Origin of the sequence: Burkholderia sp. JPY481 (genome assembly GCF_038900515.1) — a bacterium.
GTDB classification, from domain to species: domain Bacteria; phylum Pseudomonadota; class Gammaproteobacteria; order Burkholderiales; family Burkholderiaceae; genus Paraburkholderia; species Paraburkholderia youngii.
The window spans coordinates 287,418-345,088 of record NZ_JAYMRT010000005.1 but is presented as its reverse complement, the minus strand read 5'-3'; the positions used below and the strand labels follow the sequence as shown (position 1 = coordinate 345,088).

The window sequence follows — 57,671 nt, the reverse complement described above, 5'->3', positions numbered from 1 at the left end:
CGAGGCAGGTGCAGGCGATGCTGACGCTGCAGGAACGCGGCGCGGCCACGCTCGACTACGGCAACAACATCCGTCAGATGGCGCTCGAAATGGGCGTCGAAGACGCGTTCGATTTCCCCGGCTTCGTGCCGGCGTATATCCGCCCGCTGTTCTGCGAAGGCAAGGGCCCGTTCCGCTGGGTCGCGCTGTCGGGAGACCCCGAGGACATCTACAAGACCGATGCGAAGGTCAAGGAACTGATCCCCGACGATCCGCATCTGCACAACTGGCTCGACATGGCGCGCGAACGCATCGCGTTCCAGGGCTTGCCGGCGCGGATTTGCTGGGTCGGCGTGAAGGATCGTTATCGTCTCGGCCAGGCGTTCAACGAAATGGTCAAGAACGGCGAGCTGAAGGCGCCGATCGTGATCGGCCGCGATCATCTCGACACCGGTTCGGTCGCGAGCCCGAACCGCGAAACGGAATCGATGAAGGACGGCTCGGACGCGGTCAGCGACTGGCCGCTGCTGAACGCGCTGCTCAATACCGCGGGCGGTGCATCGTGGGTGTCGCTGCATCACGGTGGCGGCGTCGGCATGGGCTTCTCGCAGCACTCGGGCGTCGTGATCGTCGCGGACGGCACCGAAGCCGCGCACCAGCGCCTCGGTCGTGTGCTGCTGAACGATCCGGCCACCGGCGTGATGCGTCACGCGGATGCGGGCTATGAACTCGCGCAGCAAACGGCGCGCGAGGCTGGCCTCAATCTGCCGATGCTGGGCCGCTGATCGTGATCCAGGCCCACCACGCGGGCGACATCGCAAACGTCACGCTGATTCGCGGCGCCGAGCTCGTGGCGGCGCCGTGGAAAAACGGCGGCGGCGTCACGCGCGAGGTCGCGGCGTTTCCGTCGCCACGCGGCGGGCAGGGCGCGGCGAGCGCCGACTTCGTGTGGCGCGTGAGCGTCGCCGAGGTCGCGCAGGCTGGGCCGTTCTCGCGCTTCGACGGCGTCGACCGGACGCTCGTGTTGCTATCGGGCGCGGGCATGCTGCTCGATGAGCTGGGCGATGCGGGCGTCGTCAACACGCATGTGTTGCGACAGCCGCTCGATCTGGCGCGCTTTAGCGGCGAGACGCGCATCGACGCGCAGCTCGTCGATGGCGCGACGCGCGACTTCAACCTGATGGTGCGCCGTGACGTGGCGCAGGGCGAGTTGGACGTGTGGCGTGTCGGCGCAAAGCAGAATGAGCGGCGCGTGCTCGATGGCGACGTGGCGCTGCTGTTTTGCGCGGGCGGCGCGGTCACGGTCGCGTTGACGGCGGACCACGCGCAAGCGGTCCGGCTCGACACCGGTGACGCGCTGCGCGTCGACGGGCCGAGCGCGCTCGCTTGCACGCTAACGGGCGACGGCGCGTTGCTCGCCATCACGATCCGCTACACGCGATGACGATTCATACGTGATGAGGCATTGCATGCGCTCCATCACGGCCAACCAATCCACAGACACGCAACGAGCGGCAAAGAGCACGCGATGAAGCAAACCGTCTGGCATCACCTGAATTTGTGCCCGCAGGGCGATCCTCGCCACACGCTCGCCGATGCCGCGATCGCCGTCGAAGACGGCCGCATCGCGTGGCTCGGCGCTCTCGCCGAGTTACCCGCGCAATACGCCGGATGGCCGCGCGAAGATCTGCGCGGCGCGTGGGTGACGCCGGGCCTGATCGATTGTCATACGCACCTCGTGTATGGCGGCCAGCGCGCCGACGAATTCGCGCAGCGGCTCGCGGGCGTCAGCTACGAAGAAATCGCGCGACAGGGCGGCGGCATCGTGTCGACGGTGCGTGCGACGCGCGCGGCGGACGAAGCTTCGCTGTTCACGCAAGCGGCGGCGCGGCTCGAACCGCTGCTCGCCGAGGGCGTGACGGCGATCGAAATCAAATCGGGCTACGGTCTCGATCTCGCGAGCGAGCGCAAGATGCTGCGCGTCGCGAGACAACTGGGCGAGCGCTATCCGGTCACGGTCTATACGACGTTTCTCGGCGCGCACGCGCTGCCGCCCGAATTCGCGGGCCGCGCCGACGCGTATATCGACGAAGTCTGCAACACGATGCTGCCCGCGCTCGCGGACGAAGGCCTCGTCGATGCGGTCGATGTGTTTTGCGAGCGCATCGGTTTTTCGCTGGAGCAAAGCGAGCGTGTGTTCAACGCGGCCGCGCGCTACCAACTGCCGGTCAAGATGCACGCCGAGCAGTTGTCAAACGCCGGCGGCGCCGCGCTCGCGGCGCGGCATCGCGCGCTGTCGGCGGATCACCTGGAGTTTCTCGACGAAGCCGGCGTCGCCGCGATGAAGGAAGCGGGCACCGTCGCGGTGCTGCTGCCGGGCGCGTACTACTTCATCCGCGAGACGCAGTTGCCGCCGCTCGAACTGCTGCGGCGCTACGAGGTGCCGATCGCGATTTCGACCGACAGCAACCCGGGCACGTCGCCGGCGACTTCGTTGCTGCTGATGATGAACATGGCGAGCACGTTGTTTCGCATGACCGTGCCCGAGGCGCTGCAAGGCGTCACGACGCATGCGGCGCGCGCGCTCGGCAAAGCCGGGGAGCACGGTGCGCTGCAGGTGGGTCGCGCGGCCGACTTCGCGGTGTGGTCGGTCGATTCGCTGGCCGAGCTCGCTTACTGGATTGGCCGGCCGTTGTGCGCGCGCGTCGTGCGCGCGGGCGAAACCGTTTACGCGGCGCGGGTCGAGTGTGACCTGAACCCGAACTAGAACCTGAGAGATGACGCAATCCAATCAATCGCTGTTCGCCGCCGACGCGTATCTGCCCGAGGGCTGGCGCCGCAACGTGCTGCTCGAATGGGACGCGCGCGGCACGCTGAGCGCCGTCACGCCGGATCAACCCGGAGCGCCGGCCGGTGTGCCGAAAGCGGCCGGCCCGCTGATGCCAGGCATGCCCAACCTTCACTCGCACGCGTTTCAGCGCGCGATGGCTGGGCTCACCGAATATCGCGCCAACGCGACCGATAACTTCTGGTCGTGGCGCGACCTGATGTATCGCTTCGCCGCGCGCATCACGCCGGAAGGCCTCGCGAGCGTCGCGCAGTGGCTTTACATCGAAATGCTGAAGGCGGGCTATACGTCGGTGTGCGAGTTCCACTACGTGCATCACGCGCAGGACGGCCAGCGCTACGCGAATCAGGCCGAGCTGGCGCAGCGCGTGGTCGATGCGGCAGCGGCGAGCGGTATCGGCATGACGATGCTGCCGGTGCTGTATCAGTACAGCGGCTTCGGCGCGCAGGCGCCGCGCGACGATCAGCGGCGCTTCATCAATACGCCGGAGAGCCTGCTCGATCTGCTCGGCACGCTGCGCGCCGCGCGCCCCGAACATGCGGCACTGCGTTACGGTGTGGCGCCGCATTCGCTGCGCGCGGTATCGGACGCATCGTTGCGCGCGCTGCTTGACGGCATCGACGCGAGCGCGCCCGTGCATATCCATATCGCCGAACAGACTGCCGAGGTCGACGCGTGCATCGAAACCGAAGGCGCGCGGCCGGTGCAATGGCTGCTCGATCGTTTCGACGTGGACAGCCGCTGGTGTCTCGTGCACGCGACCCATGTCGATGCGAACGAAACGCTCGCGCTCGCGAAGAGCGGCGCGGTCGCCGGTTTGTGTCTGACCACCGAGGCCAATCTCGGCGACGGCATTTTCCCGGCGTACGACTATCTCGATGCGCACGGCCGCATCGGCGTCGGCTCGGATAGCCATATCGGCGTCGACTGGCGCGCCGAATTGCGTCTGCTCGAATACGGCCAGCGTCTGACGCGCCGGCAGCGCAACGTGCTGGCGTCGGCGCAGGCTCCGCATGTCGCGGACCGCCTGTATGCGGCTGCGCTCGACGGCGGCGCGCGCGCAACCGGCCGCGCGGTCGGTGCGTTGCAGCCCGGCCATCGCGCGGACTGGCTCGTGCTCGACGCCGATCATCCAAGCATCGCCGAGCACGAGCGAGAAGCGTGGCTGTCGGGCGTTGTATTCTGCGAGCACGGCGATACGCCGATCCGCGACGTCTATGCGGGCGGCATCAAGGTTGTCGACGAGCGCCGGCATCGCGACGAAGAGCGCGCATATGCGCGCTATCGCGCGGCGTTCGCGGAACTGCTCAAATAACGCCGATCAGCGCCGAACCGATTCTCCGATCCCACTGATTCCGGACTGACATGACTGCTTCGAACCTCACGCCGGTTTTCTCGCTGCATCAGGGAAGCCTGCCGCTACTGATCTCGATCCCGCATCTGGGCACGCAAATCCCCGCCGACATTGCCGCGACGATGACGCCTGTCGCGCAACGCACCGACGATTGCGACTGGCATCTCGATCGCCTCTACGCATTCGCGAAGGTTCTCGGCGCGTCGTTCCTCACACCGACCTACGCGCGCTACGTGATCGACCTGAACCGTCCGCCCGACGGCGCGAATCTGTACCCGGGGCAGGACACCACGGGTCTCTTGCCGGTCGATACGTTCGACAAGGAGCCGCTCTATCGCGACGGCCATCTGCCCGACGACGCCGAAGTCGCGCGCCGTCGCGACGCGTACTGGAAGCCGTATCACGACGCGCTCACCGGCGAGATCGCGGCGCTGAAGGCGAAGCACGGCAAGGTGCTGCTGTGGGAAGCGCATTCGATCCGCTCGCGCGTGCCGCGTTTTTTCGACGGACGTCTGCCGGACTTCAACTTCGGCACGTCGAACGGTGCGAGCGCGGCGCCGGGACTAGCTGACGAACTGGCCGCGCTGGTCGAACGCCACGGCGGCTATACGGCGGTCGCGAACGGCCGCTTCAAGGGAGGCTATATCACGCGCCAATATGGCCAGCCCGAAGAGGGTGTGCATGCGGTGCAACTCGAACTGTCGCAGATCACGTACATGGAAGAGCGCTTGCCTTATGCGTACGATGAAGCCCTCGCCGCGAAGGTCGCGCCGCTGCTCGAAGCGCTGGTGACGACGGCGCTCGCTCGCGTGAAAGCCGCCTGACGCAGAGGTGTCCTGACGGGTGCCTCGCAGGCCCCGTCGGCGTGCATCGCTTAGCGGATCGCGAAGGTGTAACAGCTTGTGTCCGTGATTGCACATCGGCGCGATCATATGGAATGGTTTGGGCGTCGAGCGCGCACAGCGTATCGTGCGCCGGCTGTTTCACGACGCGGCGCGCCATGAAAAAAAAAGCCCCGCGAAAGCGGGGCTTTTTATGTGCACCGCGTCCTTGGACACGGTTTCACCGCCATCAGTGGCAGCGCTTTTCCCAGTGATGATGAACCTTCACCTTATGGCACTCGTGGTGATGTTCATAAGCTTGAGCGGGAGCGATCGCGCTCAGGGTAGCGACGGCTGCGGCGATGGCGAGAACGATTTTCTTCATTACAAAACCCTTAAGTCAATGTTGTGGAGCGACCAATGCAGCACGACGCGTGCCGCATCGGCGTGTAAGCATGCCACATCGAAGGGACGCGGATAGGAACGGTGCGCAATTGCGTGTGTCAATGCAACACGCGATGTGTTGTAAGCCCTGTTTTAGCGTGCTTTGCGCTGAATTGGCCGGTGCCTGCCGTGTCATACGTGTACCTTCGGTATCGGGGCCTCACCGCAAGCAAGGCGGCGCAGCGGCATTGCACGCGACACCGCCAGACGACTACCCTTTCAAAACGATGACATGCGCGACGCGGTCATCGATTCATCAGGCGAAAAGATGGAAGACCCAGCGATGGAAGATTCCGACGAATTGCTGCTGCCAGTCTGGCGCGCGAACCTGGTGTTGCTGACCAGCGAGGTTGGCGCCGCGAGCCGGCTCGCGCGCATGATGACGTTTTCCGCGAGCTATCTGAAGCTGATGCTGTCCGGCCAGCGCGAATTCAGCGAGGAATTCGTGCGCGGCGTCGAGGCGGTCACCGGCTTGCCGGGCGGCTGGATGAACGTGCCGCACAGCGGTCACGAGATTCCGCCGAATGCGCGCGAGGCGATCGACAACGAGCAGCCGCTCGCGCGCTTTCGCGGCACCGCGCATCCGGTGCGCAAGAAGACCGTGCTGCGGCCCGAGCCGATCTTTGGGCAGCCGGGGCCCGCGCGTCGCGTCGAGGAAGAAACGCTCGATGTCGAAGCGCACCGCCGTCATGTGCATTTTCGCAAGGTACGCGATGTCGCGACGCAGGAAGTGCGGCGCTTCGAGCGGCATCTGCTGCATGCGCCGGTCGAACTCGCGTCGATGCGTGCGAAGGTCGAGGACGTCATGGCCGCGGCCGAGCTCGACGACCGCATTCAGGCCGACCTGGAGGGGCGGCTCGAACAGATCGACAAGCACCGGCACATGCTGCTGCGGCACGTGGAAAAGCTGCAGGCGCTGCTGAGCCAGCTCGACGACGGCGAGTGATCGCGATTCACGCCGGCCCGGCCCGAAACGCGCGGGCCGGCGATGTGCTACAACGACGACACGAATCTTGCCGAGGTGGATCTTGGAGAACATCGTCGTTACGTTGGCGCACGTATCGATCGTGGAGATCGGGCTTGCGTGCCACGAGCGGCGCGCGTGGAGCGGGGTGCGTCGTTCATGACGCGCGCGCGCAGGGTCGCCGCATGCATCGGCGCGCTCACGCGAAGCGTGCGCGCCGCCGCGTTGCTTGCGGCGCTGACGGCCGCGAGCGGCATCGCGTTGCCCCTTTGCGCGATCGCCGCCGAAATCGCCACCTCCGCCAACGAACGCGCTCCTGCGACGATCGAGCGCGACGTGCATTTGTTCGTGATCCAGAAAGACGGCTCCATCGAGGAACACGACGACACCGTGATGCGCGCCGACACGGCGAGCGGCGTCGACGCGATCGCGCAACGCTATGTGTGGTTCAACAAGGACATCGAGCAGGTGCAACTGCTGGCCGCCGAGACGATCGACCCTGACGGCACCGCCCATGCGGTCAGTCCCGAAGCGATCCGCGACGTGCAGGAGCCGCGCTCGTCCGGCGCGCCGAGCTTCGAGGACGGGGTATTGCGCACGGTGATCTTCCCCGGCGTCACGACCGGCTCGCGCGTGCATCTGGCGTTTCGCAAGACCCGCGCGAAGCCGCTGCAGGTGGGCACCTTCGGTTATCTGGTCGAGCCGTCGCTCGAGCCCGTCGACGAGCAGCGTCTGATCTTCGATCTGCCCGCCGACGTGCCGCTCTATACGGATGCACGCGGCTACGTCGCGGTGCCGCCCGTCACCGCGAACGGGCGCACCCGCTACGAGTTCGACTATCGGCACGGCCCGTATCCGCGCGTCGAAGCGGGCGCGGTCGGCTATGCGAATTGGGGCGACCGGCTGATGGTGTCGACGGTGCCGGACTTCGCGAGCTTCGCCGAGCGCTATCGCGGTCCCGCCGACAACGACGCGACCCGCGACGATCCGGCGATCGTCAGTCTCGCTCAGCAACTGACGGCCGGCCTCAGTGATCCGCGCGACAAAGCCCGCGTGTTATACGACTGGATGCGTCTGAACATCCGCTACGTCGCACTTTTTCTCGGCGAGACGGCGGCGATTCCGCACAAGGCGGCCGATATCCTGCGCAACCGCTACGGCGACTGCAAGGACCACGTCGCGCTATACGGTGCGTTGCTCGCGGCGGTCGGCATTCGCAGCGAGCCGGTGCTGCTGAATCTCGGCCCGTACTACACGCTGCCCGAGGTGCCGGGCTACGGCGCGAGCGCGATCAATCACGCGATCATCTGGATTCCCGAGCTGGCGCAATTCGCGGACACGACAGCGGGCGGCACCGCGTTCGGCTATCTGCCTGGCGGCGTGATGGACCGGCCGGTGCTGCTCGTCGGCGATGGCGTGCTCGCGCGCACGCCGACCACTCAGCGGCACGAACGCAACGCGCGCGTGCAGATCGACATCGATGAAAACGGCACCGCGCGTTACGCGTACCGCGTCGAAGACCGGGGCTATCCCGCGGAGATCGAACGCAACACGTTCCGACGCGCGACGCGCCAGGGCGCGCAGCAGATTGCCGCGAGCCGTCTGCTGAAAACGGGCTTGCATGGCACCGCGCAGTTGCAGACCGACGACGTCGACGTGACCGGCGGACCGTTCGCGACCTCGATGCAGGGCAGCGTGCCGCATCTGATCTGGCCGGACGGCACGACCGCGGTGCCGGCGCTGACGAGCCTCGCCGGCGGCATGAACTCGCAGATCGAGACGTGGCTAGCGGAGCCCGTCAGAACGCAGCCGTGGGCATGCATCGGCGGGGAGTTCGATGAGACGCTGGAAATGAGTTTGCCGCGCTTCGTGCGCGTGACGGACCTGCCGACCGACAGCACGGTCGAGGACCCGCTGCTCTCATTTGCGTCGCGCTACGTGTTCGATCCGGCGACGCGCGCGTTGCAGGTCACCCGGCATCTGCGCGCCGCGTTCGGCCACCAGATGTGTACGGCTAACGAGTTCGCGGCGATTCGCGACGACCTCGTGCGCATCGAGCGCGATCTGGATGCCGAGGTGGTCGTCCGGGCGGCGAGCGCGACGCAGTAGCGCGCCCGCGCCGGCCGTAAGCCGGGCAGGGCCGCTACGATTCACTGGACGGCGAGCTTAGGTGCCGCTCTTCGTCACCACCGGCACCCACGCGCCGTTCTTCACCTGATACAGCGTCGACGCGCCGCTCTTCAACGCGCCGGTGTTGTCGAACGAGATCTTGCCGGTCACGCCGTCGTAGTCGATCGACTTGAGCACCGGGCGGTACACGTTCGGCGAGTCGGATTTGGCCTGCTGCATCGCCTTGATCGCGACCCATGCGCCGTCGTAGCCGAACGGCGCATACGACAGCACATCCGCGCCGAAGCGCTTCTTGAACTTCGCGTTGAAGTCCTTGCCACCCGGCAGTTGCGCGAGCGGGCGGCCGTATTCCCAGGCCATCGCCCCGTCGGACGCGTCGCCCGCGAGCTTGATGAAGTCTTCGTCCATCACGCCGCCGCCGCCGACCAGTTGCGCGTTCAGGCCGAGCTGCTTCATGCGCCGCGCGAAGCCCGCCGCCTGGCTGTCGAGGCCGGCAAAGAACACGAGGTCCGCATTGGCACCCTTGAACTTGGTGATCTGCGTGCTGAAGTCGACCGCGTGGTTGTCGGTGTAGTCGCGCGCGACGATCGTGCCGCCGTGTGCCTTTACGGCCTTCTCGAACTCGTCGGCTTCGCCCTGGCCGAACGCGGTGCGATCGTCGATGATCGCGATGCGCTTGGCCTTCGTTACCTCGACCGCATAAATGCCTGCGTTGCCGGCGTTCTGCGCATCGGTCGAAATCACCATGAAGGTATTCGCGAAGCCGCGGCCCGTGATGATCGGATTCGTCGCGGCGGGATCGAGCACTGGAATGCCGGCCTGCTCGTAGACCTGCGAGGCCGGGATCGTCGTGCCCGAGTTGAAGTGGCCGACCACCACCGCGACGCCCGAATCGACCAGCTTCTGCGCGGCCTGCACGCCGACGCGGGGGTCGGCCTGGTCGTCCTGCGAGACGATCTCGAAGTGCGCGACCTTCTCGCCGATCTTGATCTTCTGCGCGTTGGCTTCGTCGATCGCGAGCCGCACACCGTTTTCCAGATCCTTGCCGTAACCGGCATTGGCGCCCGTCAGCGGCGCGGCAAAACCGATCTTGACCGGCAGGTCGTCGGCAAAACTGGCGACAGGCGCGACGGCAAACATCGCACCCACGAGCATGGCCAGCGGTTTCAGCGTGTTGCGAAGACTCATGGTCTCTCCTTGCATCGACGGTTGTTATGAAAGCGGTACGACAGCAATGCGGTACGACACGTGAGGCCGAGGGGAGCCCTCGCGCATCGCAAGGCTACGAAGGATCGGTCGCCGCTCAAATGCTGGAATACGCGCAGTGACGTTGCGCTTCACAGCGTGTTCGCGGGGTCAATCTGGGGCGAATATAGAAAGCCAAATTGCCGTCGTCTTGGCAATTCGTGGCGTTTTGGATGAGCATTTCGGCATAGCCGGCGGGATGTCCGTCACGTCCACAGGGAGCGTGCGTGAGGCATCCAGGCTGGCTTGCCGCGAGAATTTCCGCTGGGGCTGCGGATTACGGCATACGCTTAAGAAACCGGCGCGAGCGCGCGCCGGCCGGTGTTGCAGTGTTGCGGAGTTAGCGTTGCGGCGGGGAGATTCGAGCCTCTTGCCTAGCGCTCGCCTTGCTGACGCAGCAGTTCCTCACGCAGACGCAGAAGCGGCGCCTTCGTGTCTTCGTCGGCCCACGTGTCCAGATCGTCGATCGCGCGCTGGCAGCCGTCGAGCACCACGTCGAGATCGACCGGCACGCCGTTGTTCAGCGCGAATTCGATCGTCTCGGCGAATTGCTGGCACTCGTCCTCGCCGTAAGAGATGTCGAGATTGTCGGCGATGATTTCGGCGATGTTGCTGCGTGCCTTGTCGTCGGCCGTCACCATCTCGACGATGCCGCGCGCGACGGCAGGCGAGTAGTAGAGCGCGATATCGAGCCATTGCGCGGGATCGAAGTCGGGCTGGTCGAACTGGTTCTCGAAGTACTCGATCGCTTCCTGTTCGTGCGCTTCGTCCGCGTCGACGCTGATGCACAACTGCTCAAAAAATTCTTCCCGCTCGCTGCGGATATGACCGTCCATCGAATGCCTCGTCTGCTGAATGCCGGATGCTGAAAAATCCCGTGGAATGCGGGCGCAAGCCCCGTTCCACGCGGCACGCATTATAGGACGGCTGCTCGCGTGACGTTGGCGGCGAGCGCCCCGCAACGGGGGACGCGCCTCAGTGACCCGAGCTCGACCTTAAGCCGTCTCCGCAACCCACGCATCGAACCACTCGCGCGGCTGGGCGATTTCATTTTGCATCGCCACCAGTTCGAGTTCGTAGCGTCCGGCCTGCCAGGTCGCCTTGACCACCGCGTTGACGGCGGCGAGCGTGTGCTCGAAGGCCGAGCGGATCGAATCGCCGAGCAGCGTGCGCGCGACGAAGACCGCGCTCGTCAGATCGCCGACGCCGACCGGCTGGCGCGCGAACGGATAGAGCGGGCGCTGTCCCATCCACGCTTCACGCTCTGTGACGACGAGCATGTTGAAGCGGTCGGCGGGACTGTTGCGATCGAGCAGATGCTTGACGAGCACGAGCTTCGGCCCGCGCGCGAGCACCTCGCGGCACGCGGTGACGGCTTCCTCGAGCGTCTCGATCTCGCGGCCGACGAGGCGCTGCAATTCGATGTGATTCGGCGCGATCCCGTCGGCGACCTGCGGCATTTCGTTGACGAGGAATTCCTGGATGCCGGGATCGACCTTGTAGCCGCCCATCGCACCCATCACCGGATCGCAAAAGTACCAGGCGCGGGGATTGGCCGCCTTCACGGCCTTGACGATGTCGATCACCGCCTGCGCCTGTTCCGTCGTGCCGAGATAGCCGGAGAGCACCGCGTCGCAGCGCGGCAGCATGCCGATCGCGCCGATGCTGTCGACGAGATCTTCCATCTTCGATGCGTCGATCGCGCTGCCGCTCCAGTGCCCGTATTGCGTGTGATTCGACAACTGGACGGTGTTGAGCGGCCACACGTTGACGCCGAGCCGGCACATCGGAAACACGGCCGCGCTGTTGCCGGCGTGACCGAACACGACATGGGACTGAATGCTCAGAACGTTTTTCGTCATGGTAAGGCTCGCGCAACCGGTCATGCGCGATCAACAAAGCGGGAAGGGAGTCTCACGCGGGCGGGCCGATGGCCCCGGCGCCGCGCAGCAGACATGCCTGATACAGATGGTGCAGGAAAAACGCACGAACTGCATAGCCGGCAAGTCAGCAAACGATACAGGAGTTTGACAGCCGCGAGTTGATCCGTCCCCGTGCTGTTGCGCCGAACCATCAAACGCGCGTGAACCTTAACGAAAGCTGACAGTTTCCCGCGTGGCCGATGCCTCAGACGAGCTCGCGATACAAGGCCAGATAGCGGTCGGCCGACGTGCCCCAGCCGAAGTCCTGGCGCATTGCGCGCCGCTGCGCGGCCTTCCATTCGGTGCGGCGCCCGTACAGCGCGAACGCGCGGCGGATCGCTGCGGCGAGGCCGGTCGGATCGAAGCGGTCGAACACGAAGCCAGTCGCGACATCGTCGGCGAGGTTTTCGAGCGATGCGTCGGCGACCGTATCGGCGAGACCGCCGACGCTGTGCACGAGGGGCAGCGACCCGTAGGCGAGCGCATAGAGCTGCGTGAGCCCGCACGGCTCGAAGCGCGACGGCACCGCGACCACGTCGCTGCCGGCGATGATCGTATGCGCGAGCGCTTCGTCGAAACCGAGTTCGACCGCGACCGATTCCGGATGCGCCTGCGCGACCATCCTCAGGCCATTCTCGAGCGCCGGATCGCCGGTGCCGAACACGACCAGTTGGCCGCCGCGCTTGACGATTTCGGGCACCGCGCCGAGCAGCAGATCGAGGCCTTTCTGTTCGGTCAGCCGGCTCACCACGCCGAACAGCAGCGCGTCGCTTCGTTGCGCGAGGCCGAAGCGCTTTTGCAGCGCTTCCTTGCAGGCGAGCTTGCCGGCCAGCCGCGACGAGCTGTAGCGCGTCGCCAGCAGCGTATCGCTGGCGGGATTCCACACCGTGTAGTCGACGCCGTTCAGGATCCCGCTCAGATCGTGCGCGCGATGGCGCAGCAGCGCATCGAGCCCGCCGCCGTGCGCGAGCGTCTGGATTTCGCGCGCATAGTTCGGGCTGACGGTCGTGATGCGGTCGGCGTAATAGAGGCCGGCCTTCAGGAACGACAGCTGTCCATAGAATTCGACGCCGTGCATGTTGAAGAAATCGTGCGGCAGGCCGAGCAGGCCGAACTGATGCGCGGGAAAGATCCCTTGGTAGGCGAGGTTGTGGATCGTGAACACGCTGTGCGCGGGCACGCGGCCGTGCTCGCGTTCGGCGGCCTTCAGGTAGGCAGGCGCGAGCCCAGCATGCCAATCGTGCGCATGGACGATCTGCGGCGACCACGTCGGGTCCATCTGCTGCGCGAGCTGCGCGGCGACCCAGCCGAGCAGCGCGAAACGCTGCGCGTTGTCGCCATACGGCACGTGTTCGTCGTTCAGATACGGGTTGCCGGGGCGGTCATACAGCGACGCGGCGCGGATCACGTAGACCGCGAGCCCGTTGGTGGGCAGCGTGCCGCGTTCGAGCGTCACGTTCGGCGCGCCGAAGCGGTTGCCGAGTTGCGCGACCGGTTGCAGATCATGCAGTCCCGCGAGCACCGCGGGAAAGCCGGGCAGCAGCACGCGCACGTCGGCGCCGCGCTCGATCAGCGCGGACGGCAGCGCGCCCGCGACGTCGGCGAGACCGCCCGTTTTGAGAAGGGGATACAGCTCGCTTGCGACGTGCAGGGCGCGAATCGTCATAGACCGGGTCTCTGTCGGGTTGGCAGGGTTGCTCGGGTTGGTAAAAAGGTGAGCGGTGCTGCGGGTGAAGCCGGATGAAGCGAGCAAAGGCGTAGCCGGCGGCGTGCGGCCGCCGGCGCGGGCATGCGGCGGGCGCGCTACTTCGGATGAGTGCGCAGCGCTTCCTGCGTGACCAGCACGACGCCATCGTCGGTGCGATAGAAGCGCTCGGCATCGCGCGCCGGGTCTTCGCCGATCACGGTGCCTTCCGGGATCGTGCAGCCACGGTCGATCACCACCTTCTGCAGGCGGCAACTCGCGCCGACCGTGACCTGAGGCAGCAAGACTGCCTCATTGATATTACAGAACGAACTCACTTTCACGTTCGACGACAGCACCGAGCGCGAAATCTGCGAGCCCGAGATCACGCAGCCGCCGCAGACGATCAGGTTGTTGCCCGAACCCTGCAGCCCCTTCATGTCGCGTACGAACTTCGCGGGCGGCAACTGCTCCTGGTAGGTCCAGATCGGCCATGACTCGTCGTACAGGTCGAGCGTCGGAATCGTCGAAGCGAGGTCGAGGTTCGCGGCCCAATACGCGTCGATCGTGCCGACGTCGCGCCAGTACGGCTCGACGCTCGGGTCCGACGACACGCACGACATGCTGAACGGATGCGCGATCGCCACGCCCTGCGTGACCACGCGCGGCAGGATGTCCTTGCCGAAGTCGTGGTCGGTATCGATCGCGGCGATGTTCTCTTCGAGTTGCGTGTACAGATAGTCGGCGTTGAACACGTAGATGCCCATGCTCGCGAGCGCGGTGTCGGGACGGCCGGGCATCGCGGGCGGGTCGGCCGGTTTTTCGACGAAGCCTGTCACGCGGCGGTTTTCGTCGACGGCCATCACGCCGAATGCGACCGCGTCCATGCGCGGCACTTCGATGCAGCCGACCGTGCAGTCGGCGCCGCTGTCCGCGTGATCGGCGATCATGCGCGTGTAGTCCATCTTGTAGATGTGGTCGCCCGCGAGCACGACCACATACTTCGGACGGATCGAGCGGATGATGTCGAGGTTCTGGAACACAGCGTCGGCGGTGCCGCGATACCAGTGCGCGCCTTCGACGCGCTGCTGCGCGGGCCACAGATCGATGAATTCGCCCATCTCCCCGCGCAGGAAGCTCCAGCCGCGCTGCAGATGCCGCAGCAGCGAATGCGCCTTGTACTGCGTGACCACCGCGATGCGGCGGATGCCGGAATTCAGGCAATTGGAAAGCGCAAAGTCGATGATCCGGTATTTGCCGCCGAAGTGCACCGCCGGCTTCACACGCTTGTTCGTCAGCGGCCCGAGCCGGGTGCCGCGTCCGCCGGCGAGGACGATCGCCAGGGTAGTGCGCTGTAAGTCGTTCAGCCGTGCCGGAGTATTCATATTTGTCTCCTGTCGATCGGCGCGAGCCCTTCATCACTCACGTCGACCTCATGCAAGATGGTTGCTTGATTGATGTACCCCCGGGAATGATCTGGCCGCGTCCTCTCCGCTGATGATTTGGGCTGCCTGGCAGTCGCACCGCACTGCCGTTCTTTGGTGCCTGTTTATCGCGAGTCCGTCAGTCAGTTCTAGCACCGATTGGACTCGAATGAATAAATGTTTATTGCGGGGGCCGCGTGGCCGACCATCCTGTAACGATCGCGTGTTATGGCGAATTTCTCGGTGCGGCGCAGCACATTGGCCACGAGGTCGTGTCCGACGATGCTCAAGCACGGGGGCGCAATATGCATGCCACATCGCCGCTGCCGCGTGCCGTGTCCGCGCTGCGCGACTGGCGTCAGAGTTCGGCGGTGCATCGTAGAATCGTGCGCTCCACACCTCGTGCATCCCTGTTGCGTTTTTTCCAGACCCTCCCGATGAATCTTCGCCACCCATTCCTGCTTGCCCTGTCGAGTGTCTGCGCCTGTGTCGTGCTGTGCGCGGCGGCTGTCGCCGTGGCCGCCACGCCCGTCAGCGAGGCGAGCCCGGGCGCCGCAAGCGCCGCTTCCTCACTCGACGATTCCGGCCCGGCCTATGGTCCGGAGCTACAGGGCTTCAGCTATCCGGCGCCGGTCGAACGCTTCGAATTCACGTCGCAGGGGGTGCCTTTGCAGATGGCCTACATGGACGTGAAGCCCGCGCATGCGAACGGACGCACGGTGGTGTTGCTGCATGGAAAGAATTTTTGTTCTGCAACATGGGATACGACGATTCGCCGGCTGAGCGACGCCGGCTATCGCGTGATCGCACCGGATCAGATCGGCTTTTGCAAATCGAGCAAGCCCGAGCATTACCAGTACAGCTTCCAGCAACTCGCGCGCAATACACGTGCGCTGCTCGAGTCGCTCGGCATCAGCGACGTGACGGTGGTCGGCCATTCGACGGGCGGCATGCTCGCGGTTCGCTATGCGCTGATGTATCCGCGCGAAACGCAGCAACTGGTGCTGGTGAACCCGATCGGACTCGAGGACTGGAAGGCGAAGGGCGTGCCGTCGCTATCGGTCGACCACTGGTATCAGCGGGAACTGAAGACCAGCGCCGACGGTATCCGCCGTTATGAACAGGCGACCTACTACGCGGGGCAATGGCGCGCGGACTATGAGCCATGGGTGCAGATGCTCGCGGGCATGTATCGCGGGCCGGGCAAGCAGATCGTCGCGTGGAATTCCGCGCTGCTGTACGACATGATTTACACGCAGCCGATTTTTTATGAGCTAGGGCAGCTCAGCATGCCGACGCTGCTGTTGATTGGTCAGAAGGACACCACCGCGATCGGTAAGGATGCGGCGCCGCCCGAGGTGCGCGCAAAGCTCGGCCATTATCCGGAACTGGGTCGCGCGGCCGCGAAGGCGATTCCTCATGCGACGCTCGTGGAGTTTGCGACGCTTGGTCACGCGCCGCAGATGCAGGACCCGGATGCGTTTCATAAGGCGCTGCTGGACGGGTTGGCGGCGGTGCCGACGAACCGCTGAGGGCTCGGACGGATTTTGTCGCGTATCCGACGAACCTCCCAAAAAGGAAACAGCCCGATCAGCGTAAGCCGATCGGGCTGTTCCGGTCAGGCTGACCGCCCAGGGACGTCAGCGCACGCCCATAGCGCTGCGGCTACGGGAGCCGCGGTATCACTTCCGCTTCGAAGTTCACGCGACGCTGATGGGCGCGCGGGCGCGCATCAATAGCCGCCGCTGTTGGTGGCGCCGCTGCTGCTGCTGCCCGACGAGCCCATGTCGCCGCCCGTGGATTGGCACGCGGCCAACGACAACGATGCGACGCCTAGCGCGATGATCACGGATACGGCGGATAACAGTTTTGATACTTTCATGTAGAACTCTCCTGCACGGCCAACGCGACTGACTTGTCGCGCGGCCACGCGTTGAGCCGGCGAGTCGCGGATCGCTGGCGGCAAGTGCCGCGACGCCGACGACGGTTACAAAAAGAACAGACAAACCTTGTGCAAAACGAACCAGCAACCGCCATGCGCGGCCGACGATTCCGTTTCGCGGTCCCACGGCTCCGCGCGCTTGCACGCGACGCCTAATCTACGAACGCCGACGGCGCGCCTTTATTCCAACGCAATAGTTATTTGTGACACGTATCGCGCCGGGACGATGGAGTTCGATGCCGCACGGACTTTGCGCGAGCCCCGCAACCGTTTGGCGGCGCTGACATTGATAGGTGCAAGAAATATGGATGCAGACGCTATCCATGCAAACCTCATCGATCCTGGAATCCGCGTTGACCTGTCCGCACTGCGGGGGCGTGTCAGTCATGACGATGCCCACCGAAGCCTGCGTCTACTTCTATGAATGCCCGCGGTGCAAAAGCTTGCTTTCTCCAAGGTCCGGCGACTGCTGTGTCTTCTGTTCGTATGGCTCGGTCAAGTGCCCGTCCGTGCAAGAGGCAGGTGCGTGCTGTGCGAAATCTGTCACTCGAGCCGGACCTTCGAACAACGCTTAGCCTGAAAATTGGCTAAGCGTCGACCGAAGTGGCGGGACGCATGTCGAGCCTCGCGTTAGGGTCCCTTTTAAATGGCACCGCCGCCAGCACCGACGCAAGCACCATCAGACCTCCGCCAAACCATGCCGAGGCCGAAAGATGCTCCCCGAGCCATACGTAGGCGAACAGCGCACCGAGCGCGGGCTCGCTGCCCATCAGCAAAGCGACGCGCGTCGGGTTGCTGCGCTTGACGGCAAAGTTCTGTGCGAAAAATGCGAACAACGTACAGGCGAGCACGAGGTAAGCGATGCTCGCCCAGAAGTCACCGTGCCCACTGAGCGACGGCAGCGCCTGCCAATGTTGTGACGGCAACACGAACGCCACCAGCACACTGCCCAGTGCAACGACGCCTGCCTGGACCGCCGTTACCGACAGCGGCGCAAGTTTCGATTCGCGCATGACGCGCTTGGTCACGCAGACCATCAGCGCGCGCAGCAACGCCGCAACCAGAATCAGCGCATCGCCTGCGGTCGGAATGATCGCGCCTCCGCTGACGAACGCGGCGCCCGTCAGCGACAAGCCCACGGCGATCCATTCGCCACGCGATGGCTTTCGTCGCAGCAACACCCATTCGACCAGCGGCGTCAGCGCGACACACAGACTGATAAGGAACGCCGCGTTCGACGCGCGTGTGTGCGCGATCCCGAATGTCTCGGCCAAAAAGATGCTGAGCAGGATTGCGCTGGAACCTAACGCCCCCAGCAAGGCGGACGCTTTGACGTGTCGAAGCGAGCGCAACGCCGGCGACAACACGACGAACGTCAGCCCGAAGCGCAACGCCAGCAGACCGAGCACCGGATAGATCTCGAGCGCGCCTTTCACGACCCCATAACTCGTGCCCCACACCATCGCGACCGCAAGCAGCATCAGGTCGGATACCCATAAAGCACTCTGTTGCTTCGACATGACGGACCTTCTGTTTTCATTCGGACGGTCCAAATTGTCGGGTATTGCGCTGAAAACTATAATCCACGGCGTCAGCACATCTTTTATGTCTGAATTGCACAAATGTCCGGCCAGGTGCGAGGATCGCGATGAATCCGAACGAGCTTTTTGCGTTGCTACCCGACATGGCGATGTTTGCGAGGGTCGTCGACGCCGGCAACTTCTCCATTGCCGCGCGGCAGTTGGGCAGTACACCCTCGACTGTCAGTCGGCAAATCAAACGCCTTGAGGATGCGCTGGGCACGCGCCTGCTCGAGCGCTCGACCCGTAGCATCCGGTTGACGGATTCGGGCGCGCAGATTTACCGGTATTGCCGGGATATGGTCGGCGCGGCGTCGGGCGCTGTCGACGTCGCGGGACAAGGGGCGGGTGATCCGCGAGGCAAGGTCAGCATCAGTGCGCCGATTTCATTTGCGCGTTCCGTCATCCATCCGCTGGTTCCCGAATTTCTGCGCATGTGGCCCGACGTGGATGTCCATCTGGTGTTCGCCGACCACGACGTCGATCCGCTGCGTGACGATGTCGATCTGGTGATCCGGCTCACGCGTTCGCCTCCGCCGGGTCTTGCTGCGCGGCGACTCGGAGCGGTCAAATGGGTTCTCTGCGCGTCGCCTGCTTATCTGCGGGAGCGGGGGACGCCGGCCGAGCCGCGCGACCTTGCGCGGCATGCATGCATGTATCTGGGAGAGACGGTCGACGACAATCGGTGGCATTTCCGCCGCGACGCCGAGACACAGACGGTCGAAGTGAAGGGGCGCTACATCGCCAACGACACGAGTGCGCGCTTGGATGCCGCGCTGCATGGCCTGGGCATTGCGAGCTTGCCCGATTTTGTCGCGGCGCAGGCGGTTTCCGCGGGTGACATCGTCCGGGTGCTGAGCGACTGGGAGTTCGAGGCGCGTCCCTATATGGGCCCGGTCTGGCTGCTGTATCCGCCGAATCGATTTTTACCGTCTCGAGCACGTGCGTTGATCGATTACCTGGTGAGCCGTCTTGACGACAGGTGACGAGCGCTTCTCAAGCACGCACGGGCCAAACCTGCGGCATCGGGGCGCGCAGGGCTGCGCGCCGCCTTGCTGTCAGCCGTGGTAGAAGCCGTCGGTAACCGAATTTTGCAGCACGCCGTCGACATAGACGCCGACAGGGTCGCCATCCGCGGTCGTGAGGATTGACCCGACGTGCTGGCCGGGTAGTTTCATCCGGCCACCTTGAATGGTGGTCATCTCCTGATGATCGAGCTCTGCACAGTTCTCGATGTCGTCGATGGTCAGTGTGTTCATGGGCGCTCCTTGAACAAGAGGGTTGTAGAAACATTCAAGCGGCCGGCTGCTTGCAGCACAGTACGCACATGTCATGCCATTTGCGCGTGGTCTGTGCAGAGCGCATCTCAAGGGGAATCTCTATGATGCGAGTTTGGGCGCGACCATCACTTAGCCAGACGAAGTCGGAAAATCGCTGACATGGCCTCGCTTTCCTGCTCCCGGGCGTCTGCGTCAGATCATCTAGTCTTTTTGCTGTTCGAAAGCGAGGCTGTACCGAACGTTGCGATTTTTAATTCATCCATTGAAAGGAAATCACCCATGGACCTGAACCTGACAGGCAAACTCGCACTGGTGAGCGGCAGTACAGCGGGCATCGGTCTCGCTATCGCCAGCACGTTGGCGCAGGAGGGCGCTCGTGTAATCGTGAACGGCCGCCTGCAGTCATCCGTGGATGACGTGGTCGCGCAGCTGAAAGCGCAGACGGGCGGCGACGTGCTGGGATTTGCCGGCGATCTCGGAACCGCCGCTTCAGCAGAAGAACTCGCGCGACGCTATCCGGGCGTGGAAATTCTTGTCAACAACCTGGGCATCTTCGAGCCCAAGCCGTTTGAAGAGATCCCCGACGCGGACTGGCAGCGATTCTTCGATGTCAACGTGTTGAGCGGGGTACGCCTCGCTCGCCTGTATCTGCCTGCGATGAGGCAGGCCAACTGGGGGCGCATCATTTTCATTTCGAGCGAAAGCGCGGTGCAGATCCCAGCTGAAATGATCCACTACGGAATGACGAAAACCGCGCAGCTGGCGGTCGCGCGCGGTCTCGCCGAAGCCGTCGCCGGCACCGGCATTACCGTCAATAGCGTGTTGCCGGGGCCCACGAAATCGCGGGGAGTCGGTGAATTCGTGGAGACCCTTGCCAAGGCCGACGGCAAATCGTTCGAAGCGTTCGAAAAAGAGTTCTTCGAGAAGGTCCGTCCCACCTCGCTGATCAAGCGATTTGGTTCGCCGCAGGAAGTCGCGTCGCTGGTGGCCTATATCGCCAGTCCGCTTTCGTCGGCCACCACGGGAGCTGCATTGCGCGCCGACGGGGGCGTTATAAAGAGCGCCTTCTAGGGCCATGCCGGCGCCGGGGCGGGCTTCTCATGCGACTGGTCCAACTCAGTGCAAAAGACGAGGGCGGCTCGCCATGAGCCGCCCTCTTTTCGTGCGTGGCCGTGTCGGACGATCGGTTCGCGAAGCGCTTATTCGACCGCCATCAATTCGTCGCGCACCTCGGCGCCGATCTCGAACGAGCGCAGCCGCGCTTCATGATCGTAAATCTGCGCGGTCAGCATCAACTCGTTCGCGCCGGTCTGCTCGATGATCGATTGCAGACCTTCGCGGATCGCGTCGCGATCGCCGAGCACCGTGCACGCGAGCGCACGCGCGACGTTGTTCAGCTCCATCTCCGATGCCTCGAGCCGCTCGACCGGTGGCTGCAATTGCCCCGGCGTGCCGCGCCGCAAATTGATGAACTGCTGTTGCAGCGACGTAAAGAGGCGCGCGGCTTCGTCGTTCGTGTCGGCGGCGAACAGATTGACGCCGACCATCGCATACGGTTTCGCGAGCGTCGCGGACGGCCGGAACTGCGAGCGATACACCTGTAGCGCGCTCATCATGTAATCGGGCGCGAAGTGCGACGCGAACGCGAACGGCAGCCCGAGCGCCGCGGCCAGTTGCGCGCTGTACAGCGACGAGCCGAGCAGCCACAGCGGCACGTTCAGGCCCGCGCCCGGCACCGCGCGAATGCGCTGGCCCGCGACCGGTTCGGCGAAGTAGCGTAGCAATTCGACGACATCGTCGGGGAAAGTTTCGGCGCTCGCCTGCAGATCGCGGCGCAGCGCGCGGGCGGTGGTCTGATCGGTGCCGGGCGCGCGGCCGAGGCCGAGATCGATCCGGCCCGGATACAGCGACGCGAGCGTGCCGAACTGTTCGGCGATCACGAGCGGCGCATGGTTCGGCAGCATGATGCCGCCGGAGCCGACGCGAATCGTCTTCGTGCCGCCGGCCACGTAGCCGATCACGACCGAGGTCGCTGCGCTCGCGATGCCGGTCATGTTGTGATGCTCGGCGAGCCAGTAACGCTTGTAATTCAGTTTTTCCGCGTGCTGCGCGAGTGACAGTGTGTTCCTGAATGCGTCAGCGGGCGTGGCACCCGCGGTGACCGGCGAAAGATCGAGAACCGAGAAGGGAATCATTGTCTATTGATTGCGATGGGCGGCGCTTTCGCGCGATGGGGCATTGTGGCAAAGCGGCGGCTTTTCTGCTGGCGGCGCGGCGATGCCCCTGACGGCGGAAGGGTCGCCGGCGCTGAGGACCGACGAACCGCGACGACGGCCGTCGTGTGGCGCGGAAATTGCGCTCGCCTAGCGTGTTCGCGCGGCGGTGCTTCGCATTCGCAGCGCGGTCGAATAAGCAATCCCACGAGTGACCGTGCGCCGATCGGAATTCGAGTGTACGGTTTAAGTATTCGGTACGGTGACGCGACGCGTTGCCCGAAATCTGGAATGTAGCGAAGGAGTTCCCGATCCCATGAATGTCGTCAAAGAGTTTCGTACCCGGTCGTTCCAGGACGTGTGCCACGCATTGCTCGACCGCGAGGAGATCGCGCTCGTCGACGTGCGTGAGGAAGATCCGCACGCTCGCAGTCATCCGTTGTTCGCCGCCAATCTGCCGCTGTCGCGGCTCGAACTCGATGCGCCGTTGCGACTGCCGCGCCTCGCCGTGCCGATCGTCGTGTTCGATGCCGGCGAAGGGCTCGCGAGGCGCGCGGCCGAGCGCCTCGACGAGCTCGGCTATAGCAACGTCGCATTGCTCGAAGGCGGTCTGCAGGGCTGGCGCGAAGCGGGCGGCGAGTTGTTCAAGGATGTCAACGTGCCGAGCAAGGCGTTCGGCGAACTGGTCGAAAGCGTGCGTCATACGCCGTCGCTGTCCGCGCAGCAGGTGCAGGCGCTGCTCGATCGCGAGGCCGATGTCGTGGTGCTCGACGCGCGCCGCTTCGACGAGTTTCAGACCATGAACATCCCCGGCAGCATCAGCGTGCCGGGCGCGGAGCTGGTGCTGCGCGCGCGGCAGCTCGCGCCGGACCCGGCCACGCGCATCATCGTCAATTGCGCGGGACGCACGCGCAGCATCATCGGCGCGCAGTCGCTGATCAACGCGGGCGTGCCCAACCCGGTGGCCGCGCTGCGCAACGGCACGATGGGCTGGACGCTCGCCGGTCAGCCGCTCGCGCATGGCAGCACGCGGCGCGTCGAAGGCGCGGTCGACGACGTATCCCGACTCGCGGCGGCCGACGGCGCGCGCGCGCTTGCCGACCGCGCGCGCGTGCGCCGCACCTCGCGCGACGAAGCGCGCCGCTGGGCCGACGAGGCGGTGCGCACCGTGTATCGCTTCGACGTGCGCACACCCGAGGAATACGAGGCGGGCCACGTGCCCGGCTTTCGCAGCGCGCCGGGCGGCCAGCTCGTGCAGGAAACCGACCTGTTCGTGACGGTGCGTGGCGCGCGCGTGATCCTCGCGGACAGCGACGGCGTTCGCGCGAACATGACCGCATCGTGGCTCGCGCAGATGAACGTCGAGGTGTTCGTGGTCGATGGCCTGACGGCGGGCGATTTCGCCGAGAAGGGCGTGGCGCCGCTCTCGCGTAACGCGGTCACGCCGCCCGACGTCGACGACATCGAGCCGGCCGAGCTCGCCGCGCTGCTTCAGTCGCCCGGAACCGTCGTGCTCGACTTCGCGAGCAGCACGAATTATCTGAAGCGGCACATTCCGGGCGCGTGGTTCGTGATCCGCAGCCAGCTTGCCGACGCGCTGCGCACGCTGCCCGATGCGAAGCGCTATGTGGTGACGTGCGGCAGCGACGTGCTCGCGCGCTTCGTCGCGCCGGAGCTCGCCGCGGCGACCGAGCGGCCGGTGCAGGTGCTGCGCGGCGGCACCCGCGCGTGGATCGACGCGGGCTTGCCGGTGGAGTCGGGCGGCGCGCGGATGGCGTCGCCGCGCATCGATCGTTATCAGCGGCCGTATGAGGGCACGGAGAACGCGCGCGAAGCGATGAGCGCGTATCTGGAGTGGGAGCATGGGCTCGTCGCGCAACTCGCGCGCGACGGCACACACGGCTTTCGGGTGATTTGAAGGGGCCGGCTGTCCGGAGGCCGGCAGTCCGGAGGCCGGCTATCCGGAGGCCGGCTATCCGGGGGCCGGCCTTCCGGAGGCCGGCCATGTTGCGCCGCGAATCTTCTGCCGATTCGGTGTAAACGCGCTCTCGTCGAAAGCCTCCGATGCGTTTAGATTATCCGCATCTGGAAGGCTTATCGAGGGACCAGGGCGGCCGTAAAAGGCAGCGGTTTGTCATTCGGCGATGGCGCAAGGTGAGTAGCCAAGGTTGCTCATCGCTTCGTCTGGAGCAGGCCGCTGCGCGTCGTCCGCGGTACTTCGCGCAGGGCGGCTGTCGAGCCGCCGTCACTTCCGGTTGATCGTATCGACCGACATGGCGACGCTGCACACAGCGTCGCCTTTTTGCTTCTGGCGTGCCCGTTTCAAGCGACCCCCAGCCGATCTTTTAGCGCTGCGCGCAACAGGTTACGTGCGTAGCCGCACTCGTCGCGCCTGCGTTGCTCGCGGTTTTCTCCGTGCGCGGTTATCCTTGTAGTACACACTACAGACCGGCCGTGCGCAGCGATTGCAGACGCCGCGCATCCGGACAGGAATCGAAGTGAGCCTCAAACCGCTGGGCATCACGCTGCTGATAGCGTGCGTTGCGCTGACCGGCTGCGACCAACAGCAGAGCGATCAAGCCGTGCAAAAACTCAAGGATTTTTTCAACGCGGTCAAACCGGACGCGTTGTTGCTCAAGAACATGACGCCGGGTGTCACGACCGAAGCGCAAATCCTCGCGCAGATGGGCAAGCCCGAAACCACCCGCACCTTCACCGACGGCTCGAAGCGCTTCGAGTATCCGCGCGGTCCGCAAGGTCTCAACACCTACATGGTCGACATCGATCGCGACGGCAAGCTGCAGGCGATCACGCAAGTGCTGACCGCGGACAACTTCGCGAAGATCCGCTCCGGCATGACCGAGGACGAGGTGCGTCGATTGCTTGGTAAGCCTGGAGAGGTCGCGGTGTTTCCACTGAAGCCGGAAACCGTGTGGAGCTGGAAATGGCGCGAGCGCGGCGTGACCGAGGAAGGCATTTTTAACGTTCACTTCGACCGCAACCAGAGGGTGTACACCACGTCACGCTCGGACGTGATTCGTGGGCGATAGGTGGGAAGAATGTCGAATAGAAGACGGCCGGATAAGCCGGCCGAAAGAGCGGGGTAGGCATGATACGTCGACGTCGATACAGCCGGATCGGGCTGGTGTTGGGGGGCGGCGCCGCGCGCGGCTGGGCGCATATCGGCGCGATTCGGGCGCTGCAAGACGCGGGCATCAAGCCCGACGTCGTGTGCGGCACGTCGATCGGCGCGCTGGTCGGCGCCGTCTATGCGAACGGCGATCTCGACTGGCTCGAGGAGTGGGTGTCGCGTCTGACCTGGCAGACGGTGGTGCGGCTGCTCGATCTGCGCATCTCGGGCGGCCTGCTCGGCGGGCGCAAGGTGATCCAGCTATTCGCCGACAAATTCGCCGGCCGCTCGATCGCGCAACTGAACATGCCGTTCGCGGCAGTCGCGACCGAACTCGACACGGGCCGCGAAATCTGGCTGCAGGACGGCAGCACGGTCGACTCGGTGCGCGCGTCGATTGCGATTCCGGGCATCTTCACGCCGGTGTGGCACAACGGCGTGTGGCTCGTCGATGGCGGGCTGTGCAACCCGGTGCCGGTGTCGGTCGCGCGCGGCATGCGCGCGGACTGCGTGATCGCGATCGATCTGAACAACGACATCCTGAACGGCCGCGACTTCGGCGGCCCGGTCATCGAAACGCCAGCGCTCGATCCCACCGCGCCGCCGCCTGTCGCGCTGCGCCGCAACGGCAAGCCGTGGCCGCGCTGGCTCGCGCCAGCCGAAGCGAGCGCCACCGACGACGTGCGCGTGCCGCCGAAGCCGAGCGCGCACGTGCCGTCGATGCTGAGCTCGATCGCGCAAAGCATCGACATCATGCAGGTGCGCATCACGCGCAGCCGGCTTGCGGGCGAACCGGCCGATATCCTGATTCAGCCGCGTCTCGGCGGCATGGGCATCTTCGATTTTCATCGCGCGGAGCCGGCCATCGCGGAAGGGCGCGCGGCGGTCGAACACATGCTGCCGGCGATTCGCGCGCGGCTCGCGCTCGATTGAGCGCCGGTTGTTCGTCGCCGCGGCCTATCGAAAAAGCGACCCGAAATTTGCGAAATCGCGGCGCGGCGAAGCGCGCGCGGCGCACCTGACAAAACGATAACCCTCGTGATACCAAGCGCTACGAGCGTTCAGCGCGCGCCGGCAGCGTCATGCTGCGTCGCAGCAATCCAGTCGCCCGGTATTTGAGAAATTGATTTTCGCTTGCGAGACTCCGCGCCATGCCGGAGCAGCGAGCCGCCCACGAAGCTGCCGCCATCCGCGCCAATTCAACGAACCTGGATGGAGACACGCGTGTTCCTATACGGCTTTGGTCCCGTGCTGCTCGCCGGCACGCTGCAGACGATCGAGCTGTCCGTTCTGTCGCTGGCGGCCGCCGTGTTGCTCGGCCTCGCGGGCGCGGCGGCGAAACTCTCGTTCAACCGGCCCCTCAGGGCCATCGCGACCGGCTACACGACGCTGATCCGCTCGGTGCCCGACCTCGTGCTGATGCTGCTGCTGTTCTACAGCATCCAGATGGCGGTCAACGATCTGACCGACGCGCTCGATCTGCCGCAGTTCGACATCGATCCGTTCGTGGCCGGCGTGCTGACGCTCGGCTTCATCTACGGCGCGTATTTCACCGAAACCTTCCGCGGCGCTTTTCTCGCGGTGCCGCGCGGCCAGCTCGAAGCGGGCAGCGCGTACGGCATGAGCGGCGTGCGCGTGTTCACCCGCATCCTGTTTCCGCAGATGATGCGCTTCGCCTTGCCCGGCATCGGCAACAACTGGCAGGTGCTCGTAAAGGCGACCGCGCTGGTGTCGATCATCGGTCTCGCCGACGTCGTCAAAGCCGCGCAGGACGCCGGCAAGAGCACCTTCAACATGTTCTTCTTCATCCTCGTCGCCGCGCTGATCTATCTGGCGATCACCACCGTCTCGAACGTCGCGCTGATCTGGCTGAACCGCCGCTATTCGATCGGCGTGCGACACGCGGAGCTTTGAACGTCATGATCGACATCATCAATCAATTCTGGAAGGCGTATCTGTTCTGGGATGGGCAGCGTCTGTCGGGTCTTGCGGTCACGCTGTGGCTGCTGGTAGCGTCGATCGCGATCGGCTTCGTGTGCGCGGTGCCGCTCGCGGTCGCGCGCGTGTCGAAGAAGCGCTGGCTGTCGACGCCGGTACGTCTGTACACCTACGTGTTTCGCGGCACGCCGCTCTACGTGCAGCTGCTGTTGATCTACACCGGCGTGTACAGCCTCGCGTTCGTGCGCTCGCACAGCCTGCTCGACGCGTTCTTTCGCAGCGGCTTTCATTGCGCGATCCTCGCGTTCGCGTTGAACACCTGTGCGTACACGACCGAGATTTTCGCCGGCGCGATCCGCTCGACCTCGCACGGCGAAGTCGAGGCGGCGCGCGCCTATGGCATGAGCTGGTTCACGATGTACCGGCGCATTGTGATACCGTCCGCGCTGCGTCGCGCGTTGCCGTTGTACAGTAACGAAGTGATCCTGATGCTGCACGCAACCACGGTCGCGTTCACGGCCACGGTGCCCGACATCCTGAAGGTCGCGCGCGATGTGAACTCTGCGACCTACCAGTCGTTCAACGCGTTCGGGCTCGCGGCGTTAATTTACCTCGTGGTGTCGTTTGCGCTGGTTGCGTTGTTCCGGCGCGCCGAGCGCCGCTGGCTCGCGCATCTCGCGGTGCGCACGCATTGAGCGCGCGTTGACATTGCAGCGGACGCCGCGCGCTTGAGCACCGCGGCGTCCGCATCAGACCGATCCGTATCTTCACTGGGAGAGCATCTTGCTCCATACCACTCAAACCGAAGCTTGCAAGCTCGCCGTACAGGACATCCACAAGCGCTACGGCGACAACGAAGTGCTCAAGGGCGTGTCGCTGAACGCGAACAAAGGCGACGTGATCAGCATCATCGGCGCGAGCGGCTCGGGCAAGAGCACCTTCCTGCGTTGCATCAATTTTCTCGAGCGGCCGAACGCCGGGCAGATCGTCGTCGATGGCGAGGCGGTGAAGACGAAGACCGATCGCGCCGGCAATCTCGAAGTCGCCGATCACAAACAGTTGCAGCGCATCCGCACGAAGCTTGCGATGGTGTTCCAGCACTTCAATCTGTGGTCGCACATGAACGTGCTCGAGAACATCATCGAGGCGCCGATTCATGTACTCGGTCTGAAGCGCAAGGAAGCCGAGGACCGTGCGCGCGAATATCTGGAGAAAGTCGGTCTCGCGCCGCGTCTCGAGAAGCAGTATCCGTCGCATCTGTCGGGCGGCCAGCAGCAGCGGGTGGCGATTGCGCGGGCTCTCGCGATGCACCCGGACGTGATGCTGTTCGACGAACCGACTTCCGCGCTCGACCCCGAACTCGTCGGCGAAGTGCTGAAGGTGATGCAGAAGCTCGCCGAGGAAGGTCGCACGATGATCGTCGTCACGCACGAAATGGGCTTTGCGCGCAATGTGTCGAACCATGTGATGTTCCTGCACCAAGGCCGCACCGAGGAAGAGGGCAATCCGGCCGTGGTGCTGAGCGCGCCGCGCAGCGAGCGCCTGAAGCAGTTCCTGTCCGGCAGCCTGAAGTAACGCGCGGCCCGCTTTTCACGGACACCCGATGGCCCGCACGTCCAGCCCGGCTCGCACGACCCAGGTCGCGATCGTCGCATTGCCGCCCGTGTCGATGTCGGGCGTCGGGCCGATCGTCGACGCGCTCAATCTCGCCAATGAAATCGACGGCCGCGCGCTGTATCGCGTGCAGGTCTGTTCGTGGGACGGCCGCGCGGTGCCGCTGTCGGGCGGCGCGCAATGGCCGGCCGACGCCGCGTTCGGCGACGCGATCGCGTGCGACTGGCTGATCATCGTCAGCGAGCGGTTCCAGCAGTTCGCCGACTATCGGTTGTTTCTCGCGAGCCTCGCGCGCGTCGGCCAACGCACGCCGCTTGTCACCGGCATCCACCACGGCGTGTGGTGGCTCGCGATGGCGGGGCAGTTGTCCGGCTATCGCGTCAGCGTGAACTGGGAAACCTATCAGCAGTTCTCCGAACAGTTCGAACGCTCGATCGTCACGCAGCAGATCTTCGAAATCGACCGCGATCGCGCGACCTGCGCGGGCGGTCAGGCGACCGTCGACTTCATGCTCGCGATGATCGGCCGCGCGCACGGGCCCGAACTCGCGGAGCGCATCGCCGATACGCTCGGCGTCGGTGTGCTGCGCGCCGGCGAGGAGCGTCAGCGCATCCCGTTCGTGACTGCGCCGGGCGAGCGTCATCCGCGCCTGAACGACGCGCTGCTGCTGATGGAAGCCAATATCGAGGACCCGCTGACCACCGATGAAATCGCCGGCCTCGTCGGCGTCTCGCGGCGGCAGCTCGAACGCCTGTTTCGCCAGTATCTCGGCTCGATGCCCTCCAAATACTATCTGGGGCTGCGGCTGTCGAAGGCGCGCACGCAGTTGCAGCGCACCAGCAAATCGGTCGTGCAGATCAGCCTCGCGTGCGGGTTTTCGTCGGCGGCGCATTTTTCGAATGCGTATCGGGAGCACTTCGGCGTCACGCCGCGCGAGGATCGCCGCAACTGGATCGAGCGGCAGACCGGTGCGCACGGCGGCGCGAGCGAGCCCCGGCCGGCCGCGCTGATCGAGCGGCCCGAGCTCGATTGATGCACAGCGGCGCGCGCAGTCGGGCATAGCTCGTGCGCAAGCTGGAAGCCGTCTGAAAGCGGAGCAGGGGCATGTCCGGCGCGGGCGGCGCGGCCGCACCGCCGAAGTCCGACACGAGCGACACGAACCCGACACGAACCGCTCACACAGTAAGAACGAAACACCTGCACGAACAGTACCCGCGGTACCCGCCGTGGCGCGACGACGCGCGGAACCTCATAGAAAGCGTCGCGTATGCGCAAGACGCGCCGCGCACGGTTTCCTACACTAGCTGTATTACCTGTCACCCGTAAAAGGATTAGCCATGAACGACCTGACTGTGACACGCCAGACCTTCGACGAAGTCATGGTGCCGGTGTTTGCCCCCGCCGCCTTCGTACCGGATCGCGGTCTCGGCTCGCGCGTGTGGGACACGCAAGGCCGCGACTATATCGACTTCGCCGGCGGCATCGCCGTCACCGCGCTCGGTCATGCGCATCCGGAGCTGCTGAAGGTACTGCATGAGCAGGGCAGCAAGCTGTGGCACATCGGCAATGGCTACACGAACGAGCCGGTGCTGCGTCTCGCGAAGCGCCTCGAAAGCCTCACGTTCGCCGATCGCGCGTTCTTCGCGAACTCGGGGGCCGAAGCGAACGAGGCCGCGCTGAAGCTCGCGCGCCGCGTCGCGTTCGACCGTCACGGCGCGCAGAAAGACGAAATCATTTCGTTTACACAGTCGTTCCACGGCCGCACGCTGTTCACCGTCAGCGTCGGCGGCCAACCGAAGTATTCGGAAGGCTTCGGCCCGGTGCCCGCCGGCATCAAGCATCTGCCGTACAACGACATCGCAGCGGCGAAGAAGGCGATCGGCGCGCAGACCTGCGCGGTGATCGTCGAGCCGATCCAGGGCGAGGGCGGCGTGATCCCGGCCGATCCGGCGTTCCTCAAAGCACTGCGCGAAGCGTGCGATCAGCACAACGCCGTGCTGATTTTCGACGAAGTGCAAACCGGCGTGGGCCGCAGCGGCTACTTCTACGCGTACCAGGACACCGGTGTGACGCCCGACATCCTGACCACCGCGAAGGCGCTCGGCAACGGCTTCCCGATCGGCGCGATGCTGACCACCAGAGAGCTCGCCGCGCACTTCAAGGTCGGCGTGCACGGCACGACCTACGGCGGCAATCCGCTCGGCTCGGCGATCGCGGAAAAAGTGGTCGAGCTCGTCAGCGACCCGAAGCTGCTCGAAGGCGTGCGCTCGCGCAGCGAAGTGCTGAAAGGCCATCTCGCGAAGTTGAACCAGCGGTTAGGGCTTTTCAGCGAAGTGCGCGGCAAGGGTCTGCTGATCGGCGCCGAACTGAACGACGCGTATCGGGGCCGCGCGAAGGACTTCGTCACCGCGGCCGGCCAGCACGGCGTGATCATGCTGATGGCGGGCCCGGACGTGCTGCGCTTCGTGCCGTCGCTGATCATGCCGCTCGACGACATGGCCGAAGGCTTCGCGCGGCTCGACAAGGCGTTCGGCGAACTCGTCGGCGCGAATGCGCAGGCGGCGTCGCGTTGATGTTCAGACCGTGCAATCCTCCACGCCTGCCCACGCCGATGCGGCGATTCATGCGTCACATTCAACAGGAACGATGATGTATTTCGTACGTCCCGCCCGCCTTGCCGATCTCGATGCGCTCGAGCATATGGCGCGCACCGCGCAACCGGTGCTGCATTCCCTGCCGCACGACCGGCGCGCGCTCGAAGCGCGCGTCGCGTTGTCCGAAGACTCATTTCGCGCGGAAGTCGATTTTCCGGGCGAAGAGTTCTATCTGTTCGTGCTCGAAGATTCGGACACCGGCAAGCTGATGGGAACCGCGAGCATCGTCGCGGCCGCCGGTTACGCGGACCCGTTCTACGTGTTTCGCAACGACGCGCTGATTCATGCGTCACGTGAGTTGCACGTGAATCGCAAGATTCACGCACTGACGATGTCGCACGAGCTGACCGGCAAGAGCCGGCTCGCGGGCTACTACATCGACCCGTCGCTGCGCGGCGACGCAGCCGCGCAACTGATGTCGCGCGCGCGGATGATGTATATCGCCGCGAATCGCAAGCGCTTCACGCCCGAAGTGTTCTCGCTGCTGCTCGGCGTCACCGACGAAAACGGCATGTCGCCGTTCTGGGAAGCGGTGGGCCGCAAGTTCTTCGGCCGCAATTTCGCGGACATCGAAGTCGAATCGGGCGGCCGCAGCCGCACCTTCATCGCCGAAGTGATGCCGACCTATCCGGTGTATGTGCCGCTGCTGCCCGAAGCGGCGCAGCGCGTGCTCGGCGAGCCGGATGCGAACGCGCTGCTCGCGTACGAGATTCATCTCGAGGAAGGCTTCGAGACCGATCGCTACGTCGATATCTTCGACGCGGGTCCGGTGCTGACCGCGCAGATGGATCGCAGCGTCAGCGTGAAGCACAACGAAACGCGCGTCGTGCGCGAGGCACCGGCGCCGCACGGTGCAACCTACCTGATCGCGCACAACGGCGCCGACGGCGAGTTCCGTTGCGTGCTCGGCGAGCTCGCGCCCGGCAAGGAGTCGGGCGCCGTGTTGTCGCAGGCGGCGCTCGCCGCGCTCGGGGTGCGCGAAGGCGATACGGTGCGGTGCGTGCCGCTGCATCAGCCGCAGGATGAACAATCTGGAGACGCGCAATGATCGTCGTTCGCGTAGTGCAACGAGGCGATGTGGATGCGCTGATGCGGCTCGCGCAGGAAACCGGGCCGGGCCTGACCACGTTCAAGCCGGATCGCGATGCGCTCGCAGCGCGTGTCGAACGCGCGCGCCGCACGATGGAAGATCGGGCCGAGCCGCACGAGGCCGGCTATTTCTTCGTGATGGAAGACACCACGACCGGCGACGTGGCCGGTGTCTGCGGGATCGAAGCAGAGGTGGGGCTGCAGCAGCCGTTCTACAACTATCGCGTGAGCACGGTCGTGCACGCGAGCCAGGATCTCGGCATCTGGACCCGCATGCACGCGCTGAACATCTCGCACGACCTCACCGGTTATGCGGAAGTGTGCTCGCTGTTCCTGAGCCCGCGTTATCGCACGAGCGGCGTCGGCGGCTTGCTGTCGCGTTCGCGCTTCATGTTTCTCGCGCAGTTCCGCGAGCGCTTTCCGCAGCGTTTATGCGCGGAGCTGCGCGGCCATTTCGACGAGCAGGGCACCTCGCCGTTCTGGCGCGCGGTCGGCTCGCACTTTTATCAGATCGATTTCAACGCCGCCGACTATCTGAGCTCGCACGGCCGCAAGGCGTTTCTCGCCGAGCTGATGCCGCGCTATCCGGTGTACGTCGAGCTGTTGCCGGAAGAAGCACAGCGCTGCGTCGGCCTCACGCATAGCGACACGATCCCCGCGCGCCGCATGCTCGAAGCCGAAGGGCTGCGCTACGAGAACCACGTCGATATTTTCGATGCGGGTCCGGTGCTCGAATGCCATATCGCCGATTTGCGCACCGTGCGCGAGAGCGTGCTGGTCGCGGCCGAGATCGGCGACGCAGCGGAGCCGGCCGCGCAGGACGGACTGAAGTCGATGGTATCGAATACGTCGCTCGGCGATTTTCGCGTCGGGGTCGTGGCGGGCGTGGCGCGCAACGGCGTGTTCCGCCTCAGCGCGGCCGAAGCCGACGCGCTTCGGGTAAAGGCAGGCGATCCGCTGCGGGTGCTGCCGGTGAAACACAAACAAGGATGATCATGAGCGAGCTTTTCATCGCCGGTGAGTGGGTCGCCGGCACAGGACCCGTGTTCGCGTCGCACAATCCCGGCACGGGCGCGGTGGTGTGGCAAGGCAATAGCGCATCGGCGGACGACGTCGATCGCGCGGTACGCAGCGCGCGCCGCGCATTCGCCGCATGGTCGGCACTGACGCTCGACGAGCGCTGCGCGGTGGTGCGCCGCTTCGCCGCGCTCGTGACCGAGCGCAAGGAAGCGCTCGCCGAAGCGATCGGCCGCGAGACCGGCAAACCGCTGTGGGAAGCGCGCACCGAAGCGGCGTCGATGGCCGCGAAGATCGAGATCTCGATCCAGTCGTACAACGAGCGCACCGGCGAAAAGCGCTCGGCGATGGCCGATGGCACCGCGGTGCTGCGGCATCGTCCGCATGGCGTGGTCGCGGTGTTCGGCCCGTACAACTTTCCGGGCCATCTGCCGAACGGGCATATCGTGCCCGCGCTGATCGCCGGTAACGCGGTCGTGTTCAAGCCGTCCGAACTGGCGCCCGGCGTCGCGGCGCTCACCGTGCAGATCTGGTGCGATGCGGGGCTGCCCGCCGGCGTGCTGAATCTGGTGCAGGGCGAGAAGGACACCGGCGTCGCGCTCGCGAATCACCGTCAGATCGACGGACTGTTCTTTACCGGTAGTTCGGATACGGGAACATTGCTGCACAAACAGTTCGGCGGCCGGCCGGAGATCGTGCTCGCGCTCGAAATGGGCGGCAACAACCCGCTCGTGATCGGCCCGGTCGCGGACCTCGACGCCGCCGTGCATCACACGATCCAATCGGCGTTTCTGTCGGCGGGGCAGCGTTGCACGTGCGCGCGCCGCATCTTCGTGCCCGACGATGCGTTCGGCGAGCGTTTTCTCGCGCGCCTGACGGAAGTGACCGCGCGCATCGGCGTCGGCGAATACAACGCCGAGCCGCAGCCGTTCATGGGCGCGGTGGTGTCGGCGCGCGCGGCCTCGCGTTTGATCAGCGCGCAGGAACGTCTGCTCGCGAGCGGCGCGAAGGCGCTGTTGAAGATGGAGCAGCGCGATCCGCAACTCGGCTTCGTCACGCCCGCGATTCTCGACGTGACCGGCGTGAAGGACCTGCCCGACGAGGAGCACTTCGGCCCGCTCGCGCAGATCATCCGCTACCGCAACTTCGACGATGCGCTCGAACAGGCGAACGACACGGAGTTCGGTCTGTCCGCGGGCCTGCTCGCCGACGACGAAGCGCTGTGGACGCATTTCCAGCGCACGATTCGCGCGGGCATCGTCAACTGGAACCGGCCGACCAATGGCGCTTCGTCGGGCGCGCCGTTCGGCGGGCCGGGCCGCTCGGGCAATCATCGGCCGAGCGCGTACTATGCGGCCGATTACTGCGCGTACCCGATGGCCTCTGTCGAAAGCGCGCAACTGAACATGCCCGCGAGCGTCTCGCCGGGCCTTCAATTCTAAGGATCGACGATGCTGCAAGCCACTGAAGCCAATTTCGACGGCCTGGTCGGCCCGACTCACAACTACGCGGGCTTGTCGTTCGGCAACGTCGCGTCGCAGAGCAACGAGAAGTCGGTCGCGAATCCGAAGGCCGCGGCGCGCCAGGGTCTGCGCAAGATGAAGCAGCTCGCGGACCTCGGCTTTCATCAGGGCGTGCTGCCGCCGCAAGAGCGTCCGTCGATGCGGCTGTTGCGCGAGCTCGGTTTTTCCGGCGACGACGCTTCGGTGATCGCGCGCGTCGCGAAGAACGCGCCCGAGCTGCTCGCGGCGGCGAGTTCGGCCTCGGCGATGTGGACCGCGAACGCCGCGACGGTGAGCCCGTCCGCGGATACGCACGACGGCCGCGTGCATTTCACGCCGGCCAATCTGTGCAGCAAGCTGCATCGCGCGATCGAGCATGAATCGACGCGCCGCACGTTGCGGGCGATGTTCAGCGACACCGACCGCTTCGTCGTGCACGAGGCGCTGCCCGGCACGCCCGCGCTCGGCGACGAAGGCGCGGCGAATCACACGCGCTTTTGCGAGCAGTACAAGGCGCGCGGCGTCGAATTCTTCGTGTACGGCCGCAGCGAGTATCGTCGTGGGCCGGAGCCGAAGCGCTATCCGGCGCGCCAGACGTTCGAGGCGAGCCGCGCGGTTGCGCATCGTCATGGCTTGCAGGAAGCGGCGACCGTGTATGCACAGCAGAACCCCGAAGTGATCGACGCGGGCGTGTTTCATAACGACGTGATCGCGGTCGGCAATCGCAACACACTGTTCTGCCATCAGCTCGCGTTCGTCGATCAGCAAGCGGTGTACGACGAGCTGCGCTCGAAGCTCGCGAACCTTCACGCGGGCTTCAACGTGATCGAAGTGCCCGACGCGCAGGTCAGCGTCGCCGATGCGGTGACGTCGTATCTGTTCAACAGCCAGCTGCTGACTCGGCCCGATGGCAAGCAGGTGCTGGTCGTGCCGCAGGAGTGCCGCGAAAATCCGCGCGTCGCCGCGTATCTGGATGAGCTGACTTCGCACAGCGGTCCGATCGACGAAGTGCTCGTGTTCGATCTTCGCGAGAGCATGAAGAACGGGGGCGGTCCGGCCTGTCTGCGTCTGCGCGTCGTACTCGACGACACCGAGCGCGCGGCGGTTGCGCCGGGCGTATGGATCGACGACACGCTGTTCGGCCGTCTCGATGCGTGGATCGAAAAGCACTATCGCGATCGTCTCGCACCGGCCGATCTCAGCGATCCGCAACTGCTGGTCGAATCGCGCACCGCGCTCGATGAGCTGACGCAAATCCTCGCTCTGGGCTCGCTGTATGACTTCCAGCGCTGATTACGCGATGTCGGCCCCGAGCGCGATGCTCGACGATTTTCTCGCGTGGACGCTCGCGGGTTCGCGGCCTGCCGCGCATCGAGCGCAAGGCACGTGCGGGAACGGTGTGCGCTGGACGTGGCAGGGCGACGGCGTGCTCGTCATCGAGCCCGCACAGCGGCATGCAGGCGTGCGCAGCGTGCTCGTCTCGGCCGGCGTGCATGGCGACGAGACCGCGCCGATCGAACTGCTGTCGCGCATCGTCGCCGATATCGCACAGGGCCGCGCGGCGCTCGCGTGCCGGCTGCTCGTGATTCTCGGCAACATCGATGCGATGCGCGACGGCGGCCGCTATCGCGACGACGATCTGAACCGGCTCTTCAGCGGCCGTCATCTGCAACTGCCGCACAGTCATGAAGCGCCGCGCGCGGCCGCGCTCGAACAGGCCGCAACGCGCTTTTTCGCGGACGCGTCCGACGCGCCCGGCGCGCGCTGGCATATCGACATGCATACGGCGATCCGCGCGTCGGTATTCGAGCGCTTCGCGCTGTTGCCGCATACCGGCAAGCCCTTTTCGCGGGCGATGTTCGAATGGCTCGGCGACGCGCGCATCAGCGCGGTGCTGCTGCACACGACGAAGGGCAACACCTATTCGCACTTCACCGCGCAAGCGTGCGGCGCCGATGCGTGCACGCTCGAACTCGGCAAGGTGCGGCCGTTCGGCCACAACGACCTGACGCGCTTCGAGGGCGCGGATCTCGCGGTGCGCGCGCTGCTGGCCGGCACCCGAATGAACGCACACGGCGACGCGCAAGCCACGCTGCCGCGCGTGTTCACCGTCGTCGATCAGCTGACCAAGCAAAGCGACGCATTCGAGCTGCTGCTCGCGCCCGACGTGCCGAACTTCACGCCGCTCGCCAAGGGCACCCCGCTCGCGCGCGACGGTGACTATCAATACACGGTGCAGCGCGACGAAGAGCGCATCGTGTTTCCCAACCCGGCGGTCAAGCCCGGCCTGCGCGCCGGTCTGCTGGTCGTCGATACCACCGCCGAGACGCTGCCCAAGCTTGTCTAGACAGGTTCCGTGTACAATCGCGGGCTTCGCGGCTGACGCACCTACCGGTTACGCCGGCCGCGCGAGTCCGAAGCGCGGCAGGCGTCATCCGCCTGTGCGCGCGAAGTCGGCTCCGTTTCAGTCAACACCGTAAAGGAACACCCGTAATGAAGAAGAATTGGCCCAACCTGGCCGCGCTCGCGCTGTTCGCGACGGCGGCGTTGACCGCAGGCACCGCGTCGGCTGCTGAGATCAAGGAAGTGCGCTTCGGCGTCGAAGCGTCGTACGCGCCGTTCGAATCGAAGTCGCCCGCGGGCGAGCTGCAAGGCTTCGACATCGACGTCGGCAATGCCGTGTGCGCGAAGCTGAAGGCCAGATGCGTGTGGGTCGAGAATTCGTTCGACGGTCTGATTCCGGCGCTCGAAGCGCGCAAGTTCAGCGCGATCAACTCGGACATGACGATCACCGACCAGCGTCGCCAGGCGATCGACTTCACCGATCCGATCTACACGATCCCGAATCAGATGATCGCGAAGAAGGGCAGCGCTCTGCAGCCGACGCCCGCATCGCTGAAGGGCAAGCACGTCGGCGTGCTGCAGGGCACGATCCAGGAGACCTATGCGAAGGCGCGCTGGGCGCCGGCCGGTGTCGACGTCGTGCCGTATCAGACTCAGGACCAGATCTACGCGGACCTCGCGTCGGGCCGTCTCGACGCGTCGTTCCAGGACGCCGAAGCGGCATCGAAGGGCTTTCTGAAGAAGCCGCAAGGCGCGGGCTTCGAGTTCGCCGGTCCGGCCGTGAGCGACGACAAGCTGCTTGGCGCGGGTGTCGGCTACGGCGTGCGCAAGAACGACAAGGCGCTCAAGGATGCGCTGAACGGCGCGTTGAAGGAGCTGAAGGCCGATGGCACGATCGACCATCTCGCCGCCAAATACTTCGACGTGAAAGTCGTGCTGAAGTAACGCTGCATCTAATTGTGCAAAACGGCCGCTGATGCGGCCGTTTTGCTTTTTGCACGCGTGTCGCAAACGTTCAACAAATATTTCGAGATATTGCCCTGTAAGCCTGTTCGTGCCCAATGACGCTGCGATAAAATTGCGACGCACGCTGCCGCGCGTCGACGAGCTTCCAACGTCACGGAAACGCGCCTATGTGCAGCGAAAAACAGAACATAGCGGCCAGGCGCCAGCGGCGCCGAGCGGGGGACCGGAATGACCACCATCGCAATCGAGACTCTGAGCCACAGCGGCACGACCGACGACGCGTCGCTCATCGCCAGCTACGCGCGGCAGCCCATTCTGAATCGGGACGGCATGCTGTGCGGGTACGAGATCAAGGTGCGAGCGCCCGAGCTGCCGCTCGCCGACGCAGACCTCAGCGCCCCGCGAACCAATACCGATCCTCATGCCGACGCGGACGCGTTGCCGGGCCGCGAGCCTACGCCGGTGCAACGCGTCGCGCGCGCGATCGTGCGCGGGCTCGTGCAAAGCGACGTGCGCGGCGCGCTGACCGGCCATCCGGCCTACGTCGACGTGAGCCGCGAGCTGCTGCTCGACGACGCGATCCTGAGACTGCCCGCCGAGCGCTTCATGCTCGAGCTGCCTTCATCGCTCGAAGTCGATGACGAGCTGATCGCGCGTATCGTGTATCTGCATGGCCGTCGCTACCGCTTCGCGCTCGACGATGTCACGCAGCCCGACGAGACTTTCGCGAAGCTGCTGCCGTACGCCGAAGTCGTCAAGATCGACGTCCCGCGCACGCCGCGCGCGCTGCTGTCGAAGCTCGCGAGCGTGCTGAAGTCGGCGGGCAAGCTGCTGCTCGCATCGGGTCTCGATGCGCAGGCCGACTTCGAAACGGTGCATGAACTCGGCTTCGACCGCTTCCAGGGCTATTACTTCGCGCGGGCGCAAAGCGCGTCGACGCGCAGCGTCAGCGCGCCGCGCCACGCGCTGCTCAATCTGCTGCAACTGCTCGCGGGCGACCCGACGGTCGCGCAGCTCGAGGCCGAGCTGAAGCTCAATCCGGTGCTCGTCATGCATCTGATGAAGCTCGCGAATTCGAGCGGCCTCGCGGTCGGTCACAAGGTGACGACGCTGCGCGACGCGATCAACGCGACGGGCACCGATCGCATCGCGCGCTGGACGCAGCTGCTGCTCTATGCCGACGGCCGCAAGGTCGCGCTCGAAGACGATCCGCTGCTGCAACTCGCGGCCACGCGCGCGCGCTTCATGGAGCTCGCGATCGAGCGCATGCCCGAGGCGGGCCGCGACGAAGCCGACGCGGCCTTCCTGACCGGCGTGTTTTCGTTCGTCGATGCGGTGTTCGGCGGCTCGCTCGAGAAAACGCTGAATATCCTCACGCTGTCGCGGCCGATCCAGGCCGCGATCCTGCATCGCGAGGGCAGGCTGGGTCTGTTGCTGAGCGCGGTCGAGGCGCTCGAAGGCGGCGCATGGGAGCGCGTCGCCGCGCTGTCCGAACGTCTTGCGCCGTTGACGCTGGAAGAGGTCGCGCAGATGGGTCTCGCGGCCGGCGCGTGGGCCGGTGTTGCGGATCGCAGCGCGGAAGGGCTGGAGCGGATCGAGGATTGAGTGGGGTGAAAGCCCCACGGATGCCCGCATAAAATCGTTTTCGGGCAAACACGGAAAGAATCAAAGTGAAGCGGAGTGATCAGCGATCACGCCAGGTCTTCACATCGTCTCCATTTCCCGCATCTGCCCCCGGCCGAAAAAACGTCCTAACTCCTTTGCCAGTTCGTTGAGCACGCCCATCTCCTTCTGTGAGATGCGGCGCGCCTCCTGCGTATGCGACCAGTCGCCGTAGAGCAGCGCGACGGTCTGATCGGTTTCGTCGATGATCGGCAGCAGCACGAACGCGCGCGCGTCGTCGAACGAACGCCGGAACCACTCGGGCAGCCGCGCGACCATCTTCGGATCGCGCGCATTCTCGATGAAAATGCCCACCGAGTTCGCGATCGCGAGATGAAACACGTCGGGCTCGAACGCGGTATTGAACGCGAGCTTCGGCAGCGCCACGTCGATCTTCGGCCCGAAGCCGAGACGCGCCCTGAACGTGCCGTTGCTATGTTTGACGTAGACCACGGTGCGCGCGAAGCCGAGCGCCGCGAGCACAGTCTCGGCGGCCATCGCGAGCGCCGGCGCGAGCGGGCTGCCCTCGGGCAGGCCGCGCAAGTCCTTCACGCCGACCTCGATGCGCGCCTCGGGCGTGAGCGCCTCGCGCGCGATCGCATCGGCATTGGCGCGCAGCTCGACGATTTCGCGCATCACGCTGTCGCCGCCATCCTCGCGCGCGAGCGCGACGCTCATCTGCAGCAGCACCTCGGGGTCGGTGTTCAGCGCGCTGCCGTACTCGTGCGCAAGCTCGCCGATGCGTGCCTCGCGCTCGCCCTCGGGCATGTTCTGCTGCGTGAGCACGTCGGCGACCGCGGTCGAGTAGTTGGTGATTGCGCGCAGCCACTGCACCTGGCGCGGTTGCGTCACGTCCTCCGGATCGAACTCGCCCATGCCGGAGCGGATCGTGTCGGGCAGGCGCCAGCGAACCGCCGCTTCGGCGCCGATTTCATCGAAGGTGACGCCGAGCACGAGCACGCACGCATCGGCTTCGAGTGCGCCGCCGTCGATATGGCGGCGAATCTGGTCCCACTCGGCGTCGAGATAGAACACGACCAGCAGCTTGCCGATTTGCCGCATCAGCGTGCAGACCACCGCTTCCTCGCCGGCGCGCAGGTCGCCGCGCTCGGTCAGCTTGCGCGCGACGCAGCCCGACAGCAGCGTGCGGTTCAACTCGAGTTTCGCGTCGATGCGGCGCGGCACGCTTTGATGAAAGTGATCGACGATCTTCAGACCGACCACGAGGTGGCCGACCGCATCCATGCCGAGCACCATCAGCGCGCGCGACACGGTCGTGATATTGCCGCCGAACGCCATGTACATCGCCGAGTTCGCGAGCCGCAGCACCTTCTGCGTGAGCGCGAAGTCCGACAGCACCACTTGCACGAGGCCGGTGAAGTCGAGGTCGTCGTTGGTCACTGCCGCCATGGTGGTGCGCAGCGATTGCGACAGCATAGGGAAATCGCCGCGCTCGCTCATTCGCGTCCAGAGCCGGTCGAGCACTGCCGCCTTTACCATGTGTGTCCCGCAAAAGCCATACGTGTTCCAGTGAATGCCGTGCCGGTCGTGAGCCGGCTTGTTCCGCTGCCTGGGCGTCGTGTCTGCATCGCCCGTTACGCGCCGTGCAGCTGAAGCTCGCGCGTTTCGAAGCGCTGCGCGAGCTCTTCGGACGGCAGCGCCTTGCAGACGAGCCAGCCCTGAATGTGATCGCAGCCCATCTCGGTGAGCAGGGTGCGCTGCGCTTCCGTTTCGACGCCCTCGGCAACCAGTTCGAGGTCGAGCGTCTGCGCAAGGCCGACGACAGCGCTAACGATTGCCTGATCGTTTCGCGAGGTTAGCAGATTCTCGACGAAACTCCGGTCGATCTTCAGCTTCGCGAGCGGAAAGCGCTGCAGGTACGCGAGGCTCGAATAGCCGGTACCGAAGTCGTCGACGGCGAAGCGGATGCCCATCGCGGTCAGGTCTTCGAGCAAGCCCTTCGCGTGCGCCGGGTCGTGCATCAGCAGACTTTCGGTGATCTCGAACACGAGCCGGCGCGGATCGATGCCGGTCAGCTCGATCGCCTCGCGCACCGAGTCCTTGAAGCGCGGATCGCGAAACTGCTGCGGCGACACGTTGACGGCCACGTACTGCAGCGGGATGCCCTTCGCGTCCCACTGGATCAGCTGCATGCACGCGACCTTCATCACCCAGTTGCCGAGGAAGTTGATGAGCCCGATCGACTCCGCGAGCGGAATGAACATCGACGGCGGCACGAGGCCGTGCACCGGATGCGTCCAGCGGATCAACGCCTCGACACCGACCACGCCCCGCGTGCGGCTGCTCGTGATCGGCTGGAAGTGTAGCGAAAACTCGCCGTTGCGTACGCCGTCGTAGAGGTCGGCCTCGAGCTTCAGACGCTCGGCGTCGGCCGGGTTGTCGTCCGGCACGTAGAACGCGAGCGTGTTGCCGCCCGCGGCCTTCGCCTGCAGCAGCGCGTGGTCGGCCCAGCGCAGCAGGTGCGTGTCGTGGCCGCCGGTGTCGTTGGCGTGGCGCACGTCCGGGTACAGGGCGATGCCGATGCTGGCCGACAGGTGGACCTGCTGACCGTTGAACACATACGGCTGCTGGATCGCGGTCAACAGGCGCCGCGCCAGCGCTTCGGCGGCGGCGGCCGCGTCGGTGCGGCTCGCGGCCGGCTTCACGAGGATCGCGAACTCGTCGCTGGCGATCCGCGCGATCGTTTCGTTCGGGCTCGTCATGTTCAACAGGCGCCGTGACGTATCGCGCAGCATCTCGTCGCCGGCGTCGTAGCCGAGCGCGCGGTTCACCCGCTGATAGTCGTCGAGATCGAGCAGCAGCAGCGCGACCGGCGTGCCGTGCGCGTCGGCCTTCTGTTGTGCGTCGAGCAGCGCATGCACCAGACCCGACTGGTTCGGCAGACTGGTCAGCCGGTCCAGATGCAGCGCCTGGGTCAGCCGCTCTTCGGTCGCGCGCCACGACGACACGTCGAAGCCGGCGATCGCGTAGCCGTCGACGCCGTCATGGTTGCTGCGCACGACCCGCAACTCGACCGTGATCGGATAGGTCAGCGACTTGACGAGCCCGAGCGTCGCTTTCTCGACGCTGCCCGAGGCTGCCGCCTGCTTGAGCAGCGCATCGAGGCGCGGCACGTCGGCGGGGGCGACCAGATCGGGCAGCGTCGCGGTTTTCAGGTATTCGCGGTGATAGCCGATGAAGCGCAGGCTCGCGTCGGACACGTAGATGAAGCGCAACGCATCGTCGACGTGCGCAAGCAGGTCGACCGCGCCGACCACCTGTTCCAGTGGGGGCGGGCGGTTCGCGCTGCTCGGCCGGTCGTCGTCCTCGCGCCGGCCGAACGCCCGCAGCCGGTCGATGACCGTGCGCAAGGAGCCCCGGCGGGGCGCGGTGATCGTGTTCGCTTCCATGTTCGTCGCTGGCAACCTGGGTTCGTCCGCGGGCTGGGCTGCTTGTCCGCCGGTCCGGGCGGCCGGGAAATAGCAGGCCGCCCCATCAGAACGAGATAACGACGCAAGCGGGGAAATCTTTAGCTGCGCGCGGAGAAAAGATCCGGTAATGAGGCGCCCGGTGCCGTCGCTGGGACGATTCAGTTAAAGTGACGCCGCTTCGCGGCCGTTAATACGGCGAATCTCCCTTAATTTGGCGACGCTGATGGCGTCGCGCTGCGTAGACTTTCCGAACCTTGCACCGATGATCCATCTTCGAACGCTCCGTCATCAGGTCCGCCAGCGCCCCACGGCCCGTCCCGCGGGACGTCGAGGTGCGTGATGTCTCCGCCGGCGCGTCGGCCGGCTATCCTGAGCGCGGGCACCCGGACGCGGTCCCGCAGTATGTCTACGTCGGCCGCCAGCCGATTCTGGATCGCGATGGGGCGCTTCACGCGTACGAGCTGCTGTTCCGCGCCGGCACCTACAACTACGCCGAAATCAGCGACGACGCGCAGGCCACCGCGCAGGTGGTTGCGCGCACGATCGGCGGAATCGGCGTGCCGGCCGTGCTCGGCCAGCATCGCGGCTTCGTCAATATCGACCGCGCGCTGCTCTTTAGCGACATCGTCCATCTGATGCCGCCCGAGCGCTTCGTGCTCGAAATCCTCGAAACCGTGCGTTACGACGCCTCGCTCGCGCGTCGGCTCGACGAGCTGCACTGCGCCGGTTTCCAGGTCGCGCTCGACGACGTGCACGACCTGACCGACGAGCTGAAGGCGATGCTGCCGTACGCCGACATCGTCAAGATCGACTTCCTGCAAACGCCGCGCCGCAAGGTCGCCGAGCTCGCGTCGGCCTTGCGCGGCTACGGCAAGACGCTGCTCGCCGAGAAGGTCGAAACGCGCGAGGACTTCGCGCTCGCGCACGAGCTCGGCTTTGATCTGTTTCAGGGCTACTTCTTCGCGCGGCCGCAGGTGCTGGCCGCGCCGCGCAACCGCTCGCTGCGCCCGGGGCTGCTGCGGCTGCTCGCGCTGCTCTCGCGCGACGCCGGCATCGTCGAGCTCGAGGCGGAGCTGAAGGTCAATCCGGGCGTGGTCGTGCAACTGCTGCGGCTCGTCAATTCGAGCGCGTTCGGCCTCGGGCGCAACATCGCGTCGCTGCGCGAGGCGATCATCGCGACTGGCACCCGGCAGATCGCGCGCTGGGCGCAACTGCTGCTGTACGCGGATACCGGCGACCTGCCGTGGCGCGCCGATCCGCTCGTGCAACTGGCCGCGACGCGCTCGCGCTTCATGGAGCTCGCCGCGAACTGGCTGCGTCCGGCCGACGGCGAATTCGCCGATGCCGCGTTCATGACCGGGATTTTTTCGCTGGTGCACATCGTGCTCGACAGCACCCCGGACGCGGTGCTCGAAAAGCTCGGCCTCGCGCCGCAGATCCGCGAGGCGATCGTCGCGCGCAAGGGCGAGCTGGGCGCGCTGCTGCTGATCGCCGAGGTCGCGGGCGAGGGCGGCGACGCCGCGCCGGTCGCGACGGCGGCGGGCTTCCACGCGCTGACGCCCGACGTGCTATCGCAGCTGAACCTGTCGGCGGCGGCGTGGTTCGGCGCGCACGTGGCGGAGCCGGACGCGTGATGCGCCGGGCCCGCGCGCCGCATTCTTTCGATTGGCTTGTGGTCCTGGCGGCGACCGACGCCGCGTGCGCATTCGTGGTCCAATAGGCCGTTCAGCGGCGGCCTGTGACGCCGGCCGAAGCTGTGTTCGATGGACGGGATCAACTGCGTGCGCTCACGCATGGAGGAGCAGATGAAGACAAAACACATACCGGCGGTATTGGCCGCCGTCATGGTGTTCGGATTCGCAATGCATTCGCCGCTCGCCTCGGCAACCCTGAAACCCGGCGATACGGCACCGCCGTTCACTGCCGAGGCCTCGCTCGGCGGCAAGACCTACACGTATTCGCTCGCCGATCAGCTGAAGAAGGGGCCGGTCGTGCTGTACTTCTATCCGGCCGCGTTCACGAAGGGCTGCACGATCGAGGCGCACGAGTTCGCCGATGCGGTCGACGAGTACAAAAAGTACGGCGCGACTGTGATCGGCGTATCGCACGACAACATCGATACGCTGACGAAGTTCTCGATCAGCGAATGCCGCAGCAAATTCCCGGTCGCGGCCGACGCCGACGCAAAGGTGATCGACGCATACGACGCGGCCATGCCGATGAAGGCCGGCATGGCGAATCGCGTGTCGTACGTGATCTCGCCCGACGGCAAGATCATCTACGAATACACGAGCCTGCAGCCCGACAAGCATGTCGAGAACACGCTGAACGCGCTCAAGGAATGGGCGGCCGCGCACAAGGGTCAGTGAAGGGGCCGCGCCGGCATCGCGCATTGCTCGTGTCAGGCCCGTGCCAGGCAAAACCATTTACCGGATGAGCTTGCGATGCCGATTCTCGTTGCGTTGATCGCGCTGGTTGCGCTGGGGTACGGCGCGGTACGCGCCTTCGCTGCGTTGCAGGCCAGTTTCGGGCTAGCGGTGGCGGAAGGCGTGGCGGTCCTGGTTGCGTTGCTGATTGCCGGTGCGCTCGCTTACTGGCGGCAGCGGCGCCGCGAAGTCGCGCCGAACGTGCGCGACGGCGACTGGACGCACGAGCTGAAGGGCAGTTGGGGGTCGGTGCGGCTCGCGGCGGCCAAGCGGCTCTGCGAGATTCGCGTCGGCGACGAGCAGGGCGCGTATATCTTCGCGGATCTGCTCGGCGCCGAAGCACAGGGCCGCGACGCGCAGGCGCGGCTCGCCGTGAAGGTCAAGGACGCACGGCGCGGCGAGTGGCTCGTGCCGATGTCGAACGAGCGGGCGGCGCGCCGATGGCAGCGGATCTTTTCGCTGGCCATCGAGCAGAAGCTGTGAGCGCCGCCTTCACGACATCATGACGAGGTCGGCGCCGCGCCACCCGTGCGGCGCGCCTTTCTCGCCTCCCAGCGCACGCGGATGCGATCCATGTACAGATACACGACCGGCGTCGTATAGAGCGTCAGCATCTGGCTGACGATCAGCCCGCCGACGATCGAAATGCCGAGCGGCGCGCGCATCTCCGCGCCTTCGCCGCTGCCGAACGCGAGCGGCAACGCGCCTAGCATCGCGGCGAAGGTGGTCATCATGATCGGCCGGAAGCGCAGCAGACAGGCCTGGTAGATCGCGTCGCGCGACGACAACCCTTTGCGCGACGCGTCGATCGCGAAGTCCACCATCATGATCGCGTTCTTCTTGACGATGCCGATCAGCAGGATCACGCCGATCAGCGCGATGATGCTGAACTCGGTCTTGAACAGCAGCAGCGCGAGCAGCGCGCCGACGCCCGCGGACGGCAGCGTCGACAGGATCGTCAGCGGGTGGATGTAGCTCTCGTACAGGATGCCGAGCACGATATACACCGCCGCGAGCGCGGCGAGGATCAGGATCGGCTGATCGGACATCGACTGCTGGAACGCCTGCGCGGTGCCCTGGAAGCTGCCGTGGATCGTGGCGGGCATACCGATTTCGGCCATTGTGTCGTAGATCACCTGCGTGGCGGTGGATAGCGACACGCCCGGCGGCAGGTTGAACGAGATCGTCGAGGCGACGAACTGGCTCTGGTGATTGACCGACAGCGGCGTGGTGCCCGGCCCGAAGCTCGCGATCGCCGACAGCGGCACCATCGTTTCCTTCGCGGTCGACACCGGCGAGCCCGACGACGCGCTCGACTTGCCGCTCGCCGCGATCGAGTTGATCGCCTGGTTGCGCGCGGAGTCGGCCGCGATGCTGGCCGCGCTCGTCGCGGTGGTGGCTGCGGTGCCGCCGGTTGCCGCGCTCGTCGTTGCGCCCGTGCTGGTCGCCCTGGACGTCACGGTGCCGGCCGGCGCGTTGGTGGTCTGCGCGCCGCTCGCGCTGCCGCCCGAGGTGCTGACGTAAATCTGGCTCAGCATTTCCGGGCTCTGCCAGTAGCGCGGCGCGACTTCCATCACCACGTGATACTGGTTCAGCGGGTTGTAGATCGTCGACACCTGGCGCTGGCCGAACGCGTCGTACAGCGTGTTGTCGATCTGCGCGGGCTTGATGCCGAGGCGCGCGGCGGTGGCGCGGTCGATCGTCACCATCGCTTCGAGACCGCCTTGCTGCTGGTCGGAGTTCACGTCCGCGAGCTCCTTGCGCGCCTGCAGCGCCTCGGTGAGCTTCGGCCCCCACTTGTACAGATCGGGCGTCGAATCGGCGAGCAGCGTGAACTGATACTGCGCGTTCGATTGCCGGCCGCCGACGCGGATGTCCTGCACCGCCTGCAGGAAGGTGCGCGCGCCGGCCACGTCGCCGAGCGGTGCGCGCAACTGCTGGATCACCTGGTCGGCGGACAGCTTGCGTTCGCTCTTCGGCTTCAGCGACAGGAACATGAAGCCCGAGTTGGTCTGCCGGCCGCCGGTGAAGCCGACCACGCTGTCGACCGCCGGGTTCTTGCTGACGATCTCCATCATCTGCGAGAACTTGCCCTTCATCGCCTGGAACGACGTGCTCTGGTCGGCCTGGATGCCGCCGATCAGACGCCCGGTGTCCTGCTGCGGGAAGAAGCCCTTCGGCACGATGATGTAGAGCACGACGTTCAGCCCGATGGTCAGCAGCAGCACGAGCAGGATCAGCCTCGGATGCAGCAGCGCCCAGCCGAGCGTGCGCTCGTAGCCGCGCTGCATCGACGTGAAGCCGCGTTCGAGCCAGCGGCCGAAGCGGCTTTCCTGTTTTTTCTCGTGCGGCTCGCGCAGCAGGCGCGAGCACATCATCGGCGTCAGTGTCAGCGAGACGATCAGCGACACCGCGATCGCGAGCGACAGCGTCAGCGCGAACTCGCGGAACAGCCGCCCGACGATGCCGCCCATCAGCAGGATCGGCAGGAACACGGCGACGAGCGAGATGCTGATCGACATCACCGTGAAGCCGACCTCGCGCGCGCCGAGGAACGCGGCCTTCATGCGCGGCACGCCGTCTTCGATGTGGCGCGAGATGTTTTCGAGCACGACGATCGCGTCGTCGACGACGAAGCCGGTCGCGATGGTCAGCGCCATCAGCGACAGATTGTCGAGCGAGAAGCCCATCAGGTACATCGCGCCGAACGTGCCGATGATCGAGATCGGCACGGCCACGCTCGGAATCAGCGTCGCGCGCCAGTTGCGCAGGAACAGGAACACGACCATCACAACGAGCGCGACCGCGATCACGAGCGTGCGCTGGGTGTCCTTCAGCGACGCGCGGATCGTCGTCGAGCGGTCCGAGGTCGGGGAGATTTCGACGTCGGCGGGCAGCGACGCGTGTAGCTGGGGCAGCATCGCCTTCACGCGGTCGACGGTCTCGATGATGTTGGCGCCCGGCTGCCGGTACAGGATCACGAGCACCGCCTGCTTGCCGTTGAAGAGGCCGAGGTTGCGCAGGTCCTCGACCGAATCGACGACCTCGCCCATGTCGGAGAGTTTGACCGGCGCGCCATTGCGATAGGCGATGACGAGATCCTTGTACTGCGACGCCTTGGTGGCCTGGTCGTTGGTGTACAGCTGCACGCGGTTCTCGCCGAACTCGATCGCCCCTTTCGGGCTGTTCGCGTTGGCCGACGCGAGCGCCGCGCGCACGTCCTCGAGGCCGATGCCGTAATGCGACAGCGCATGCGGCATCAGCTCGACGCGCACCGCCGGATTCGCCGAGCCGCTCACGTCCACTTCGCCGACCCCCTGCACCTGCGACAGCGACTGCTGCAGCACCGTGGCGGCCGAGTCGTAGAGCTGGCCGGGCGTGCGCGTATTCGACGTCAGCGCGAGAATCAGGATCGGCGCGTCGGCCGGGTTGACCTTGTGGTAGGTCGGATTGCTGCGCAGGCTCGCGGGCAGGTCGGCGCGCGCCGCGTTGATCGCGGCCTGCACGTCGCGCGCGGCGCCGTCGATGTCGCGGTTCAGGCCGAACTGCATCGTGATGCGCGTCGAGCCGACCGAGCTTTGCGACGTCATCTCGGTGACGTCGGCGATCGAGCCGAGGTGCCGCTCGAGCGGACTCGCGACGCTGGTCGCGACGGTCTCCGGGCTCGCGCCCGGCAGCGTCGCCTGCACCGAGATGGTCGGGAAGTCGACCTGCGGCAACGGCGCCACCGGCAGCCTGGTGAACGCGAAGACGCCCGACAGCGCGATGCCGATCGCCAGCAGCGTGGTGGCGACCGGGCGGGAAATAAACGGACGCGACAGGTTCATCGCCTAGTTCCCTGCATCGGTGGCGGGCGGTGTGGCGCTACCGGACGAACTGCCGCGGTTAAAGCGCGCGCGCAGCCTGCGGCCGAGCGAATCGAACGCGAGGTAGATCACCGGCGTCGTGAACAGCGTCAGCAGCTGGCTCACGATCAGGCCGCCGGCGATCGCGATACCGAGCGGCCGGCGCAGCTCCGAGCCCGCGCCGGTGCCGAGCATCAGCGGCAGAGCGCCGAGCAGCGCGGCGAGCGTGGTCATCAGAATCGGCCGGAAACGCAGCAGACATGCCTGGTAGATCGCCTCGCGCGGCGGCTTGCCTTCCTCGCGCTCGGCGTAGAGCGCGAAGTCGATCATCATGATCGCGTTCTTCTTCACGATACCGATCAAAAGCACGATGCCGATGATGCCGATGATGTCGAGATCGTGGCCGGTGATCAGCAGCGCGAGCAGCGCGCCGACGCCGGCCGACGGAAGAGTGGACAGAATCGTGATCGGATGGATGAAGCTCTCGTACAGCACGCCGAGCACGATGTACATCGTGACGATCGCCGCGAGGATCAGGAACAGCGTGTTCGCGAGCGACGCCTGGAACGCGAGCGCCGCGCCCTGGAAGCGCGTCTGGAACGACGCGGGCAGGCCGATGTCCTTTTCGGCCTGTTCGATCGCCTTCACGGCCGCGCCGAGCGATGAACCCGGTGCGAGGTTGAACGACACCGTGGTGGCCGGGAACTGGCTCAGGTGCGTGACCAGCAGCGGCGCGGGCCGCTCGATGAACTTCGCGATCGACGACAGCGGCACCTGGCCGCCCGCCGACGTCGAAGAGGGCAGGTAGATCGAATTCAGCGACGTGGTGTAGTGCTGCATCGTCGGCTGCGCTTCGAGAATCACGCGGTACTGGTTCGACTGCGTGAAGATCGTCGAAATGATGCGCTGGCCGAACGCGTCGTACAGCGCGCTGTCGATCGTGGCCGGCGTGATGCCGAAGCGCGCGGCGGTCGCGCGGTCGATCTCGATGAATACCGAGCGGCCGTTGTCCTGCAGATCGGTCGCGACGTCCGCGAGTTCGGGCGACTGCTTCAGGCGCTCGACCAGCTTCGGCACCCACGTCGTGAATTCGCCGATGTTCGGATCGGTCAGCATGAATTGATACTGCGTCGGGCTCACCGTCGAGTCGATCGTCAGGTCCTGCACCGGCTGCATGAACAGCGACGCGCCCGGAATATGCGCGACGTCCTTCTGCAACTGCCGGATCACTTCGCTCGCGGTGTTGCTGCGGTCGTCGCGCGGCTTCAGGTTGATCAGCATGCGGCCGCTGTTGAGCGTGATATTGCTGCCGTCGACGCCGATGAACGAGGTCAGGCTTTCGACGTCCGGGTTCTTCAGGATCTGGTCGGCGAGCGCCTGCTGGCGCTCGGCCATCGACGCGAACGACACCGACTGCGGCATCTGCGTGATCGCCTGGATCACGCCGGTGTCCTGCACCGGGAAGAAGCCCTTCGGCACGAACACGTACAGCAGGCCGGTCAGCACCAGCGTGAGGACAGCTACGACCAGCGTGGAGCGCTGACGGTTCAGCACCCACGTGAGGGCAACCGCGTAGCGCGCGATCACCCAGTCGATGAAGCGGTGCGCCTTTGCCTCGAAACGGTGACTGTCGTGCGGCGGCGTGTGGCGCAGCAGCTTCGCGCACATCATCGGCACCAGCGTCAGCGACACGACCGCCGAAATGACGATCGTCACCGCGAGCGTGATCGCGAATTCATGAAACAGGCGGCCGACCACGTCGCCCATGAAGAGCAGCGGAATCAGCACCGCAATCAGCGAGACCGTTAGCGAAATGATCGTGAAGCCGATCTGCTTCGAGCCCTTCAGCGCGGCTTCGAGCGCACTGTCGCCTTCCTCGACGTAGCGCGCGATGTTCTCGATCATCACGATCGCGTCGTCGACGACGAAGCCGGTCGCGATGGTCAGCGCCATCAGCGATAAATTGTCCAGCGAGAAGCCGCACAGGTACATCACGGCGAGCGTGCCGATCAGCGACAGCGGCACCGACAGGCTCGGAATGATCGTCGCGTAGATGTTGGCGAGGAACAGGTACATCACCAGCACGACCAGTACGACCGACATCGCCAGTTCGAACTGCACGTCGCGCACCGACGCGCGGATCGTCGTGGTGCGGTCGGTGACGACCTCGACGTCGAGCGCGGCGGGCAGCGACTGCTGCAAGCGCGGCAGCAGCGCCTTGATGCTGTCGACCACCTGGATCACGTTCGCACCCGGCTGGCGCTGCACGTTCAGGATGATCGCGGGCGTGTCGTTAACCCATGCGCCGAGCTTCGTGTTCTCCGGACCCGGCACGATGCTCGCGACGTCGGTCAGCATCACCGGGCGGCCGCTCTTGTATGCGACGACCGCGCTCTTGTACTCGTCGGCGTCGGTCAGCTGGTCGTTCGAGTTGATCGTGTAGTTGCGGGTCGGGCCGTCGAAATTGCCCTTCGGCGTGTTGACGTTCAGGTTCGAGATGGTGGTGCGCAGGTCGTCGAGATTCAGCCCGTACGCGGCGAGCGCGCGCGGGTTCGCCTGAATGCGGATCGCCGGGCGCTGGCCGCCCGACAGGCTCACGAGACCCACCCCCGCGACCTGCGAGATCTTCTGCGCGAGACGCGTGTCGGCGAGGTCCTGCACCTGCGTGAGCGGCAGCGTTTTAGACGTGATCGCGAGTGTAATGATCGGCGCGTCGGCCGGGTTGACCTTCGCGTAGATCGGCGGCGCGGGCAGGTCGGACGGCAGCAGGTTGCCCGCCGCGTTGATCGCCGCCTGGACTTCCTGCTCGGCGATATCGAGCGGCAGGTCGAGGCTGAACTGCAGCGTGATGATCGATGAGCCGGCCGAGCTTTGCGACGACATCTGGTTCAGCGACGGCATCTGCCCGAACTGCCGCTCGAGCGGCGCCGTCACCGACGAGGTCATCACGTCCGGGCTCGCACCCGGATAGAAGGTCTGCACCTGGATCGTCGGATAGTCGACCTCGGGCAGCGCGGACAGCGGCAGAAAGCGCAGCGCGACGAGGCCGACCAGCATGATCGCCGCCATCAGCAGCGCGGTGCCGACGGGACGCAGAATAAAAGCGCGGGATGGATTCATGCGGTAAGTGCCGTGGCTTTACTTTATTGCGATGCTTGCGACGCGCGCCGGCCGCGACGCTCGTGCGCGCCCGAGGCGGCCGCGGCGCCCGGGGGAGCGCTCGCGCCGTGCGCGCCGGACGCGCCACGCGGCCGTTCGGCCGGGATCGTGATCTTCGCGCCTTCGCGCAGCCGGTCCGAACCGTCGGTCACGACGCGCTCGCCGACCGCGAGACCCGACTGGATGCTGGTGCGCTCGCCATCGACCGGGCCGACCTTGACCTGGCGCACGGTGACCGTGTTGTCGGGCTTCACGACGTACACGAAGGCACCCATCGAGCCGTTGAGCACCGCCGAGGTCGGCACGATCACCGCGTCCTTGATCGTATCGACGAGCAGGCGCGTATTGACGAACTGGTTCGGGAACAGGCCGTTGTCCTTGTTCTCGAAGATCGCGCGCAGCTTGATCGTGCCGGTGGTCGTGTCGATCTGGTTGTCCATCGTCTTCAGCGAGCCGACTTCGAGCGGATGCGTGTTGCTGCGGTCGTACGCGGTGGCCGACAGCGACTCGCCGTTGCGCGTGTGCTGGATGATCTGCTGCAGATTGTCTTCGGAGGTCGAGAACACTACGCTGATCGGATCGAGCTGCGTAATCACGACGATGCCGTTGGCGAGGCCCGAGGTCACGTAGTTGCCCGGGTCGACCTGACGCAGACCGACGCGCCCCGACACCGGCGCGGTGATGCGCGCGTACACGAGGTCGAGCTTGAAGCTGTCGACGTTCGCCTGGTCGGCCTTCACCGTGCCTTCGTATTGCCGCACCAGCGACGCCTGCGTGTCGACCTGCTGACTCGCGATCGAGTCTTGCGCGAGCAGCGTCTGATAGCGCTTCAGATCGAGACGCGCGGTGGCGAGCAGCGCCTGGTCGCGCACCAGCGTGCCCTCGGCGTTGCGCAGCGAAATCTCATACGGGCGCGGGTCGATCTGGGCCAGCACGTCCCCCTTCTTGACCATCTGGCCTTCCTTGAAATAGACGTCCTGCAGCACGCCGCTCAGTTGCGGCAGCACCGTGACGGTGGCGAGCGGCGTGACCGTGCCGAGCGCGGTCAGCACGACCGGCATCTCGCCGTGCGTCGCGGCAGCGACGTGCACCGGCTGCGGCATGTTGGCCATCGCGTTCGGACCGCCCCGGCCGAGGCGGCCGCTGCGCGCGCCGCTCTCGGCACCCGGCGCGCTCGCGCCGCTGCCGGGCCCGGCCCACGGATGCCAGCGCCACAGTACGACGCCGAGCACGACCAGCGCCGCGACGATCAGCGCGACGGTGCGGCCGCGGTGGCGTTTCACCGCGCCGGGCGCGCTCGATTGCGCGCCGCTCGCGGACGGCTGGGAAGCGGCAGGGCGTTGGGTTTCCGGGTGCTTTTGTTGTTCGTCCATCGGTTCGGTCAGGTGGCTGGCTTTGTGATGTGAGCCGCCGATACGGTCGCCGCCGTTAGAAAGACGGCGGGCCGGCATATGGTCGGCATGTCAGGCGGTCGTGGCGGCGCGCGCCGCGCAATATTTAGCGCGATGCTATCCGAGGCGCGGGACAGAGATGTTAACGCAATGCGGAATCATCACGGATCGGCGAGGCCTTTTTGACGGCGCTCACGGCTCGCGGCGCGGTCCCGCGACGGGATGCGTGATCGTACGTTGCGGCGTCTGCAACAGTCCAGCCGCGTATTTTTCGGTTAATTACGAAGGTTACAGGATGTTGGCGAATTGTAGGGCAAGGGTGGGCGGGATGCCTTCGTCACTGCACAGACCGCAGGCGGCCGGCGCCGCGTGCGGTCTGGGCGGGGCGCCGCGTTGGCGCCCGTTGCCGCCGCCGGGTCACTCGTCGAGCCGGCGCCCCGGCGTGCCGCCGATCTCCAGCACGATCTTGTCGATGCATTCGAGCAGCGCGGGTGCGGCGTCCGAGATTAGCCATTCGCGCGGACACTGGTCGGCCGCGCCGCCGCAATTGACCGCGTAGCGCTCGCCCGACGGTCCGACGAAGCCGAGCGCGATCGCGTTCAATCCGTTGTACCACTCGCCGGTGGCGATGGCGAAACCGCGTTCGAGCGTGTCCTGGATCGCACTGACGAGACGGCTGCCGATATAGCCCCAATCATCGCCCTCGGCCGTCTGCAGGCCGATGAGCAGACGGTCGCGGTCCGCTTGCGTGAGCGCGGCGAGGTACGCCCGGCCGACGGCAGTCCGCGTCAGGCTCATGCGTGAGCCGATTTCGAGTCGCGATACAAGCACCGCCGAACGCGGCCGGATCGCGTCGATGACGACCATGTCGTAGCGGTCGCGCACCGCGAGATGCACCGACAACGCGGTGCGTTCCGCGAGTTCGATCAGGAACGGCCGCGCTCGGGAGCGGATGTCGAAGTTGCGCAGAAAGCCGTTGCTTAGTTCGAGCACCGACGAGGTCAGCACGAAGCGCTCGCTGTCGGGCAGTCGCACGAGAAAACCGGTGCCCACGAGCGTCGCGGTGATGCGCGACACGGTGGGCTTCGGGATGCCGGTCAACTCGGCGAGTTCGCGATTGCTGAGCGGTGCGTGCGCGGCGGCGACGGCGCGCAATACGGTCAAGCCGCGCGCGAGCGCGGTGACTTCATCGCCCGGGCCGTCTCGGTCTTTGCTGGCGGGGGCTTTAGCGGTGACGGTTTGATTCGGTGCGGATCGGTTCATGCGTTTTTTTGGAACAGTATTTCAGGCTGCTCGTTCGTTAACCTGTTGACGACCGCCCGCGCGGTGCGGGGGCCTCTCCAAACCGGAGCATCCGTTTCATATATTTTTGGGAAAATCATTGTATCGGAAGAAATTGCCGATCGATGAGCGACTATATCTTTTTGCTTGACTTAGTCAGCATAACCATAAAAAATGGAACCTCATTTCGAAAGTCGCCTTTGCCCGCTGCATATGATGCACGCGAGCGGAAAATCCCGGAGTCCAGGATCGATTGCCTGTCCAAAGCGCTTGCGCCTTTCGAAATACCTTCTCTCAGGTTCTAGCACGGCCCTCGGAATGGCTAGAACTTTTAAGGCGTCACGGCAACGTGACGCCTTTTTTTTGTGTCGCAAAAATCGGCACCAAATGCAGGCATTAAATCGCTCCAGCTAAAAAGGCGATACGCAATAATCGCCGATAATCACCCGTCTCATTTTACATTTCGTTTTTATTTGCAAACGCACTAGCTGCGAAAGCGCGCATACCGGTTACGCGATTCAATGAATCATGCTCCGCGAATTGAGCTATGTAAATACTTTCAATGTAAAAAGTAAATTATATTGCTCCGCCTGCTTCTGGTCGTCTTTCATGCGCTCGTCATCAACACCGAGGCAAGGGCTGCGCCATGAGGGGCTTGGCCTCGAAGTTTTTTACCAACCGCTTTAGCATTATTTATCCAATCCAAGTTATTACGCTGATGCTGAGCGTTGCATTAATGTCTGTGAACTCCCATTGGTTATTGCAAATGGGGAATCCCTTTAACCCTGTCGTTCAACATTCCGTCGTGGTCACGAACTGAATTGCGCAGCGAGGCGTCGCCTGTCGCGGAGTACGGATAGCACGAGTGCCGACATGCCGCATATCGCGATCAGCGCGGTCAACGCGTTCTTCCCGGCGTGCACGAGCACCCAGCCGCCGACGGCCGGAAAGCCGAACGCACCGAGCGAGTAAGCGACGATGAACCATGTCAGCGCGGCGTGACGATGGATGGCATTGGAATCGTTGACGGCTTGTTCCTGGATCACGGGATAGGCGAGGCCATAGCCAGTTCCGAACAGCACGGCGCTGGTCGGGTGAAAGAGCGTGTGATACGGAACGGCGAACATTGCTGCAATGCCAAGCAGCATCAACATCAGCACGAGTTTCGTCGTGATTTCACGCCGCGAACTGATCACGAGCCGTCCGAGCAGCCAGCGCGCGAGAACGACCGTCACGGTATAGAAGCTGAAGAACGTGCCGGCGTGCGAGCCAGTGCCCTGAACGAGCGACATCTGGAACGTCAATAAGCCGGAGAAAACACAGGCGCACAAGCCAATCATCGCGATCGAATAAACCGCGCGCGTGCGGAGAATGGCGCCCGAATTCAGTGCCCATGGCTTTTGCGTGTGCGTTGCGGGATTCGGCGACAGCCGTGCGAATGCTTCCAGCATCAACGATCCAGCCATGCACAGCCCCGCGACGACTAGCAGCACGCTTGCAACGCTCCAGTGCAGCGAGCGGATCGCGAACGCGGCTAGCGCCGGCCATGCGCCGATGCCCAGCATTTGTATCGTGCCGAACCGCATGAACCACGAGCCACGATCGGCATTCGTGGTTCGTTCGGCAAGCGCCATTGGAGCGGCGAGACTAAAAGAACCCCAGCCGAAACCGACAAGGAACCCGGGGACGAAACCGATCGCATTCTCTGGCGCGATGACCGTGAAAGCCGCAACGCCCGCGCCCAGGCATAGCGCCGCAATCGCGGTCAAGCGCGCCGCGCCGACGCGCGGCGCGAACCAGTCGGCTAGCGGAAAGCTCACGAACGTGCCGATCACCGCTTGCGCCAACGCAATGCCGGTGTTCAGGTCGGTTCCGCCGGCGGTCCGGAAATGCATCGAGAGCAGAAACGTCGCGCCATAACCGCTGGCGGCGAGCAGCGTGCCGAGTAGAACGAAAAGAGCATGGAATGGTTGCATGCTTCGAACTCTGTTGATCGACAAGGGCAGACATATTAATCCGCCAGCCGGCGCTCAGAGGTTCCAGAATGATTAACCCATACCAAGGTATTAGCTCGCCATCCAGAAATCAGTAAGCCCTGGACATTCCGATCCAGGCCGCTCGACGCGAATTTCCAATACCAAAGTACTAGAGCCTCTTCATTACGCCCCATGTAAGCTTCAGGCTTGACGTGACAGGGATGACCGCATCGCGGCCGGCAATCCGGCGGCTATTCCCTGCAACGGTCGAGTCAGCTATTGAAGTCCAACTGATATCGAGGGTGTCTGCGATGGCCCATTCGCAGACCGTATCGTAGTAGAAGACTATCTTGATGCTAAACACTGAGACCGCGTGGTCCGCTACGACCGCAGCCAACAGAACCGCGGGCATCGTCT

General features: G+C 65.2%; 47 protein-coding genes (2 of these 47 cut by a window edge). 30 read left to right on the top strand and 17 right to left on the bottom strand.

The window, feature by feature from the left end; translation table 11 throughout:
- The 5 genes from hutU to hutG form a co-directional block, all read left to right on the top strand.
- On the top strand, positions 1-764 hold the 3' portion of the coding sequence (gene hutU, locus VSR82_RS15940; RefSeq protein ID WP_368585547.1) for a urocanate hydratase. 925 nt of this gene lie to the left of the window's left edge; the window shows 764 of its 1,689 coding nt (coding positions 926-1,689); its start codon lies beyond the left edge, outside the window; it ends in the stop codon at positions 762-764.
- Positions 765-766: 2 nt separating this feature from the next.
- Positions 767-1,423 (top strand): HutD/Ves family protein, encoded by a 657-nt coding sequence (locus VSR82_RS15935; protein WP_429460165.1) that lies wholly within the window; start codon positions 767-769, stop codon positions 1,421-1,423.
- An 84-nt stretch (positions 1,424-1,507) separates the two neighbouring features.
- Positions 1,508-2,746, top strand: coding sequence for an imidazolonepropionase (hutI, locus tag VSR82_RS15930; protein ID WP_498857896.1), 1,239 nt, complete (start codon positions 1,508-1,510; stop codon positions 2,744-2,746).
- 10 nt (positions 2,747-2,756) lie between these two features.
- Entirely contained in the window at positions 2,757-4,142 is a 1,386-nt protein-coding gene (locus tag VSR82_RS15925; protein WP_429460161.1) for a formimidoylglutamate deiminase, read from the top strand.
- Positions 4,143-4,192: 50 nt separating this feature from the next.
- Positions 4,193-5,005: an N-formylglutamate deformylase gene (hutG, locus tag VSR82_RS15920; RefSeq protein ID WP_410851902.1), complete on the top strand. Its 813-nt coding sequence runs from the start codon at positions 4,193-4,195 to the stop codon at positions 5,003-5,005.
- 247 nt (positions 5,006-5,252) lie between these two features.
- Here the strand turns inward: hutG and VSR82_RS15915 are convergent, their stop codons facing one another.
- On the bottom strand, positions 5,253-5,387 hold the full coding sequence (locus VSR82_RS15915; RefSeq protein WP_013089067.1) for a hypothetical protein: 135 nt from the start codon (positions 5,385-5,387) through the stop codon (positions 5,253-5,255).
- Positions 5,388-5,729: 342 nt separating this feature from the next.
- Here VSR82_RS15915 and VSR82_RS15910 point away from each other — a divergent pair, with 342 nt between their 5' ends.
- Both VSR82_RS15910 and VSR82_RS15905 read left to right on the top strand, forming a co-directional pair.
- Positions 5,730-6,392: a hypothetical protein gene (locus VSR82_RS15910; RefSeq protein WP_026228072.1), complete on the top strand. Its 663-nt coding sequence runs from the start codon at positions 5,730-5,732 to the stop codon at positions 6,390-6,392.
- Between the two features lie 177 nt (positions 6,393-6,569).
- Positions 6,570-8,519: a DUF3857 domain-containing transglutaminase family protein gene (locus tag VSR82_RS15905; protein ID WP_498857921.1), complete on the top strand. Its 1,950-nt coding sequence runs from the start codon at positions 6,570-6,572 to the stop codon at positions 8,517-8,519.
- A 57-nt stretch (positions 8,520-8,576) separates the two neighbouring features.
- Here the strand turns inward: VSR82_RS15905 and VSR82_RS15900 are convergent, their stop codons facing one another.
- The 5 genes from VSR82_RS15900 to glgC form a co-directional block, all read right to left on the bottom strand.
- The gene (locus tag VSR82_RS15900) at positions 8,577-9,728 is read right to left on the bottom strand and encodes a branched-chain amino acid ABC transporter substrate-binding protein (protein WP_368585552.1); all 1,152 of its coding nucleotides are present in this window, start codon (positions 9,726-9,728) and stop codon (positions 8,577-8,579) included.
- A 431-nt stretch (positions 9,729-10,159) separates the two neighbouring features.
- Positions 10,160-10,621 carry a hypothetical protein gene (locus tag VSR82_RS15895; protein WP_176108976.1) on the bottom strand — a complete coding sequence of 154 codons (462 nt, stop codon included), beginning with the start codon at positions 10,619-10,621 and terminating at the stop codon, positions 10,160-10,162.
- 159 nt (positions 10,622-10,780) lie between these two features.
- Positions 10,781-11,647 (bottom strand): pyridoxal kinase PdxY, encoded by an 867-nt coding sequence (gene pdxY, locus VSR82_RS15890; RefSeq protein ID WP_176108975.1) that lies wholly within the window; start codon positions 11,645-11,647, stop codon positions 10,781-10,783.
- Positions 11,648-11,912: 265 nt separating this feature from the next.
- Positions 11,913-13,373, bottom strand: a complete 1,461-nt coding sequence (gene glgA / locus VSR82_RS15885; protein WP_429460158.1) for a glycogen synthase GlgA — start codon at positions 13,371-13,373, stop codon at positions 11,913-11,915.
- A 137-nt stretch (positions 13,374-13,510) separates the two neighbouring features.
- Positions 13,511-14,776 carry a glucose-1-phosphate adenylyltransferase gene (glgC, locus tag VSR82_RS15880; RefSeq protein ID WP_368585555.1) on the bottom strand — a complete coding sequence of 422 codons (1,266 nt, stop codon included), beginning with the start codon at positions 14,774-14,776 and terminating at the stop codon, positions 13,511-13,513.
- A gap of 476 nt (positions 14,777-15,252) precedes the next feature.
- On the opposite strand from glgC, the gene VSR82_RS15875 reads away from it, so the two are divergent.
- Positions 15,253-16,347, top strand: a complete 1,095-nt coding sequence (locus VSR82_RS15875) for an alpha/beta fold hydrolase (RefSeq protein ID WP_429460156.1) — start codon at positions 15,253-15,255, stop codon at positions 16,345-16,347.
- Between the two features lie 200 nt (positions 16,348-16,547).
- On the opposite strand, the gene VSR82_RS15870 is transcribed toward VSR82_RS15875, so the two are convergent.
- Entirely contained in the window at positions 16,548-16,697 is a 150-nt protein-coding gene (locus VSR82_RS15870; protein ID WP_368585557.1) for a hypothetical protein, read from the bottom strand.
- 383 nt (positions 16,698-17,080) lie between these two features.
- Here VSR82_RS15870 and VSR82_RS15865 point away from each other — a divergent pair, with 383 nt between their 5' ends.
- Complete coding sequence (locus tag VSR82_RS15865) at positions 17,081-17,332, top strand: GDCCVxC domain-containing (seleno)protein (RefSeq protein WP_429461905.1); 252 nt, start codon at positions 17,081-17,083, stop codon at positions 17,330-17,332.
- Positions 17,333-17,344: 12 nt separating this feature from the next.
- On the opposite strand, the gene VSR82_RS15860 is transcribed toward VSR82_RS15865, so the two are convergent.
- The gene (locus VSR82_RS15860; RefSeq protein ID WP_429460154.1) at positions 17,345-18,277 is read right to left on the bottom strand and encodes a DMT family transporter; all 933 of its coding nucleotides are present in this window, start codon (positions 18,275-18,277) and stop codon (positions 17,345-17,347) included.
- Positions 18,278-18,405: 128 nt separating this feature from the next.
- Between VSR82_RS15860 and VSR82_RS15855 the strand changes: the two genes are divergently transcribed.
- Positions 18,406-19,323, top strand: coding sequence for a LysR family transcriptional regulator (locus VSR82_RS15855; protein WP_429460153.1), 918 nt, complete (start codon positions 18,406-18,408; stop codon positions 19,321-19,323).
- A gap of 72 nt (positions 19,324-19,395) precedes the next feature.
- Here the strand turns inward: VSR82_RS15855 and VSR82_RS15850 are convergent, their stop codons facing one another.
- The gene (locus tag VSR82_RS15850) at positions 19,396-19,596 is read right to left on the bottom strand and encodes a hypothetical protein (RefSeq protein WP_368585560.1); all 201 of its coding nucleotides are present in this window, start codon (positions 19,594-19,596) and stop codon (positions 19,396-19,398) included.
- A 300-nt stretch (positions 19,597-19,896) separates the two neighbouring features.
- On the opposite strand from VSR82_RS15850, the gene VSR82_RS15845 reads away from it, so the two are divergent.
- Positions 19,897-20,688 carry an SDR family NAD(P)-dependent oxidoreductase gene (locus tag VSR82_RS15845; protein WP_429460151.1) on the top strand — a complete coding sequence of 264 codons (792 nt, stop codon included), beginning with the start codon at positions 19,897-19,899 and terminating at the stop codon, positions 20,686-20,688.
- Between the two features lie 128 nt (positions 20,689-20,816).
- Here VSR82_RS15845 and VSR82_RS15840 read toward each other — a convergent pair whose 3' ends face one another.
- Entirely contained in the window at positions 20,817-21,812 is a 996-nt protein-coding gene (locus tag VSR82_RS15840; RefSeq protein WP_368585562.1) for an LLM class flavin-dependent oxidoreductase, read from the bottom strand.
- Positions 21,813-22,146: 334 nt separating this feature from the next.
- On the opposite strand from VSR82_RS15840, the gene VSR82_RS15835 reads away from it, so the two are divergent.
- The 15 genes from VSR82_RS15835 (at position 22,147) to VSR82_RS15765 (ending at position 39,688) form a co-directional block, all read left to right on the top strand.
- Positions 22,147-23,748, top strand: a complete 1,602-nt coding sequence (locus VSR82_RS15835) for a rhodanese-related sulfurtransferase (RefSeq protein ID WP_368585563.1) — start codon at positions 22,147-22,149, stop codon at positions 23,746-23,748.
- A gap of 580 nt (positions 23,749-24,328) precedes the next feature.
- Positions 24,329-24,880 (top strand): outer membrane protein assembly factor BamE domain-containing protein, encoded by a 552-nt coding sequence (bamE, locus tag VSR82_RS15830; RefSeq protein WP_368585564.1) that lies wholly within the window; start codon positions 24,329-24,331, stop codon positions 24,878-24,880.
- Between the two features lie 59 nt (positions 24,881-24,939).
- Positions 24,940-25,893, top strand: a complete 954-nt coding sequence (locus VSR82_RS15825) for a patatin-like phospholipase family protein (RefSeq protein WP_368585565.1) — start codon at positions 24,940-24,942, stop codon at positions 25,891-25,893.
- Between the two features lie 291 nt (positions 25,894-26,184).
- Positions 26,185-26,874 (top strand): ABC transporter permease, encoded by a 690-nt coding sequence (locus tag VSR82_RS15820; RefSeq protein WP_176110610.1) that lies wholly within the window; start codon positions 26,185-26,187, stop codon positions 26,872-26,874.
- Between the two features lie 5 nt (positions 26,875-26,879).
- Positions 26,880-27,593 carry an ABC transporter permease gene (locus tag VSR82_RS15815; RefSeq protein WP_368585566.1) on the top strand — a complete coding sequence of 238 codons (714 nt, stop codon included), beginning with the start codon at positions 26,880-26,882 and terminating at the stop codon, positions 27,591-27,593.
- An 88-nt stretch (positions 27,594-27,681) separates the two neighbouring features.
- The gene (locus VSR82_RS15810; RefSeq protein ID WP_429460145.1) at positions 27,682-28,473 is read left to right on the top strand and encodes an ABC transporter ATP-binding protein; all 792 of its coding nucleotides are present in this window, start codon (positions 27,682-27,684) and stop codon (positions 28,471-28,473) included.
- Positions 28,474-28,501: 28 nt separating this feature from the next.
- Entirely contained in the window at positions 28,502-29,545 is a 1,044-nt protein-coding gene (locus tag VSR82_RS15805) for a GlxA family transcriptional regulator (protein ID WP_429460143.1), read from the top strand.
- 304 nt (positions 29,546-29,849) lie between these two features.
- Positions 29,850-31,085 carry an aspartate aminotransferase family protein gene (locus VSR82_RS15800; protein WP_429460141.1) on the top strand — a complete coding sequence of 412 codons (1,236 nt, stop codon included), beginning with the start codon at positions 29,850-29,852 and terminating at the stop codon, positions 31,083-31,085.
- 76 nt (positions 31,086-31,161) lie between these two features.
- Positions 31,162-32,214 (top strand): arginine/ornithine succinyltransferase subunit alpha, encoded by a 1,053-nt coding sequence (gene aruF / locus VSR82_RS15795; protein WP_368585612.1) that lies wholly within the window; start codon positions 31,162-31,164, stop codon positions 32,212-32,214.
- The gene (gene astA, locus VSR82_RS15790) at positions 32,211-33,248 is read left to right on the top strand and encodes an arginine N-succinyltransferase (RefSeq protein WP_410848991.1); all 1,038 of its coding nucleotides are present in this window, start codon (positions 32,211-32,213) and stop codon (positions 33,246-33,248) included. Before aruF ends, astA begins: the two co-directional genes overlap by 4 nt.
- 2 nt (positions 33,249-33,250) lie before the next feature.
- Entirely contained in the window at positions 33,251-34,714 is a 1,464-nt protein-coding gene (astD, locus tag VSR82_RS15785) for a succinylglutamate-semialdehyde dehydrogenase (RefSeq protein ID WP_429460138.1), read from the top strand.
- 12 nt (positions 34,715-34,726) lie between these two features.
- A complete protein-coding gene (astB, locus tag VSR82_RS15780; RefSeq protein ID WP_410849080.1) occupies positions 34,727-36,067 on the top strand; it encodes an N-succinylarginine dihydrolase in 1,341 nt (446 codons plus the stop codon).
- Positions 36,051-37,121 (top strand): succinylglutamate desuccinylase, encoded by a 1,071-nt coding sequence (astE, locus tag VSR82_RS15775; protein ID WP_498857895.1) that lies wholly within the window; start codon positions 36,051-36,053, stop codon positions 37,119-37,121. Before astB ends, astE begins: the two co-directional genes overlap by 17 nt.
- Before the next feature lie 146 nt (positions 37,122-37,267).
- Positions 37,268-38,062, top strand: coding sequence for an ABC transporter substrate-binding protein (locus tag VSR82_RS15770; RefSeq protein ID WP_429460134.1), 795 nt, complete (start codon positions 37,268-37,270; stop codon positions 38,060-38,062).
- A 249-nt stretch (positions 38,063-38,311) separates the two neighbouring features.
- Positions 38,312-39,688: an EAL and HDOD domain-containing protein gene (locus VSR82_RS15765; protein ID WP_429460132.1), complete on the top strand. Its 1,377-nt coding sequence runs from the start codon at positions 38,312-38,314 to the stop codon at positions 39,686-39,688.
- A 99-nt stretch (positions 39,689-39,787) separates the two neighbouring features.
- Here VSR82_RS15765 and VSR82_RS15760 read toward each other — a convergent pair whose 3' ends face one another.
- Together VSR82_RS15760 and VSR82_RS15755 are read right to left on the bottom strand one after the other, a co-directional pair.
- Positions 39,788-41,245, bottom strand: coding sequence for an HDOD domain-containing protein (locus VSR82_RS15760; RefSeq protein ID WP_368585573.1), 1,458 nt, complete (start codon positions 41,243-41,245; stop codon positions 39,788-39,790).
- A 95-nt stretch (positions 41,246-41,340) separates the two neighbouring features.
- Positions 41,341-43,155 carry a putative bifunctional diguanylate cyclase/phosphodiesterase gene (locus VSR82_RS15755; protein ID WP_368585574.1) on the bottom strand — a complete coding sequence of 605 codons (1,815 nt, stop codon included), beginning with the start codon at positions 43,153-43,155 and terminating at the stop codon, positions 41,341-41,343.
- Positions 43,156-43,508: 353 nt separating this feature from the next.
- On the opposite strand from VSR82_RS15755, the gene VSR82_RS15750 reads away from it, so the two are divergent.
- From VSR82_RS15750 to VSR82_RS15740, 3 genes are all read left to right on the top strand, one after another.
- A complete protein-coding gene (locus tag VSR82_RS15750; protein WP_429460129.1) occupies positions 43,509-44,810 on the top strand; it encodes an EAL and HDOD domain-containing protein in 1,302 nt (433 codons plus the stop codon).
- Between the two features lie 171 nt (positions 44,811-44,981).
- Positions 44,982-45,545, top strand: coding sequence for a peroxiredoxin (locus VSR82_RS15745; RefSeq protein WP_429460126.1), 564 nt, complete (start codon positions 44,982-44,984; stop codon positions 45,543-45,545).
- Between the two features lie 75 nt (positions 45,546-45,620).
- Positions 45,621-46,085 (top strand): hypothetical protein, encoded by a 465-nt coding sequence (locus VSR82_RS15740; protein ID WP_410848985.1) that lies wholly within the window; start codon positions 45,621-45,623, stop codon positions 46,083-46,085.
- 17 nt (positions 46,086-46,102) lie between these two features.
- Here VSR82_RS15740 and VSR82_RS15735 read toward each other — a convergent pair whose 3' ends face one another.
- The 5 genes from VSR82_RS15735 to VSR82_RS15715 form a co-directional block, all read right to left on the bottom strand.
- Positions 46,103-49,429 carry an efflux RND transporter permease subunit gene (locus tag VSR82_RS15735; RefSeq protein WP_368585578.1) on the bottom strand — a complete coding sequence of 1,109 codons (3,327 nt, stop codon included), beginning with the start codon at positions 49,427-49,429 and terminating at the stop codon, positions 46,103-46,105.
- 3 nt (positions 49,430-49,432) lie between these two features.
- A complete protein-coding gene (locus VSR82_RS15730) occupies positions 49,433-52,567 on the bottom strand; it encodes an MdtB/MuxB family multidrug efflux RND transporter permease subunit (RefSeq protein ID WP_429460124.1) in 3,135 nt (1,044 codons plus the stop codon).
- Positions 52,568-52,590: 23 nt separating this feature from the next.
- Positions 52,591-53,979: an MdtA/MuxA family multidrug efflux RND transporter periplasmic adaptor subunit gene (locus tag VSR82_RS15725; RefSeq protein ID WP_368585580.1), complete on the bottom strand. Its 1,389-nt coding sequence runs from the start codon at positions 53,977-53,979 to the stop codon at positions 52,591-52,593.
- Positions 53,980-54,414: 435 nt separating this feature from the next.
- Positions 54,415-55,260 (bottom strand): IclR family transcriptional regulator, encoded by an 846-nt coding sequence (locus VSR82_RS15720; protein ID WP_368585581.1) that lies wholly within the window; start codon positions 55,258-55,260, stop codon positions 54,415-54,417.
- Positions 55,261-56,087: 827 nt separating this feature from the next.
- The gene (locus VSR82_RS15715; protein WP_498857894.1) at positions 56,088-57,254 is read right to left on the bottom strand and encodes an MFS transporter; all 1,167 of its coding nucleotides are present in this window, start codon (positions 57,252-57,254) and stop codon (positions 56,088-56,090) included.
- A gap of 353 nt (positions 57,255-57,607) precedes the next feature.
- Between VSR82_RS15715 and VSR82_RS15710 the strand changes: the two genes are divergently transcribed.
- Positions 57,608-57,671 carry the 5' end (the start) of a response regulator transcription factor gene (locus tag VSR82_RS15710; RefSeq protein ID WP_410848981.1) on the top strand. 605 nt of this gene lie beyond the right edge of the window, so 64 of the gene's 669 nt are visible here — the first part of the coding sequence; its start codon is at positions 57,608-57,610; the stop codon falls past the right edge of the window.

What these genes read in the sequence shown, in the direction of transcription:
- VSR82_RS15900 (WP_368585552.1), bottom strand. Translation starts at nt 9,728, where the DNA reads ATGAGTCTTCGCAACACGCTGAAACCGCTGGCCATGCTCGTGGGTGCG.
- VSR82_RS15840 (WP_368585562.1), bottom strand. Translation starts at nt 21,812, where the DNA reads ATGATTCCCTTCTCGGTTCTCGATCTTTCGCCGGTCACCGCGGGTGCC.
- VSR82_RS15760 (WP_368585573.1), bottom strand. Translation starts at nt 41,245, where the DNA reads ATGGTAAAGGCGGCAGTGCTCGACCGGCTCTGGACGCGAATGAGCGAG.
- VSR82_RS15735 (WP_368585578.1), bottom strand. Translation starts at nt 49,429, where the DNA reads ATGAACCTGTCGCGTCCGTTTATTTCCCGCCCGGTCGCCACCACGCTG.
- pdxY (WP_176108975.1), bottom strand. Translation starts at nt 11,647, where the DNA reads ATGACGAAAAACGTTCTGAGCATTCAGTCCCATGTCGTGTTCGGTCAC.
- hutG (WP_410851902.1), top strand. Translation starts at nt 4,193, where the DNA reads ATGACTGCTTCGAACCTCACGCCGGTTTTCTCGCTGCATCAGGGAAGC.
- VSR82_RS15720 (WP_368585581.1), bottom strand. Translation starts at nt 55,260, where the DNA reads ATGAACCGATCCGCACCGAATCAAACCGTCACCGCTAAAGCCCCCGCC.
- VSR82_RS15825 (WP_368585565.1), top strand. Translation starts at nt 24,940, where the DNA reads ATGATACGTCGACGTCGATACAGCCGGATCGGGCTGGTGTTGGGGGGC.
- VSR82_RS15905 (WP_498857921.1), top strand. Translation starts at nt 6,570, where the DNA reads ATGACGCGCGCGCGCAGGGTCGCCGCATGCATCGGCGCGCTCACGCGA.
- astD (WP_429460138.1), top strand. Translation starts at nt 33,251, where the DNA reads ATGAGCGAGCTTTTCATCGCCGGTGAGTGGGTCGCCGGCACAGGACCC.
- VSR82_RS15855 (WP_429460153.1), top strand. Translation starts at nt 18,406, where the DNA reads ATGAATCCGAACGAGCTTTTTGCGTTGCTACCCGACATGGCGATGTTT.
- VSR82_RS15815 (WP_368585566.1), top strand. Translation starts at nt 26,880, where the DNA reads ATGATCGACATCATCAATCAATTCTGGAAGGCGTATCTGTTCTGGGAT.
- VSR82_RS15755 (WP_368585574.1), bottom strand. Translation starts at nt 43,155, where the DNA reads ATGGAAGCGAACACGATCACCGCGCCCCGCCGGGGCTCCTTGCGCACG.
- glgC (WP_368585555.1), bottom strand. Translation starts at nt 14,776, where the DNA reads ATGAATACTCCGGCACGGCTGAACGACTTACAGCGCACTACCCTGGCG.
- VSR82_RS15870 (WP_368585557.1), bottom strand. Translation starts at nt 16,697, where the DNA reads ATGAAAGTATCAAAACTGTTATCCGCCGTATCCGTGATCATCGCGCTA.
- VSR82_RS15845 (WP_429460151.1), top strand. Translation starts at nt 19,897, where the DNA reads ATGGACCTGAACCTGACAGGCAAACTCGCACTGGTGAGCGGCAGTACA.
- VSR82_RS15835 (WP_368585563.1), top strand. Translation starts at nt 22,147, where the DNA reads ATGAATGTCGTCAAAGAGTTTCGTACCCGGTCGTTCCAGGACGTGTGC.
- glgA (WP_429460158.1), bottom strand. Translation starts at nt 13,373, where the DNA reads ATGACGATTCGCGCCCTGCACGTCGCAAGCGAGCTGTATCCCCTTCTC.
- VSR82_RS15805 (WP_429460143.1), top strand. Translation starts at nt 28,502, where the DNA reads ATGGCCCGCACGTCCAGCCCGGCTCGCACGACCCAGGTCGCGATCGTC.
- VSR82_RS15875 (WP_429460156.1), top strand. Translation starts at nt 15,253, where the DNA reads ATGAATCTTCGCCACCCATTCCTGCTTGCCCTGTCGAGTGTCTGCGCC.
- VSR82_RS15915 (WP_013089067.1), bottom strand. Translation starts at nt 5,387, where the DNA reads ATGAAGAAAATCGTTCTCGCCATCGCCGCAGCCGTCGCTACCCTGAGC.
- VSR82_RS15770 (WP_429460134.1), top strand. Translation starts at nt 37,268, where the DNA reads ATGAAGAAGAATTGGCCCAACCTGGCCGCGCTCGCGCTGTTCGCGACG.
- VSR82_RS15860 (WP_429460154.1), bottom strand. Translation starts at nt 18,277, where the DNA reads ATGTCGAAGCAACAGAGTGCTTTATGGGTATCCGACCTGATGCTGCTT.
- VSR82_RS15730 (WP_429460124.1), bottom strand. Translation starts at nt 52,567, where the DNA reads ATGAATCCATCCCGCGCTTTTATTCTGCGTCCCGTCGGCACCGCGCTG.
- VSR82_RS15725 (WP_368585580.1), bottom strand. Translation starts at nt 53,979, where the DNA reads ATGGACGAACAACAAAAGCACCCGGAAACCCAACGCCCTGCCGCTTCC.
- VSR82_RS15715 (WP_498857894.1), bottom strand. Translation starts at nt 57,254, where the DNA reads ATGCAACCATTCCATGCTCTTTTCGTTCTACTCGGCACGCTGCTCGCC.
- hutI (WP_498857896.1), top strand. Translation starts at nt 1,508, where the DNA reads ATGAAGCAAACCGTCTGGCATCACCTGAATTTGTGCCCGCAGGGCGAT.
- astE (WP_498857895.1), top strand. Translation starts at nt 36,051, where the DNA reads ATGACTTCCAGCGCTGATTACGCGATGTCGGCCCCGAGCGCGATGCTC.
- VSR82_RS15910 (WP_026228072.1), top strand. Translation starts at nt 5,730, where the DNA reads ATGGAAGATTCCGACGAATTGCTGCTGCCAGTCTGGCGCGCGAACCTG.
- VSR82_RS15850 (WP_368585560.1), bottom strand. Translation starts at nt 19,596, where the DNA reads ATGAACACACTGACCATCGACGACATCGAGAACTGTGCAGAGCTCGAT.
- VSR82_RS15895 (WP_176108976.1), bottom strand. Translation starts at nt 10,621, where the DNA reads ATGGACGGTCATATCCGCAGCGAGCGGGAAGAATTTTTTGAGCAGTTG.
- astA (WP_410848991.1), top strand. Translation starts at nt 32,211, where the DNA reads ATGATCGTCGTTCGCGTAGTGCAACGAGGCGATGTGGATGCGCTGATG.
- VSR82_RS15865 (WP_429461905.1), top strand. Translation starts at nt 17,081, where the DNA reads ATGCAAACCTCATCGATCCTGGAATCCGCGTTGACCTGTCCGCACTGC.
- VSR82_RS15745 (WP_429460126.1), top strand. Translation starts at nt 44,982, where the DNA reads ATGAAGACAAAACACATACCGGCGGTATTGGCCGCCGTCATGGTGTTC.
- VSR82_RS15740 (WP_410848985.1), top strand. Translation starts at nt 45,621, where the DNA reads ATGCCGATTCTCGTTGCGTTGATCGCGCTGGTTGCGCTGGGGTACGGC.
- aruF (WP_368585612.1), top strand. Translation starts at nt 31,162, where the DNA reads ATGTATTTCGTACGTCCCGCCCGCCTTGCCGATCTCGATGCGCTCGAG.
- VSR82_RS15800 (WP_429460141.1), top strand. Translation starts at nt 29,850, where the DNA reads ATGAACGACCTGACTGTGACACGCCAGACCTTCGACGAAGTCATGGTG.
- VSR82_RS15925 (WP_429460161.1), top strand. Translation starts at nt 2,757, where the DNA reads ATGACGCAATCCAATCAATCGCTGTTCGCCGCCGACGCGTATCTGCCC.
- VSR82_RS15765 (WP_429460132.1), top strand. Translation starts at nt 38,312, where the DNA reads ATGACCACCATCGCAATCGAGACTCTGAGCCACAGCGGCACGACCGAC.